At 71.8% G+C, this 53,115-nt stretch carries 62 protein-coding genes (1 of these 62 only partly in view); 27 read left to right on the forward strand and 35 right to left on the reverse strand.

The window, feature by feature from the left end; genetic code table 11:
• The 4 genes from FHS22_RS31770 to FHS22_RS31785 all read right to left on the reverse strand — a co-directional run.
• On the reverse strand, positions 1-354 hold a 354-nt coding region (locus tag FHS22_RS31770; RefSeq protein WP_184947880.1), incomplete at its 3' end, for an IS5 family transposase.
• Between the two features lie 57 nt (positions 355-411).
• Positions 412-1,332 carry an ABC transporter ATP-binding protein gene (locus FHS22_RS31775; protein WP_184947881.1) on the reverse strand — a complete coding sequence of 307 codons (921 nt, stop codon included), beginning with the start codon at positions 1,330-1,332 and terminating at the stop codon, positions 412-414.
• A 45-nt stretch (positions 1,333-1,377) separates the two neighbouring features.
• Complete coding sequence (locus FHS22_RS31780) at positions 1,378-1,590, reverse strand: DUF6203 family protein (RefSeq protein ID WP_184947882.1); 213 nt, start codon at positions 1,588-1,590, stop codon at positions 1,378-1,380.
• A 139-nt stretch (positions 1,591-1,729) separates the two neighbouring features.
• Positions 1,730-2,722: a tyrosine-type recombinase/integrase gene (locus tag FHS22_RS31785; RefSeq protein ID WP_338048046.1), complete on the reverse strand. Its 993-nt coding sequence runs from the start codon at positions 2,720-2,722 to the stop codon at positions 1,730-1,732.
• Positions 2,723-2,958: 236 nt separating this feature from the next.
• On the opposite strand from FHS22_RS31785, the gene FHS22_RS31790 reads away from it, so the two are divergent.
• On the forward strand, positions 2,959-3,210 hold the full coding sequence (locus tag FHS22_RS31790; RefSeq protein WP_184947884.1) for a hypothetical protein: 252 nt from the start codon (positions 2,959-2,961) through the stop codon (positions 3,208-3,210).
• A gap of 386 nt (positions 3,211-3,596) precedes the next feature.
• Positions 3,597-4,157: a TetR/AcrR family transcriptional regulator gene (locus FHS22_RS31795; RefSeq protein WP_184947885.1), complete on the forward strand. Its 561-nt coding sequence runs from the start codon at positions 3,597-3,599 to the stop codon at positions 4,155-4,157.
• A 7-nt stretch (positions 4,158-4,164) separates the two neighbouring features.
• Here the strand turns inward: FHS22_RS31795 and FHS22_RS31800 are convergent, their stop codons facing one another.
• Positions 4,165-5,796, reverse strand: a complete 1,632-nt coding sequence (locus FHS22_RS31800; protein WP_184947886.1) for an FAD-dependent oxidoreductase — start codon at positions 5,794-5,796, stop codon at positions 4,165-4,167.
• A gap of 341 nt (positions 5,797-6,137) precedes the next feature.
• Here FHS22_RS31800 and FHS22_RS31805 point away from each other — a divergent pair, with 341 nt between their 5' ends.
• A complete protein-coding gene (locus tag FHS22_RS31805) occupies positions 6,138-6,407 on the forward strand; it encodes a DUF1876 domain-containing protein (protein ID WP_184947887.1) in 270 nt (89 codons plus the stop codon).
• Positions 6,408-6,459: 52 nt separating this feature from the next.
• On the opposite strand, the gene FHS22_RS31810 is transcribed toward FHS22_RS31805, so the two are convergent.
• Both FHS22_RS31810 and FHS22_RS31815 read right to left on the reverse strand, forming a co-directional pair.
• Positions 6,460-6,684 carry a hypothetical protein gene (locus FHS22_RS31810; RefSeq protein ID WP_184947888.1) on the reverse strand — a complete coding sequence of 75 codons (225 nt, stop codon included), beginning with the start codon at positions 6,682-6,684 and terminating at the stop codon, positions 6,460-6,462.
• 112 nt (positions 6,685-6,796) lie between these two features.
• Positions 6,797-7,411, reverse strand: coding sequence for a TetR/AcrR family transcriptional regulator (locus FHS22_RS31815; RefSeq protein WP_184947889.1), 615 nt, complete (start codon positions 7,409-7,411; stop codon positions 6,797-6,799).
• Between the two features lie 47 nt (positions 7,412-7,458).
• Here FHS22_RS31815 and FHS22_RS31820 point away from each other — a divergent pair, with 47 nt between their 5' ends.
• Complete coding sequence (locus tag FHS22_RS31820) at positions 7,459-7,866, forward strand: PaaI family thioesterase (RefSeq protein ID WP_184947890.1); 408 nt, start codon at positions 7,459-7,461, stop codon at positions 7,864-7,866.
• Positions 7,867-8,044: 178 nt separating this feature from the next.
• Positions 8,045-8,185 carry a hypothetical protein gene (locus tag FHS22_RS31825; protein WP_184947982.1) on the forward strand — a complete coding sequence of 47 codons (141 nt, stop codon included), beginning with the start codon at positions 8,045-8,047 and terminating at the stop codon, positions 8,183-8,185.
• Positions 8,186-8,237: 52 nt separating this feature from the next.
• Here the strand turns inward: FHS22_RS31825 and FHS22_RS31830 are convergent, their stop codons facing one another.
• Both FHS22_RS31830 and FHS22_RS31835 read right to left on the reverse strand, forming a co-directional pair.
• Positions 8,238-8,801 carry a dihydrofolate reductase family protein gene (locus FHS22_RS31830; protein WP_184947891.1) on the reverse strand — a complete coding sequence of 188 codons (564 nt, stop codon included), beginning with the start codon at positions 8,799-8,801 and terminating at the stop codon, positions 8,238-8,240.
• Between the two features lie 384 nt (positions 8,802-9,185).
• A complete protein-coding gene (locus FHS22_RS31835; protein ID WP_184947892.1) occupies positions 9,186-9,875 on the reverse strand; it encodes a winged helix-turn-helix transcriptional regulator in 690 nt (229 codons plus the stop codon).
• Positions 9,876-10,083: 208 nt separating this feature from the next.
• Between FHS22_RS31835 and FHS22_RS31840 the strand changes: the two genes are divergently transcribed.
• On the forward strand, positions 10,084-10,704 hold the full coding sequence (locus tag FHS22_RS31840; RefSeq protein ID WP_184947893.1) for a dihydrofolate reductase family protein: 621 nt from the start codon (positions 10,084-10,086) through the stop codon (positions 10,702-10,704).
• Positions 10,705-10,743: 39 nt separating this feature from the next.
• Here the strand turns inward: FHS22_RS31840 and FHS22_RS31845 are convergent, their stop codons facing one another.
• Positions 10,744-11,136: an ester cyclase gene (locus FHS22_RS31845; RefSeq protein ID WP_184947894.1), complete on the reverse strand. Its 393-nt coding sequence runs from the start codon at positions 11,134-11,136 to the stop codon at positions 10,744-10,746.
• 92 nt (positions 11,137-11,228) lie between these two features.
• Between FHS22_RS31845 and FHS22_RS31850 the strand changes: the two genes are divergently transcribed.
• A complete protein-coding gene (locus tag FHS22_RS31850) occupies positions 11,229-11,852 on the forward strand; it encodes a TetR/AcrR family transcriptional regulator (RefSeq protein WP_184947895.1) in 624 nt (207 codons plus the stop codon).
• A 49-nt stretch (positions 11,853-11,901) separates the two neighbouring features.
• On the opposite strand, the gene FHS22_RS31855 is transcribed toward FHS22_RS31850, so the two are convergent.
• The 3 genes from FHS22_RS31855 to FHS22_RS31865 are packed head-to-tail and all read right to left on the reverse strand — an operon-like array spanning position 11,902 to position 14,411.
• Complete coding sequence (locus tag FHS22_RS31855) at positions 11,902-13,083, reverse strand: coiled-coil domain-containing protein (RefSeq protein ID WP_184947896.1); 1,182 nt, start codon at positions 13,081-13,083, stop codon at positions 11,902-11,904.
• A 19-nt stretch (positions 13,084-13,102) separates the two neighbouring features.
• Entirely contained in the window at positions 13,103-13,417 is a 315-nt protein-coding gene (locus FHS22_RS31860) for a hypothetical protein (RefSeq protein WP_221474376.1), read from the reverse strand.
• 25 nt (positions 13,418-13,442) lie between these two features.
• Positions 13,443-14,411: a helix-turn-helix transcriptional regulator gene (locus FHS22_RS31865; RefSeq protein ID WP_184947898.1), complete on the reverse strand. Its 969-nt coding sequence runs from the start codon at positions 14,409-14,411 to the stop codon at positions 13,443-13,445.
• A 63-nt stretch (positions 14,412-14,474) separates the two neighbouring features.
• Between FHS22_RS31865 and FHS22_RS31870 the strand changes: the two genes are divergently transcribed.
• The 5 genes from FHS22_RS31870 to FHS22_RS31890 all read left to right on the forward strand — a co-directional run bounded on the left by FHS22_RS31870 (position 14,475) and on the right by FHS22_RS31890 (position 18,520).
• Entirely contained in the window at positions 14,475-14,861 is a 387-nt protein-coding gene (locus FHS22_RS31870; RefSeq protein ID WP_184947899.1) for a VOC family protein, read from the forward strand.
• Between the two features lie 163 nt (positions 14,862-15,024).
• Complete coding sequence (locus FHS22_RS31875; protein WP_184947900.1) at positions 15,025-15,573, forward strand: YciI family protein; 549 nt, start codon at positions 15,025-15,027, stop codon at positions 15,571-15,573.
• 102 nt (positions 15,574-15,675) lie between these two features.
• Entirely contained in the window at positions 15,676-16,170 is a 495-nt protein-coding gene (locus FHS22_RS31880; protein ID WP_184947901.1) for a hypothetical protein, read from the forward strand.
• Positions 16,171-16,461: 291 nt separating this feature from the next.
• The gene (locus tag FHS22_RS31885; RefSeq protein ID WP_184947902.1) at positions 16,462-17,694 is read left to right on the forward strand and encodes a sensor histidine kinase; all 1,233 of its coding nucleotides are present in this window, start codon (positions 16,462-16,464) and stop codon (positions 17,692-17,694) included.
• 319 nt (positions 17,695-18,013) lie between these two features.
• Entirely contained in the window at positions 18,014-18,520 is a 507-nt protein-coding gene (locus FHS22_RS31890; RefSeq protein ID WP_184947903.1) for a hypothetical protein, read from the forward strand.
• A 196-nt stretch (positions 18,521-18,716) separates the two neighbouring features.
• Here FHS22_RS31890 and FHS22_RS31895 read toward each other — a convergent pair whose 3' ends face one another.
• Positions 18,717-19,688 carry a helix-turn-helix transcriptional regulator gene (locus FHS22_RS31895; RefSeq protein ID WP_184947904.1) on the reverse strand — a complete coding sequence of 324 codons (972 nt, stop codon included), beginning with the start codon at positions 19,686-19,688 and terminating at the stop codon, positions 18,717-18,719.
• Between the two features lie 135 nt (positions 19,689-19,823).
• Here FHS22_RS31895 and FHS22_RS31900 point away from each other — a divergent pair, with 135 nt between their 5' ends.
• A complete protein-coding gene (locus FHS22_RS31900) occupies positions 19,824-20,219 on the forward strand; it encodes a RidA family protein (RefSeq protein ID WP_184947977.1) in 396 nt (131 codons plus the stop codon).
• Between the two features lie 156 nt (positions 20,220-20,375).
• Here the strand turns inward: FHS22_RS31900 and FHS22_RS31905 are convergent, their stop codons facing one another.
• The 5 genes from FHS22_RS31905 to FHS22_RS39710 form a co-directional block, all read right to left on the reverse strand.
• Positions 20,376-21,386, reverse strand: a complete 1,011-nt coding sequence (locus tag FHS22_RS31905; protein WP_184947905.1) for a MerR family transcriptional regulator — start codon at positions 21,384-21,386, stop codon at positions 20,376-20,378.
• Positions 21,387-21,392: 6 nt separating this feature from the next.
• Positions 21,393-22,061, reverse strand: coding sequence for a HEAT repeat domain-containing protein (locus FHS22_RS31910; RefSeq protein ID WP_184947906.1), 669 nt, complete (start codon positions 22,059-22,061; stop codon positions 21,393-21,395).
• A gap of 199 nt (positions 22,062-22,260) precedes the next feature.
• Positions 22,261-23,316, reverse strand: coding sequence for an acyl-CoA desaturase (locus FHS22_RS31915; protein WP_184947907.1), 1,056 nt, complete (start codon positions 23,314-23,316; stop codon positions 22,261-22,263).
• 6 nt (positions 23,317-23,322) lie between these two features.
• Positions 23,323-23,646, reverse strand: a complete 324-nt coding sequence (locus tag FHS22_RS31920) for an STAS domain-containing protein (protein ID WP_184947908.1) — start codon at positions 23,644-23,646, stop codon at positions 23,323-23,325.
• A gap of 360 nt (positions 23,647-24,006) precedes the next feature.
• Positions 24,007-24,225: a DUF5994 family protein gene (locus FHS22_RS39710; RefSeq protein ID WP_221474377.1), complete on the reverse strand. Its 219-nt coding sequence runs from the start codon at positions 24,223-24,225 to the stop codon at positions 24,007-24,009.
• Positions 24,226-24,340: 115 nt separating this feature from the next.
• On the opposite strand from FHS22_RS39710, the gene FHS22_RS31925 reads away from it, so the two are divergent.
• Positions 24,341-25,315, forward strand: a complete 975-nt coding sequence (locus FHS22_RS31925) for a tyrosine-type recombinase/integrase (RefSeq protein ID WP_184947909.1) — start codon at positions 24,341-24,343, stop codon at positions 25,313-25,315.
• 34 nt (positions 25,316-25,349) lie between these two features.
• Here FHS22_RS31925 and FHS22_RS31930 read toward each other — a convergent pair whose 3' ends face one another.
• A complete protein-coding gene (locus FHS22_RS31930) occupies positions 25,350-26,579 on the reverse strand; it encodes a GAF domain-containing sensor histidine kinase (protein ID WP_221474378.1) in 1,230 nt (409 codons plus the stop codon).
• Positions 26,580-26,914: 335 nt separating this feature from the next.
• Positions 26,915-27,721 (reverse strand): MerR family transcriptional regulator, encoded by an 807-nt coding sequence (locus FHS22_RS31935; protein ID WP_260408502.1) that lies wholly within the window; start codon positions 27,719-27,721, stop codon positions 26,915-26,917.
• A 256-nt stretch (positions 27,722-27,977) separates the two neighbouring features.
• Here FHS22_RS31935 and FHS22_RS31940 point away from each other — a divergent pair, with 256 nt between their 5' ends.
• Positions 27,978-28,730, forward strand: a complete 753-nt coding sequence (locus FHS22_RS31940) for a hypothetical protein (protein WP_184947912.1) — start codon at positions 27,978-27,980, stop codon at positions 28,728-28,730.
• A gap of 172 nt (positions 28,731-28,902) precedes the next feature.
• Here FHS22_RS31940 and FHS22_RS31945 read toward each other — a convergent pair whose 3' ends face one another.
• Both FHS22_RS31945 and FHS22_RS37510 read right to left on the reverse strand, forming a co-directional pair.
• Positions 28,903-29,274, reverse strand: a complete 372-nt coding sequence (locus tag FHS22_RS31945) for a DoxX family protein (RefSeq protein WP_184947913.1) — start codon at positions 29,272-29,274, stop codon at positions 28,903-28,905.
• Between the two features lie 142 nt (positions 29,275-29,416).
• A complete protein-coding gene (locus tag FHS22_RS37510; protein ID WP_338048048.1) occupies positions 29,417-29,836 on the reverse strand; it encodes a zinc-binding dehydrogenase in 420 nt (139 codons plus the stop codon).
• 316 nt (positions 29,837-30,152) lie between these two features.
• On the opposite strand from FHS22_RS37510, the gene FHS22_RS31960 reads away from it, so the two are divergent.
• The 3 genes from FHS22_RS31960 to FHS22_RS31970 are packed head-to-tail and all read left to right on the forward strand — an operon-like array spanning position 30,153 to position 31,425.
• Positions 30,153-30,614 (forward strand): SRPBCC family protein, encoded by a 462-nt coding sequence (locus tag FHS22_RS31960; protein ID WP_184947914.1) that lies wholly within the window; start codon positions 30,153-30,155, stop codon positions 30,612-30,614.
• Positions 30,611-30,961 carry an ArsR/SmtB family transcription factor gene (locus FHS22_RS31965; protein ID WP_184947915.1) on the forward strand — a complete coding sequence of 117 codons (351 nt, stop codon included), beginning with the start codon at positions 30,611-30,613 and terminating at the stop codon, positions 30,959-30,961. Before FHS22_RS31960 ends, FHS22_RS31965 begins: the two co-directional genes overlap by 4 nt.
• A gap of 20 nt (positions 30,962-30,981) precedes the next feature.
• Positions 30,982-31,425 (forward strand): SRPBCC family protein, encoded by a 444-nt coding sequence (locus tag FHS22_RS31970; protein WP_184947916.1) that lies wholly within the window; start codon positions 30,982-30,984, stop codon positions 31,423-31,425.
• 207 nt (positions 31,426-31,632) lie between these two features.
• On the opposite strand, the gene FHS22_RS31975 is transcribed toward FHS22_RS31970, so the two are convergent.
• Positions 31,633-32,775, reverse strand: coding sequence for a tyrosine-type recombinase/integrase (locus FHS22_RS31975; RefSeq protein WP_221474381.1), 1,143 nt, complete (start codon positions 32,773-32,775; stop codon positions 31,633-31,635).
• A gap of 121 nt (positions 32,776-32,896) precedes the next feature.
• On the opposite strand from FHS22_RS31975, the gene FHS22_RS39065 reads away from it, so the two are divergent.
• Positions 32,897-33,976: a hypothetical protein gene (locus tag FHS22_RS39065; RefSeq protein WP_184947918.1), complete on the forward strand. Its 1,080-nt coding sequence runs from the start codon at positions 32,897-32,899 to the stop codon at positions 33,974-33,976.
• 30 nt (positions 33,977-34,006) lie between these two features.
• Here the strand turns inward: FHS22_RS39065 and FHS22_RS31985 are convergent, their stop codons facing one another.
• The 3 genes from FHS22_RS31985 to FHS22_RS31995 all read right to left on the reverse strand — a co-directional run bounded on the left by FHS22_RS31985 (position 34,007) and on the right by FHS22_RS31995 (position 39,239).
• Positions 34,007-35,437 carry a serine hydrolase domain-containing protein gene (locus FHS22_RS31985; protein ID WP_184947919.1) on the reverse strand — a complete coding sequence of 477 codons (1,431 nt, stop codon included), beginning with the start codon at positions 35,435-35,437 and terminating at the stop codon, positions 34,007-34,009.
• Between the two features lie 181 nt (positions 35,438-35,618).
• Positions 35,619-38,486 carry a response regulator gene (locus FHS22_RS31990; protein ID WP_184947920.1) on the reverse strand — a complete coding sequence of 956 codons (2,868 nt, stop codon included), beginning with the start codon at positions 38,484-38,486 and terminating at the stop codon, positions 35,619-35,621.
• A 156-nt stretch (positions 38,487-38,642) separates the two neighbouring features.
• Positions 38,643-39,239: a phosphoribosylanthranilate isomerase gene (locus FHS22_RS31995; RefSeq protein ID WP_184947921.1), complete on the reverse strand. Its 597-nt coding sequence runs from the start codon at positions 39,237-39,239 to the stop codon at positions 38,643-38,645.
• A gap of 148 nt (positions 39,240-39,387) precedes the next feature.
• Between FHS22_RS31995 and FHS22_RS32000 the strand changes: the two genes are divergently transcribed.
• Entirely contained in the window at positions 39,388-40,332 is a 945-nt protein-coding gene (locus FHS22_RS32000) for an adenylate/guanylate cyclase domain-containing protein (protein WP_184947922.1), read from the forward strand.
• 100 nt (positions 40,333-40,432) lie between these two features.
• Here the strand turns inward: FHS22_RS32000 and FHS22_RS32005 are convergent, their stop codons facing one another.
• A complete protein-coding gene (locus FHS22_RS32005; RefSeq protein WP_184947923.1) occupies positions 40,433-40,918 on the reverse strand; it encodes an SRPBCC family protein in 486 nt (161 codons plus the stop codon).
• Positions 40,915-41,289: an ArsR/SmtB family transcription factor gene (locus FHS22_RS32010; RefSeq protein ID WP_184947924.1), complete on the reverse strand. Its 375-nt coding sequence runs from the start codon at positions 41,287-41,289 to the stop codon at positions 40,915-40,917. Before FHS22_RS32010 ends, FHS22_RS32005 begins: the two co-directional genes overlap by 4 nt.
• A gap of 540 nt (positions 41,290-41,829) precedes the next feature.
• Here FHS22_RS32010 and FHS22_RS32015 point away from each other — a divergent pair.
• Complete coding sequence (locus FHS22_RS32015) at positions 41,830-42,723, forward strand: sugar phosphate isomerase/epimerase family protein (protein ID WP_184947925.1); 894 nt, start codon at positions 41,830-41,832, stop codon at positions 42,721-42,723.
• Positions 42,724-42,742: 19 nt separating this feature from the next.
• Here the strand turns inward: FHS22_RS32015 and FHS22_RS32020 are convergent, their stop codons facing one another.
• The gene (locus FHS22_RS32020; RefSeq protein ID WP_184947926.1) at positions 42,743-43,507 is read right to left on the reverse strand and encodes a hypothetical protein; all 765 of its coding nucleotides are present in this window, start codon (positions 43,505-43,507) and stop codon (positions 42,743-42,745) included.
• 263 nt (positions 43,508-43,770) lie between these two features.
• Between FHS22_RS32020 and FHS22_RS32025 the strand changes: the two genes are divergently transcribed.
• Together FHS22_RS32025 and FHS22_RS32030 are read left to right on the forward strand one after the other, a co-directional pair.
• Positions 43,771-44,361, forward strand: coding sequence for a sugar O-acetyltransferase (locus tag FHS22_RS32025; RefSeq protein ID WP_221474382.1), 591 nt, complete (start codon positions 43,771-43,773; stop codon positions 44,359-44,361).
• 153 nt (positions 44,362-44,514) lie between these two features.
• Complete coding sequence (locus tag FHS22_RS32030; RefSeq protein ID WP_184947928.1) at positions 44,515-44,988, forward strand: hypothetical protein; 474 nt, start codon at positions 44,515-44,517, stop codon at positions 44,986-44,988.
• A 123-nt stretch (positions 44,989-45,111) separates the two neighbouring features.
• On the opposite strand, the gene vanY-N is transcribed toward FHS22_RS32030, so the two are convergent.
• The gene (gene vanY-N, locus FHS22_RS32035; RefSeq protein WP_184947929.1) at positions 45,112-45,768 is read right to left on the reverse strand and encodes a D,D-peptidase/D,D-carboxypeptidase VanY-N; all 657 of its coding nucleotides are present in this window, start codon (positions 45,766-45,768) and stop codon (positions 45,112-45,114) included.
• Between the two features lie 188 nt (positions 45,769-45,956).
• On the opposite strand from vanY-N, the gene FHS22_RS32040 reads away from it, so the two are divergent.
• The 3 genes from FHS22_RS32040 to FHS22_RS32050 are packed head-to-tail and all read left to right on the forward strand — an operon-like array spanning position 45,957 to position 48,629.
• Positions 45,957-46,631: a response regulator gene (locus tag FHS22_RS32040; protein WP_184947930.1), complete on the forward strand. Its 675-nt coding sequence runs from the start codon at positions 45,957-45,959 to the stop codon at positions 46,629-46,631.
• Between the two features lie 7 nt (positions 46,632-46,638).
• Positions 46,639-48,150: a sensor histidine kinase gene (locus FHS22_RS32045; protein ID WP_184947931.1), complete on the forward strand. Its 1,512-nt coding sequence runs from the start codon at positions 46,639-46,641 to the stop codon at positions 48,148-48,150.
• Complete coding sequence (locus FHS22_RS32050; RefSeq protein WP_184947932.1) at positions 48,147-48,629, forward strand: hypothetical protein; 483 nt, start codon at positions 48,147-48,149, stop codon at positions 48,627-48,629. The genes FHS22_RS32045 and FHS22_RS32050 overlap by 4 nt, the downstream gene beginning before the upstream one ends.
• Before the next feature lie 70 nt (positions 48,630-48,699).
• Here the strand turns inward: FHS22_RS32050 and FHS22_RS32055 are convergent, their stop codons facing one another.
• From FHS22_RS32055 to FHS22_RS32070, 4 genes are all read right to left on the reverse strand, one after another.
• On the reverse strand, positions 48,700-50,184 hold the full coding sequence (locus tag FHS22_RS32055) for an MFS transporter (protein ID WP_184947933.1): 1,485 nt from the start codon (positions 50,182-50,184) through the stop codon (positions 48,700-48,702).
• The gene (locus FHS22_RS32060) at positions 50,181-50,732 is read right to left on the reverse strand and encodes a TetR/AcrR family transcriptional regulator (RefSeq protein WP_184947934.1); all 552 of its coding nucleotides are present in this window, start codon (positions 50,730-50,732) and stop codon (positions 50,181-50,183) included. The genes FHS22_RS32055 and FHS22_RS32060 overlap by 4 nt, the downstream gene beginning before the upstream one ends.
• A gap of 264 nt (positions 50,733-50,996) precedes the next feature.
• A complete protein-coding gene (locus FHS22_RS32065; RefSeq protein ID WP_184947935.1) occupies positions 50,997-51,734 on the reverse strand; it encodes a maleylpyruvate isomerase family mycothiol-dependent enzyme in 738 nt (245 codons plus the stop codon).
• Complete coding sequence (locus tag FHS22_RS32070; RefSeq protein WP_184947983.1) at positions 51,731-51,943, reverse strand: hypothetical protein; 213 nt, start codon at positions 51,941-51,943, stop codon at positions 51,731-51,733. The genes FHS22_RS32065 and FHS22_RS32070 overlap by 4 nt, the downstream gene beginning before the upstream one ends.
• Positions 51,944-52,244: 301 nt before the next feature.
• Here FHS22_RS32070 and FHS22_RS32075 point away from each other — a divergent pair, with 301 nt between their 5' ends.
• On the forward strand, positions 52,245-53,115 hold the beginning of the coding sequence (locus tag FHS22_RS32075; RefSeq protein WP_184947936.1) for an acetyl-CoA carboxylase family protein. The gene runs 2,444 nt beyond the window's last position; 871 of the gene's 3,315 nt are visible here — the first part of the coding sequence; its start codon is at positions 52,245-52,247; its stop codon lies beyond the right edge, outside the window.

Genomic DNA, 53,115 nt, shown 5'->3' on the forward strand with positions numbered 1-53,115 from the left:
TTTCCGGGCACCGGCGGCGTGCTGGTGCGCCCGGGTGACGGTGGAGTCGACCGCCACCTCGTACACCGCATCGTCCAGGCCGTCCTCACCGGCCTGAACCGTGGTTTTGACGTGCTCGAAGATCCGCTCCCAGGTGCCGTCGGCACTCCACCGGCGCAGCCGCTCGTGCAGCGTCTTCCACGGCCCGTACCGATCCGGGACGTCCCGCCAGGGCGCTCCGGTCCGGGCCTGCCACACGATCCCATTGATCACCTGCCGGTGGTCGCGCCACTGTCCGCCCTGACGGCCGCCTTGCGGCAGCAGCGGCTTGATCTGCTCCCACTGCTGATCGGTGAGCTCCCCTCGGTGCACCATGCCTACGACATCGGTGACCCGGCTGACCTCCTGAGAGGAAGATTCACAGGATAGGCCTTAGTCCACCAGCGTCCGGCCGGTCAGCTGCAGGAACACGTCCTCCAGCGACGACCTGCGCACCAGCACGCTCGTGGGCGCCAGCCCCCGCCGGTGCACCTCCGCCACCGCCGCGTCGCCGTCGTCGGCGTACAGCAGGATCCGGTCCGGCAGCGGGTCGATCCGCCCGATCCCCTCCAGCTTGCCGGTGTAGTCGACCTCGTCGGCGAAGCGCAGCTCCACCACCTCGGGCGTGGAATACGTCTCGATCAGCGACCGCGGCGACCCCTCGGCCACGATCCGCCCGCCGTCCATCACCACCAGCCGGTCGCACAACTGCTCGGCCTCGTCCATGTAGTGCGTCGTGAGAACCAGCGTCGTGCCCCGCTGCTTGAGCCGGAACAACCGCTCCCACAGCAGGTGCCGCGCCTGCGGATCCAGCCCCGTCGTCGGCTCGTCCAGCAGCACCAGATCCGGGTCGTTGACCAGCGCCCGAGCGATGGTCAAACGCCGCTTCATGCCCCCCGACAGCGGCTCCACCGGGCTGGAGGCCTTCTCCTGCAACTGCGCGAAGTCCAGCAGCTCATCGGCCCGGCTGCGCGACTGCGCCTTCGACAGCCCGAAATACCGGGCATAGGTCGTCAGGTTCTCCCGCACGCTCAGATCGGGATCCAGGTTGTCCAGCTGCGGGCAGACCCCCAGCCGCGCCCGGATCCGAGAACCGTCCCGCCTCGGATCCATGCCCAGGATGCGCAGCTCACCGGCCGTCGGCAGGGAGACGCAACTGACCATCCGCATCGTCGAGGACTTGCCGGCGCCGTTCGGCCCGAGGAACCCGAAGGCCTCGCCGGGCGCCACCTCCAGATCGATGCCGTCGACGGCGGTGAAGCCGCCGAACCGCTTTACCAGGCCACGGGCGTAGATGAGGGGTTGTCCAGACACGCCCGAGACCGTAACAGACCCCTCCGACAGATCCGCAAACGGTTTTCACCGGGACGCGGGGGAGCGGTGCACCGCAGATCCGCGTCCGGCCCGGGACCCGCCGCGGCGCCGGCCGCCGGAGTCCGGCCCGCCCGAGGCGGTGAGCTGTGCCCGGCGCCTCCTGCGCCGCCCGAACCACCAGCCGGCACCCAGCAGGACCAGGCCCAGGGGAGTGCGCGACAACCAGCGAACCACCACGACCTTGAAAAACCTCTTCATGGCCGGTCCCTGCCCGGCGGGCGGCACCGTATGCCCGGACCGGGAACATCCGCGGGTCAGGCCCCAATGGGCCGAATTCCGGATTTATCGATATACATTGTAAAGAAGGTCGCATAGGACAAAAAATCCAAAAAAATCCTCAACCCCCCAACTGCTCGATGACCCCGTAAACCGGGTTGCCCCTCGCCGCCTGCCGAACCTCCCGAGCCGTCGACGCCACATACGCCTGACCCGTGACGATGGAGGAGTGGCCCAGCAACTCCATCAACTCGTGCGCCGAAGCGCCGCGCTCGGCCAACCGCGTCGCGAACTCATGCCGCAACGCATGCACCAGCGTCCCCCGCTGAACCCGATCATGAACCCCCGCATACCGGTAGCACTGCCGGACCAGATACTGCAGCCCACCCCGCCGCAACGGCTCATTGGCATTGTCCACCAGCAGCACCGCGGACCGGGGGAGCGAGGCCAGACCGAACCGCGAAAGACGACTCTGCAGATAACGCTCCACCAGCCGCTCGATCGGAGCCTCGATCGGCAGCGAACGCGTCTTGCCGCCCTTGCCGACCACCTGGACGCGCCGGTCGCCGGGAGAGCCGCCGACGGACCCGACCGTCAGCCCCAGCAACTCCGCCGAACGCATGCCGGTGACCAGCGCCAGCGCCAGGACCACGAGATCCCGCTCGACCCACGGATCCCGTGCCTTGCGCGCGCCCTCCGCGATGCGCTCCAGCAGGGTCGCCGAGGCGCTGCCGTCACCCAGGAGCGGCTTGGGAGCCTTGGCCGGCTGACGGGGCCGGGGGACCGCCGCCATCGGATTGCCCTCCAGCAGCCCTTCAGCGACGCAGAAGGTGAGGAACTGGTTCCAGGCACTCCAGGCCCGGTTGACACTGGCCGCCGAACGAGGGCCGGAGAAGTCGGCGAACGCCGTACGGATCAGCCGTCCCGTGAGGTGGCGGACCTCGAGACCGGCCGGGGTGAGACCTGCCGCCGCGGCGGCGAGCTCGGCCACGGTCCGCAGGTCGCGACCGTAGCCGGCGAGGGTGTGGGCGGAGAGCTTCTTGGTGCGCAGGGAGGAGAGGAAGTCCTCGGCGGCTTCGGGGACGTGCACGGGTGCCGGGGAGTCGTGGTTCACGGGGCCTCGCTGCGGGTGGGGAGTGCGGATCCCAAGTGATGCATAAGTGCGATTATGCATCAAACACGGAAGGGAACCCGGGAGGAGAGGGGCCGGCGCGCCGTACGTCCGCGCCTTCGCGCACGAGACCGCCGACGCCGCGCCCTGCCGCCGGGCGGTCCGCCGGAGTGCCGGTGCGCCTGCGGGCTTTGGCGTGGTTGCAGACACCGGCCGATCTACGGGGCTATTCTCTGAGTATGGCGGACACGATCAGGATCGTCGCACTGACCGCGATCGTCATCGTGGCGATCATCGGCTTGATCTGGTTCGCGGTACGGCTGGCGCACCGGCCGCGCAATGTCCTCTTCGGCGGTGGTCTGGGGCCCGAGCTGGTGAGCCAGGCGCGGGAGCTGAAGGTGTCCGGCCAGTTCGACGAGGCGGTCTTCCTGGTCCGCGGTGAGACCGGGATGAGTCAGCGGGCTGCGTCCCGTCTGGTCCGTCGACTCTGAGTGAAAGCGACAGGCACTCCTAATACCGAACAGAAGATGGGTTCTGTCCGGTATAGGAGTGAAGCTCCGCTTCAGGTGCTATCTGTCCGTCTTTGGTGAAGGTGGTCCGCCGCTTCGCTGAACCGCATCCGCGCACAGGGTGTCGCCGGCAGGCACCGCTCCATGCCGTGGAGCGCGTGTTCGCCGGTCTCCCTCATCTCCGGGTGACCTGACCGCTCCTCCCCCCGCCGGCCCCCGGGCCGCGGCGACCCTCCCGCGAAGGAGGGCTGCGTGGGCAACGCCTCCACCGCTCCCCCAGTGGATCCGGCATCTGGCGGGCAGATGCCGGGAGGACGCATGTCCGCTCATAGCCGGACTCATGGATCCGGTCGGTACCATAGGCCATTGTGACCGCCACCCGCCGACCCAACAGAGGACCGAAGGCCGCGGCTCGCAATCGGGCGGCGCTGATCGCGGCGGCCCGGGAGGCCTTCGCCTCCTGCGGATACGATGCCTCGCTCACCGATGTCGCCCGGGCGGCCGGGGTCGGTCAGGGCAGTCTCTACCGGCACTTCCCCGATCGCCTCAGCCTTGCCCTGGCCGTCTTCGAGGACAGCATCGCCGAGCTGGAGGCGCTGGCGGCCAGGCCCGGCACCACCCTGGAGGAGGTGCTGGCCCTGGTCACCGAGCAGACCGTCGCCTCGACCACGTTCATCCGCCTGGTCACCGTCCCGCCGCAGCCCGATCCGCGGATCCTCCGCCTGCGCGAGCGCGTGGGGATGCTGCTGGAGGCCGGGCTCGCCGAGGCCCAGCGGGCGGGCCGCGTGCGCGCGCAGGTGACGACCGACGATCTGCTCCTGGCCATCGGCATGCTGGCCCTGCTCCTCACCGAGATCCCTGTCGCGTCCGAGCGTACGGAGGCCGCCCGGCGGATCTGGCGGATGCTCCGCCACGGCATCGAGAGCTGAGCCGCGCTCAGTGTGCCGCGGCGTGCCGGGCGGCGCGGTAGCCGAAGACGACGGCGGGGCCGATGGTGGAGCCGGGGCCGGGATAGGTGCGGCCCATGACCGAGGCCGTGGTGTTGCCCGCCGCGTACAGGCCTCCGATGGCCGTGCCGTCCTCGCGCAGCACGCGGGCGTGTTCGTCGGTGAGCAGGCCGCCCTTGGTGCCCAGGTCGCCCGGGTGGACGCGGACCGCGCGGAACGGTCCCTTCTCCAGGGGGCCGAGGTTGGGGTTGGGTTTGACCCGCGGGTCGCCGTAGTAGTTGTCGTAGACGGTGCGGCCGCGGCCGAAGTCGGCGTCCACGCCGGTGCGGGCGAAGCCGTTGAAGCGCTGGACGGCTGCGCCGAGCCGTGCGGGATCGACGCCGATCTCCGCGGCCAGTTCCTCCAGGGTGGGGGCCTCGATGAGGAGGCCGGCGCGGATCCATTTCCCGGCCTGTCCCATCAGGGCGGAGTTCAGGTAGCGCCGGCTGTGCCGGACATCGCTGACCATCCACATCGGGCCGGGGACGTCGTGTTCCAGCATGGCGTGGCCGACGTCGATGTAGGACGCCGATTCGTTGGTGAAGCGCTCGCCGTTCGCGTCAATGATGATCGAGAAGGGGAAGGATCGCTCCGATACGAGGAAGGAGGTCTTTCCGTCGGGGCCGAGTAGGGAGGCGCCCCACCAGGCGTCGTCCATGAGCGCCAGTGCGGCGCCCGCCCGGGTGCCCGCCTCGATGGCGGTGCCGAGGTCACCCTCGGGTGCGGAGGAGTAGCCGGGGATGCCATGGTGTTTGCGGCGCCATTCGGTGTTGCGGGCGAACCCGCCGGCTGCCAGGACGACGGCGCGCCGTGCACGGATCCTCAGCTTGCGGCCGTCCTTCTCGATCACCGCGCCGACCACGTCGCCGTCTTCGGTGACCAGGTCGGTGACCGGTGCGGACAGCCAGACGGGGGTCTGCTGGCCGCGGACGATGTGCATCAGGGAGGCGGCGAGTGCCCCGCCGATGCCGGCCGGACGCCTGCCGGCGGCGAAGTGGCCGATGGAGCGGAAGACGAAGCGGGTGCCGCGGACGAAGCCGCTGGGCGTGGACCAGGCACGTGACAGCAGCCACACGTCGTCGGTCATGAGCGGCAGCGGGATGCCGCTCTCCTTGGATCGGGCGCTGTCGTAGAAGTCGCCGAGCAGCTTGGTGTCGAACGGGGCGGCCTCGATCGCGCGGCCCACCTTGCCGCCGGGCCGGTCCGGGTAGTAGTCGGGGTAGTCGGGTGATCTGCGCCATCGGACGCCCTTGCGGCCGAGGAAGGCCACGACCTCGGGAGCGGTCTGGACGTAGGCCTTTCTGCGCTCGGGTGAGGAGGCGGGTCCCGCCTCCGCCACGACTTCGTTGATGTAGCGCAGGGCCTCTTCTGTGGAGTCGGCGACGCCGTCGCGGAGCATGAGCGGGTTGGCCGGCATCCACAGTCCGCCTCCGGAGACGGACGTGGTGCCGCCCCAGCGGGCGGTGCTCTCCGCCACCAGGACCTCGAGCCCCGCGTCCGCGGCGGCGATGGCGGCGGTCAGTCCCGCTGCGCCGGAGCCCGCGACGAGCACGTCGACGGTCCTGTCCCACTGATCGGTCAACGCAGTCTCCTTCGAATCGCGGAAGGCGGCAGGAAACGCCTTCCCTCAACCGGACGTATGCGTCCGGTTGGGCTGTAGTCTGTGCGACAACCGCTCGCCAGGTCAATAAGGGCGCCGAGTGCGGAGTGGCGACGAGCTGCGGAGACGTGCGATGCGACTGCCTGCGCGGATCGCTCCATGGGTGTGTCCGGTCGCGACGCTCCCCTTCTGGTCGTCCCTCCGGCCGTGGGTGTGAGCAGCCGTTGCCTGCTCACAGAGAGCGAAAAGTCCGATATGTCGGATTGAAGGGGTTTGTCGAGGTGGGATGGGAGGGGACCCTTGAGGATGAGGAGGTGTTCGTGATGCAGACCAAGCAATGGAACGTGGAGATCTCCATCACCGAGGACGACAACGACGACGTCACCACGGCGAGAGCGGTTCTGCTCGCCGACGACGGCACGCGGCACGAGAGCGTGGCGCATGCGCGCCGCAATCCGAGCGACCAGGCCGTCCCGGACATCGGTGACGAGCTGGCGGTCGGCCGGGCGCTGTCGGACCTGTCGGCGAAGCTCCTGGAGGACGGCGCCGAGGACGTGGCGCGTTTGGCGGGAGCAGGGTCGGCGTCGCGCTGATGCGGGTTCCGGTGAGGCTCGTGTGCCTGACGGCGCGGGTCTCACCGCCGTCTCACTCTCGGCCCGTCCGGGGCGGCTGGCCGGCGAGGGCAGCCAGCGCCGACGGCATCCCCATCGGCGGCGCGCTGGTGCGCCGCCCCGATCTGTGGGCGGCCACGGCGTTGCACGTGCCGATGGTGAACGCCACGCGCAACGAGTTCACCGAGAGCGGGCCGATCAACGTGCCCGAGTTCGGCAGCGTCACCACCGAGGAGGGCCTGCGCGCCCTTCTGATCAAGGACGGCGTCTGCCTCTCCCCCGTTCGTCACCGGGTCGGCAACGGTGGCCTGACCACCCATCCCGTCATGCCCGGCCGTGCAGGAACGTCAGAGACCGCTTGGCCAGCCCTGTCAGCCCTTTCCGGCGTCCTTGGCCTGTCCCCCGGAGGCGGACATGGCGGTGTCGAGCAGGTCGGCGACCTCGTCCATCGTTTCGATGACGGGCCGGCTGTCCTGTTCGACGCGGGCCCGTACCAGTGAGCCCTCGAGCGCGGCGATGGCGAGTCCTGCGAGGCGGCGGGCGCGGGCGGGCGGCACGGACGCGGCGGTCAGTCCGTCCTCGAGCACTGCGGACCAGGCGGTGAACGCCTCGTGTCCGGCCGCCGTCACGCCGGGTTCCTGCGGGGCGAGTTCGAGCAGTGTGGTGGTGATCGGTGATCCGTCCCGGAAGCCTGATTCGGCCATCCAGCCGGCGACCATCCGCGCGTAGGCGCGGAGCAGCGCGGCCGGGGAGGATTCGTGTGCGGCGAGGTCTGCCAGTGTTCTGGTGACCAGCCTGCCCGCCTGCCGGATCACCTCCTGTCCGATCTGCGTTTTCCCTTGCGGGAAGTAGTGGTACAGCGAGCCCTTGGGGGCGCCGCTGGCGGCCAGGATCTCGTTGAGCCCGGTCGCCGTGTAGCCCTTCTGCCGGAAGAGGGTCGCGGCGGCGCGGACGATCGCCTCGCGGTGCTTGGCGGGAGCGGACATGGTCGGCGGCCTTACTGTTCGGAATGGTTCTATATAGACTAGTCTATATGGATTCTTCCAGTGATCTTCTGGTACGGCTGCGCGAGGTCAACTCGGCGGCGGCGTTCAATCAGTGGGCCGGTTTCGAGGTGGCGGAGGCGGCGCCGGGCCGGGTCTCCCTGCAGATGGAGTGGCGTGCGGAATTCGGCCAGTACGCCGGGCACCTGCACGCGGGTCTCGTGTCGGCGCTCATCGACACCGCGTGCGGCTTCGCCGCGTTCACGCTTTCCGGTCTGGTCGTCGCCTCGCACTGCGCGGTCAACTATCTGGCGCCGGGATCCGGGGCCGCCTTCGTGGCGACCGCCGAAACGGTCAAGGCCGGCAGGCGGCAGATCTTCGCCTGCGGGGAGCTCCGTGACCGGGACTCGGGCAGGCTCATCGCCAACGGTCAGACGATCCTCATTCCTGTCGGATGACGTCACGGGTTCGTTCTGCCGGGGTGCTCCCGACGCGAGGCGGATCCGGGGGGACGCCTCTCCCCCGGGCGGTCGCGTGCCCGAGAGTCTGCGGATCGGTGCGATCGTGGTGGTCGGCCGGGTCCGCCGGTCAGGTGCCGGTCGGGTCGTTACCGGGGTTGTTCGGGGCGGGTGTGTCGTGACGTGGTGGTCGGTGGTGCGGTTCGCGCACGTGATGGGGGCGGCGCTGTGGGCCGCCCTCGCGCGGGTCATGGCGGTGGCCGCGCTGGTGGGATCGGTCGGCGTGGTCCTGCTGGCCACCGCGCTGCCGGTGACGTGAGCCGAAGGCCGGTCCGCGGCGGGTCGTGTGCCCGCCTGGCCTGCTCCGGTGTTCAGGGGCGCTTGGGTTCGAAGTGCAGGGCGGTGATCCCGCATCCGAACGGGTGGGCGGCGGCGAGGCGGAGCCGCTGGTAGGCGCCGGAGGTGGGGAAGACCGGCAGTCCGGTGCCGATCGCGGTCGGGTTGACGAGCAGGTGGAGCTCGTCCAGCAGGCCTTCGGCGATCAGGTTCGCGGCGAGGGTGGCGCCGCCGTAGGTGATGATGTCTCCGCCCGGCTGGGACTTGAGCCTGGTCACGGCCTCGGTCAGGTCTCCGCCGGCGATGGTGGCGTTGTCCCAGGGGGACTCGGTGAGGCTGTTGGAGATCACGACCTTGGGTGTGTTGTTCATCCAGTCGACGGTCGCCTGGTCCTCGCCTTCGGGCGAGGAGGCCCAGGCGGGGATGAATCCCTCGGCGAGCTTGCGGCCCAGCACGATGGTGTCGACCGGCTTGGTCAGGGCGTCGAGGTAGGCGTTGACGTCGTCGGTCCACGGGAACGTCATCCAGTCCATCTCGCCGCCGGGGCCGGCCATGTAGCCGTCGACGGTGGTCTGGACCTGGAGCTTGAACTTGCGCATGGGGTCTCCTTTTCGAGGGGTGGGAGGTGCGGTTGTCGCTCCTCTCGAAAGCAAGCTTGCTAAAAACAACCTAGGTATGTCAACAGGTCTTCAATATGGAATTTGAAGTGTCGGCGGTGAAGGCCGTGGGCGGCGTGCGCCCGAACTTCCACCCACCCAGCCGGCCGACGGGGCCGGCGCCGACCCGGCTGAGCCTCCGGGTCCGAGGCCGGGCGTGCGGGAGGGGCCGTCGTCGCTGGTGACGACGGCCCGGCATGCCGGGCGGCGCCGGAGCGGATGTGGTGAAGGCGGCGGCACGGGGCGGGGAGCCCGGTCCGGCGCCGCGCGCCTACGAGAACAAGGCGATCGAACCGCCGCACCGCTTTTTGTGACGGTCCGGGCCGGTCAGGGTCGTCCGGCGCCGTTCCGCTCCGGGGTGTTGTTCCCCGATGGTGCCGTTAGGAGCTCGACCAGGCGCCGCCGGGCGTCGTCGCCGCCGTCGAGGCGTGCGGCGCCGGACCGTACGGCGTCGTCGATGGTCGTTCTGCCGGCGCACACGGCGCGGAAGGTGTCGGCGTCGGTGGTGAGTGCGGCGTCAGGCCGTTCGGAGGGGTGCCGGCGGTCGATCCGGATCGGGTCGTCGCCGACCTGGATGGTATAGGTGTCGGCGTCGATGCGCAGTTCGTAGAGGCCGCGCAGGTCGGCGGACCGTGCCGGGTCGAAGTCCGCTTTGACGTTCAGCAGCAGGGGGTCGATTCCGATCGTGCCTCCGGGCGGGGAGGGTGCGCGGCTCCCCCACCGTCCGAGCCGGAACAGGATGGGTTCCAGCTCGTGGCCCCATTCGGTGAGCTCGTAGAGGTGGACCCGCGTGGGCGGTCCCAGGGCGCGGCGTCGGACGACTCCGTTCTCGGCCAGTTCGCGCAGCCGCTGGCTCAGCACGTTGGGGCTCACGCCGGGCAGACCGCCCAGCAGGTCGTTGAAGCGTTTGGGCCCCAGCAGGAGGTCTCGCACCACCAGCAGCGCCCATCGTTCGCCGATGACGTCCAGGCCGCGGGCCAGGCCGCACGGGTCTCCGTAGCTACGTCTGCCGCTCACCTCTCCACATTAGAGGTTAATCCTTGTATAGGACTAAAGATTGTTATTTAGGAGTGGGGCTCGTAGATTGGAGATCCACAAGCCCGCCGCACGGTTGCCGGACTCCCCCGGCGCCTGCTCCGCATGGCCTCGGGCGCCGGTCCGGCCTGCATCGCCGCCGAGTCCCGGTGACCCCGGCGGCGGGAACGACTCCCGGAGGGAACCGCGCATGGGGAAGATCGTTGTGACGGCGTTCGTCACACTCGACGGCGTGATCCAGGCGCCCGGTTTCCCGGACGAGGACCGCGACGGAGGGTTCGCGCTCGGCGGCTGGACGCAGCGGTTCGCCGATCCGGTGATCGACCGGCAGGCCACCGAATCGGTGCTGCGGGCGGATGCGCTCCTGCTCGGCCGGAGGACCTACCAGCTGTTCGCCGGCTACTGGCCCGGCGCCGATCCGGCGGATCCGCGGACCGCCAGGCTCAACGGCCAGCCCAAGTACGTCGTGTCACGGACCCTGCGCAAGGCCGAGTGGAACAACTCCACCGTGCTCGACGGGGATGCGGCCCGGCAGGCGGCCCGGCTGAAGGAACGGTACGACGAGATCGGCGTGTGGGGCAGCAGCGGTCTGGTTCCGGCGCTGCTGTGTGAAGCGCTGATCGACGAGTTCGTGCTGCTGACCTACCCCACCGTGGCGGGCGGCGGTAAGAGGTTGTTCGGCGGCGGGCTCCCGTTCGATCTGGAGCTGGTGCACACGGAGGCATCGGATTCCGGTGTGCTCATCTGCACGTACCGCCGCGCGGCCTCCGTCCCGTCCGCCCAGGGGTACGGCTCGCCGGACGGACCGTGATCCCGGCCGGCGAGCCGTACGGGGCCGGACCCCGGCCGGTCACCGGTCGAGCGCGCTGCGCGGTGACCGGCCGGGCCGCGGGTCCGGGCCCTCGGTGATGCCCCAGGTCTCCGCGAGCCGGCCGTCGTCGACGCGGAAGATCTCGATGAGCATGGGCCGGACGCCGCCGCCCGGGGCCGCCATCCCCTCGACGGACGAGCGGACGGCGATCCTGTCGCCGTCGACCAGGATGTCCTCGGCGACGACGCGCATGGCCGGGAACCGGGCGACGACCTGGCGCCAGGCCTCCTTGCCCGCTTCGAACCCGGTGGCGCCGAGCGGGTGGTTGAGGAAATCGGGGGTGAACAGGTCGGCGGCCCGGTCGAACTGCCGGGTGTTGAAGCATTCCTGCATCCGTAGCACCAGGGCTCTGGCTTCCTCGCGTGTGGTCATCGAGGTGACCTCCTCAGGTGGGGGTGGCCTGGACGTGGTGAGGCGACACGAGCACGTAAGCGGGGCGGCGCCCCGGTTAAGCTAGGGGTGAGATGTCCAGCCGAACGCCTGAACGCCCTTCGACCGGGCCGTCGCCGACCGCCGGGAACGACCGGGAGCCGCGGGCCGACGCGCGCCGCAACCGTGAGCAGGTACTGCGGACCGCGCAGCAGTTGTTCGCCACCCAGGGCCTCGGCATCCCGCTCGACGAGATCGCCCGCCGCGCGGGTGTCGGTCCCGGCACCGTCCACCGGCACTTCCCCACCAAGGAGTCGCTGTACCTCGCCGTCGCGATCGACCAGATCAGGCGGCTGGTGACGGAGGGGGAAGCGCTCGCCGGCACCGATGATCCGGCCGCCCTGTTCACGCTGCTGTCCCGGATGATGGCCTCGGGGGCGGAGAACGCGGCGGTGAAGAGCGCGCTGACGGCCGCCGAGTTCGACCTGCGCAACGCCGCTCCGGACGCCGCGGCGGACCTCACGCGCCAGGTCGCGGGCCTGCTCGATCGCGCCCGTCACGCCGGTGTCGTACGCCGTGACGTCGCAGTCGACGAGGTGATGGCGATCGTCGCCGGCGCCTTCGCCGCGATCCGCCACGCCGGCGCGGACATCAGCCGCGAACGCTCCGCGCACATCGCGCGGATCATCCTCGACGGGCTGCGGCCCCGGCCCCGATAGGGCGATGGCCCCGAGGCGGACGGCGGCGGCATCCTCCGGGTCCGCCTCCTCATCCCTGCGCCGGGGACGGGCCGGCGGCGGCGCGCAGTTCCGCGGCGACCGCGCGTTCGCGCAGTCCGGCGGCCTCGGCCCGCAGCCCCTCGGCCTGCTCCCGCAGATCGGCCACCCGCGCCTGCTCGGCGGCCAGCTCCGTCTTCACCCCGTCCCGTTCCGCCTGCGCCCGCGCCGTTCGCTCGCGCAGTCCGGCGGCCTCCTCCTCGGCCCGGGCCAGCCTCCGCCCGGCCTCGGCGACGCGCGCGGCGGCCTGTTCCTCGGTCTGGGCGGCGCGGCCGCGATCCCGCTCGGCCCGCGCGGCGGACTCGGCCGACTCGGCCACGGCCCGGGCGCGGGCGGCGGCTTCGGTCTCGGCCCGGGCCAGTGCCCGGTCTCGCTCCGCCTCTGCCGCCTCGGCCCGCGCGGCCGCCGCCGCGGCCGCCTGCTCGGCTCTGGCCCTGCCCCTGCGCGCCGCGCTCTCCGCCTGGCGTGCGCTCTCGCGGTCGGCCCGTGCCTGCTCGGTCTCCTGCCGGTCCTGTACGGCCTGCGCCTGAGCCTGCCGTACCCGGGCCTCGGCGGTCTCCACCCGCTCGGCCAGTTCCCGCGCCGCCGCGTCCCGCGCCGCTTCGGCCTGTTCGGCCCGGCGCAGCGCCTGGGCCTCGGCGCTGCGGGCCCGCCGTTCGGTGGTGGCCGCCTCGCGCAGTGCGGCCAGCGCCTGCTCGCGCGCCGTCTCGGCGTCGTGCAGCGCGGTGTCGCGCTCGGCTTGGGCCTCCCGCACCCGCACCACCATCGCGTCGCGCTCCCGCCGGGCGTGCTCGGCGGCCTCACGCGCCAGCCGTACCTGTTCGAAGGCCTGCTCCCGTTCGGTGCGCGCGATCGCAACCCGGGTATGGGCCTCGGCCTGCACCGCGCTCAGCTTGGCTTCCACCCCGGCCGGGCTCAGCTCCTCGGCCAGCGCCCGGGCCAGCGGTTCGATCACCGAGGCCATGCCCTTCTCCATGCGCTCGTAGAACTCTTCGGCGCGGGCCAGTGTGCCCTCCAGCCCCGGTGTCGCCCGCCGCAGCTCCCGCTCCCGTTTCGCCGCCGCCTGGCAGTCTCCCTGCGGGCAGTACGCGCGGGGCCGTCCCCGTCCGGGGCGCCGCTCGATGGGCGTCCCGCAGTGCTTGCACGGCGTCACGCCGCCCCCTTGCCCGTTCATCGCCCCAGCCTAGCGTTTTTTATTTCCAGAAAATAAAAATAAATAATCCTGGTCGCTGCACAGGCGGTCCGGTGTCCTCAACTACCGGGAATGACAATTCCCGCAAGTTGACGGCCCGCGGAGACGGCCGCCGCCCGCCCCGGATGCCGACCGGCGCCGAGGGCCGGACCACCACCCGGCGGGGCTCGCCCGGCGGGCACTCCTGCACTCCTGGCCCCTCGCGCAGCTCGCCCTCCCGCTCGAGGTGCTCGGCCAGGCTCCGCACGCCGGCCCGCCGGTCGGTTTCCATGTGGCGGACGGCGCCGCCGGCGGACTCGGGGTCCAGCCGGTCCATGGCATGGAGCACGCGGGCGCAACGCCTACGGCGAGGACCGGCCGCCCCCGTTGCCCTCGGACAGTTCCCGGATACGGCGCAGCAGAGCCTCCCGGACGTCGTCCGGGGAGAGGACCCGTAGCGGGGTACCCAGGCCGAGGAGGTACCGGGCGAGCTGGTCGGCGTCGTTGGCGCCGATTTCGACGATGGTGGCGTCGGGCCCGTCCGGGTGGTGGGTGCCGATCGTCGGCGGGACCAGCCGCAGGGCCTCGTCCATGGGGTGCGGGAGCCGGATCCTCCCGTAGAGGGGGTACACGACGCTCGCGATGCTCCGGGAGACGAGGAGGGCCGGGTCGGGCGGGTCGATGAGCTCGACCGGCTGTCCGGTCGGCTGTAGGTGCACCACCCGGTCGGCCCGGAACGTCCGCCACTGGTCCCGGGCCGTGTCCCGGGCGACGAAATACCAGCGCAGGCCCGTGTGCACCAGCCGGTAGGGGTCGACGTCCCGGACACTGGCCTTGCCTGCGTGGTCGCGGTACGACAGGCGGGTGCGTTCACCACGGCGACAGGCGGTGGCCAGCTCCAGCAGCACGCCGGGGGAGATCCGATCTCCTCCGGGCCTGGGAGTGTGCACGAAGGTGGCGTCCATCGCATCCAGCCGGTCCGCGATCCGGGGCGGCAGGACCTGCCCCAGTTTCAGCAGCGCCGACACCGCTGCCCGGTCGCTGCCGAGGACGCCGCTGAGCGCGGCCTCGCGGAGTGCGACGGCCACGGCGAGCGCCTCCTCGTCATCGAGGATCAGCGGCGGCACCCGGCTGCCGCCGCCGAGGCGGTAGCCGCCCCACGGCCCGGGGTCGGACTCGATGCAGTAGCCGAGTTCCCGCAGCCGGGCGATGTCCCGCCGGACCGTGCGGTCGGTGACCGCCATCCGCTCGGCCAGCTCGCGGCAGGTCCAGGCCGGCCGGGTGGACAGCAAGGAGACCAGTCGCAGCAGGCGGGCGGAGGTGCTGATCACATCCCGTAGTGTCCCTCATGACCAGGACCGGACCTGTCCTGGTCCCGTTCTAGGGTCCCTCCCATGAGCACTGCAACCGCAACCGCACCGACGATCCGTCTGCTGTCCATCGACTTCGACTGCCCGGACCCCGCCGAGCTGGCCCGTTTCTACGGCGAGGCTCTCGGCCTCCCCGTCGTCTACTCCAGCGACGACTTCGTCCTGCTCGGCCGGGACGGGGCACCGGGACTGGGCTTCATCCGGGTCGCCGACTACCGGCCCCCGACCTGGCCGGACCCCTCCCAGGGGAAGCAGGCGCACATGGAACTGGGCGTCGACGACCTGGAGGCGGCTCAGGCGCGGATGCTGGCCCTGGGCGCCGTGGAGCCCCCGGCCCAACCCCATCCCGAGGAGCGCAGGGTCCTGCTGGACCCCGCCGGTCACCCGTTCTGCATCTCCACCCAGGACTGAGCGTCATCGGCCGGCGATGACCGCGCCCGCGCACCCGCGCAGGACACCGGGGTTCCCGCACGTCGCGAGGTGCGGGAACCGGCCCCCACGTCGGGTGAAGGAGCGCCGGCGGCCCGGCCGACCGGGATGGAGTCGTCGATGCGGTGCGTGGTAGGTACTCGGCATGGAGTTCTTCTGCTATCACCGTGATCGGCCCGATTCCGCTGAGCTGCGTGACGAGCTGCTGGAAGAGCACTGGTCCTACATGGACCGGTACGCGGCGGAGATGATCGCACGCGGCCCGACCTTCGGCCGCGGTGGCGACACGGCCACCGGCAGCGTGCACATCGTCGACCTGCCCGATCTCGCCGGCGCGCGTGCGTTCGTCTTCGACGAGCCCAACTATCAGGCCGGTGTGTACCGGGACGTGATGTTGCGCCGGTGGCGCAACGTTCTGGGGCGCACCATGTGGGATTTCCCTGGCGGCAGGGACGGCGGCAGCCGGTATCTGGTGCTGGGCCTGGGCTCCGGGCAGGCTGCCGACCTCGTCCCGCCGCCCGACCGGGACGAGCTGATCGCCTACGGGCCGCTGCTCTCCGACGACGGCAGCACCTGGCTGGGTACGGCGGTGCTGGTCCGGGCGCCGGATCCGGATGCGGCACGTGCCGTCCTGACCCTGGAGCGGTACGCCGACGTCGAGGTCCATGACTGGGAGTTCGGTGGGCGACGGTGACGAGCACCTGACCGTCGCCGAGGGCGGGGTCGGAACTCACGCGAACGACCCGCGCCGGAGATCGAGCGGTGGGGCGAAGCGGCCGTCCTCGGGAGGCATCTCATGATTCGAGCCATCGCTCGCGTTCGCGGCCTGCCCGTGGCGCTGGTCGCTTGCGCGTACGCCGCGGCCGTGCTCACGCTGACCTGGCTGACCCAGGACGGCCACCTCGGCGATGCCATGTACGGAGTACTGAGCATGGTCGTGATGGCCTTCCCGCTCTCCATCGTCGGAGATTCGGTGTACGACGCGGTCATCGGTCGGCGGCACGATGACCCCTCCTACGGCCGGCAGTACGTCGAGATGGGCTGGCCGGGGATCGCCATGGCCCTGGTCCTGGTGCTCCTGCTGACATGGCGGCGCACTCGCCTGGCGGGGCAGGTGGCGGGCTGGGCGCTGACGGCGGTCGTTCTTCTGACGGGGGTGGGAATGGTCTTCGGGTGGGCGCCCCGCCGGCCGTACGGCTGGCCCTTCCTCGTGTACGGGCTGATCATGGCCATTGGGTTGATCGCCGTACGAAGATCCGCACCGAAGGACACGGGCACCGAGAAGGCATGACGTCTCCCCTCGACGTGCGCCGGTTCCTGGGTTCCGACCGGAGATGAGGCGGCCTCGGCCCGGCTCTCGCGCCAAAGGGTTCTTGCCTGCTCGCCCCTCGTCGGGGCTCCGGGAGTGCCGGGCTGGGCCCGGGGCCCGCCGGTTCCCTCCGCCGAGGTGACGTCGACCATGAACACTGCTATGACCTGCCCCGATGCTGGGTAGGGCTTTCCCTGTACCCGCCTGTCGCCGCCGCAACGGGACCGTCCGCCATACCGACAGGGAACCTTTGGGAAAGTGAGGCAACGGGTGATGACCTCTCTTCCGTGGCCGAGCGATGAGACCGGGCGGCTCCAGGAACTGCGGGAGCTGCATGTCCTGGACGTCGTGCTGGAGGGGGATTTCCGCGCCATCGCCGAGGTGGTCGCCTATGTCTGCCGAACCCCGATCGGTGTGGTCAACCTCATGGACGCCGACTACCAGCATTTCAAGGGGCGCCACGGCATCGACCTGACCGGTATCGGCCGCCGGCAGATGTCTTTCTGCTCCTACGCCATCCGTGGTCGCGACGTGCTGGAGGTGCACGACGCACAGGCCGATGAGCGCTTCCGCCGCGACCCGGCCGTTCAGGGCGAGCCGTACATGCGCTTCTACGCCGGCGCCCCCATCGTGACCACCCGCGGCCATGCCCTGGGCGCCGTGTTCGCGGCCGACCACCGCCCCCGCCGTCTCCGGAGCGAACAGCGCCGGATCCTGTCCACACTGGCGGCAGGCGTCGCGCACCTGGCCGAACTGCACCACCACGCCCGCCGCGCCGAGCTGGTCGAACACCGGCTGAGGCACCTGGAGGAGCTGAAGAACCAGTTCCTGCGCACCGTCAACCACGAGCTGCGCACCCCGCTGACCTCCATCCGCTCCTACCTGCAACTCGTGCAGGACGGCGACTTGGACGAGACCACCGAGCAGAAGTTCCTGCGCGTCATCGACCGCAACAGCGCCCGTCTCGGGGAGCTGCTGGACCGGCTGCTGCTGATCGCCAGCCTCAACGCCCGCACCGTGCCCTTCACCCCGGCCTCGGCCGACCTGGCCGAGCTGGCCCGTCAGGCGGCCGGCAGCCTGGCCGAGCGGGCCCGCGCCGGGGAGCTGACCATGACCGTGCACGCCCCCGCTCCGGTGATGGCCTGCGCCGACCCCGTTCAGGCGCGGTACGCGATCGAGCAGCTGCTCGACAACGCCGTCAAGTTCACTCCGCCGGGCGGCCGCGTCGAGATCGTCGTGCACGCCGGCTCGGCCCCGGCGGTGGAGGTACGCGACACCGGCGTCGGCATCGACCCGGGCGAGATCGACCGCGTCCGCGAGGACTTCTACCGAGGCGCCGGCGCCGAGGAGCGCGCGATCGGCGGTGCCGGAATCGGCCTGTCCCTCGCGGAGAAGATCGCTCGGATGCATGGCGGTGACGTACAGATCGACAGCAGGCCCGGGCACGGCACCCGGGTCCGGCTGACCCTGCCCGGCCCGCATGCCGTGCCGGCGGTCCGCCGGTAGTCCTTGAGGCGGGGACCGGAGCGCGTTGGCCTGCTGGGACACGCTCACGTCCGCGCCGTCACACAGCGGTGGCCGAGCCGTGTCCGCTGCCGGCGACGAATGATCGCCACGGCCCGGCGGCCGCAGTGAGCCGCCGTCCGCATCGACGCCGCTCCGCAGCCGCCACTCCCCCAGGAAGGCCAGGGACACCACGTCCTCGGCGGCCGAGCAGTCACCGGTCGGCCGGGAGTCCGTCCATCCGCTTGCAAGCCATGCCGTCAAGCCGGTTGAAAGCGGTCCGTCGCACATTGTGCTCACTCACAGACGGGAAGGATTCGCCATGAACACCGCTCGTGCCCTGGCCGGACTCTCCATCGCCGGCATCGCCGTTCTCGCCCCCGCCACCGCTCACGCCGCCGCCGGCTCCACCACGGGCACCGCGGACGCACGCTCCGCGCAGGCCGCTGCCGTCCAGTGGGGACCCCACTACGCCGGCGGCCGCAAGGCCAAGGCGTCCGGCTCGCTGACGGCCACCGCGAAGGACGACCCCGGCAAGCCCGCCGGCCGCGTCACGGTCACCGGCCGCGTCACCGACCTGACCAGAAGCACCTCGACCTGCGGCTGGGCCGTCTTCCGCGTCTCCGTCAAGAACGCCGACGGCGGCGTGTCCCTCAAGCAGCGCAACTACCGCGCCTGCTCCCACGGCAAGCCGCTGGCGTTCGCGTTCTCCCACAAGAACGTCTACGAGGTCGAGCTCAAGGTGTGCGCCGAGGCCAAGGCGTCCAAGCCGTCTCTCACCTGCCTGTACGCCGGAACGTGGAAGTCGCTCTACACCTACTACGCGTGATCTCCGGCGCGAACGGACCGCGGAAACCCGGCCCGCGGGTGGAGGACGACGGGAACGGACGCGAAGGAGCCCCGGCGGGGATGAGCCGATGGCCATCGGGGCGGGAGCGACACCGGCGTCCTCCCGGCCCCGACGGGGCGGCCGGCGGCACGACACGGTCAGGGCGTCGTTGCGGTTTCCGGCGGGCGGCCGGTTCTCAGGATGAGGCCGCGTAGCAGGTGGCGAGCGCGGCGGCGCGCTCGCGCAGGGAGGTGCGCAACGACCGCGGGGCCAGGGCTTCCGCGTCCGTGCCGAGCTGCCACAGCGCCCATTCGGCGTGTCGCGAATCTTGGAAGGTCACCTCCAGCCGAGGCCAGCCGTCCGCACCGGGTTCCTCGGCGCGGACGGCCAGCGCGGTGTTCAGCAGGTCCTCCCGCCGCGCCGGGTGCACCCGTACCAGCACGATGAGCTGGTCGTCGGACAGGAACCGCGCGCAGCGTTCCCGCCAGATCCGGTCCAGATCGACCCGGTTCGGCCGCTGGGCCGGTTCGGGGAGCTCCTCGGCGGCCAGCACCCGCGCCAGCCGGTAGGTGCGGTCCGCGCCGGATCTCGTGGCCAGCAGGTAACCCCGGTCGCGTACGGTGACCAGGCCGATCGGATCCACCGTGCGCCACTGCGGCGTCTCGCCGGTGGCCGCGTAGTGGATGCGCAGCTTGTGCCCGGCGAGCACCGCGCGCCGGACCTCGATCATCGTGCTGTCGGGCACCTCCTGGGCGGCCGGCCGGCGTGAGAGCAGGTCGGTCTCCGGCTCGACGAGGAATCGCCGGGCCGCGTCGCTCGCGGTGGCCCGGTGGCTTTCGGGCAGCGCGTCGACCACCTTGCGCAAGGCCGAAGCGAGCGCCGAGCCGAGGCCGAACACCTGCTCACCGCGCCCCGATCCGGAGGCCAGCAGGGCGAGGGCCTCGTCGTGGTTCAGCCCGGCGAGCTCGGTCCGGAAACCGGGCAGCAGCGCGAAACCGCCGTGCCGGCCGCGTTCCGCGTAGACCGGGACGCCGGCCGCGGACAGCGCCTCGATGTCGCGCAGCACGGTGCGGGTGGACACCCCCAGCTCGCGGGCCAGCGTGGCCGCGGTCAGCCGGCCGCGCTGGCGCAGCAGCAGCACCAGCGAGAACAACCGGTCGGCGCGCATACGAAAGGTTTATCAGAATACGTGACCAAGGATGTCGTGATTTGTTGGGAGGCTCATCGCACGACGTCAAGGACGGCGGCTGCCGATCCGACGGACGTCCGTACTCCCGATGAATCGAATGGAGCTGATGTGGCGATGGAGCGAACGGCGGTCAACCCGGTGACGTGGTCGGTGGAGATGGGCTTCAACCAGGGTGAGGTCGTCTCCGGGCACACCCGGACCCTGTACTGCTCCGGGCAGACCGCGATGAGCGGTGAAGGCAGGCCCCAGCACGACGGTGACATGGCCGCGCAACTGGCGCTGAGCCTGGACAACCTGGAGGCCGTGCTCGGTGAGGCGGGCATGTCCCTGGCGAACCTCGTCCGGCTCAACGTCTACACCACCGACGTCGACCTGCTTTTCCAGCACTACGGTGTGCTGGCGTCGCGGTTGGGCGCCGCCGGGGTGGCGCCGGCCACCACGATGCTCGGGGTGACGCGGCTGGCGATCCCCACCCTGATGGTCGAGCTCGAGGGAACCGCCGTCGCGTGATGCGGCCCCGTGCCGCCTCCGGCGGGGCCGCCGGAGGCGGCACGGGTGACCAGGTGTGTCCACCCGGCTGCACCGCACGGAGGGGAAGCGCCGTGCAGCCGGGTCCTGTGCACCCGGCACCCGGGAAAGGACGGCATCCCGGGGAAGAACCCGTCGTCACGCGTCGCGTATCCCCAGGATGTACGCCGCGGTAAGCGCAACGGTGCGGTCTTCGTCGTGTGACAGATCGGCGAGGGCGCGTGACGCCGTGGTTCCCGGGATGTCCGCAAGCGCCTGTGTCAGCCGCCGGCGTGCAGGCGATTCAGCGGTGCCGCAGGCGAGGCGGTCGACGAGCCCGGAGGCGATCCGGTCCGCCGGCTCGGGACGACTCGCCAGCACGCTCAGCGCATCGGCTGCATCGACGTCGTTCACCCCCTCGACGACCATGTCGATGAGCGTCGGAACCGCGTCGGCCACTCCGCGTGCCCCGAGCGCCAGCGCCGCATACCTGCGGACCACGATGTCGGGGTTCGCGAGGGCGTCCTGCAGCAGTGCGGTCGCCTCACCGCCGGGAATCTCAGCGATGGACTGGACGGCGCGTTTGCGCACCTCGGCTTCCGGCGAGCCGAGGCCCTCCCCCAGCAGCGCCGATCCGCCGGCCCCCGACTGCGCCAAAGCCCACCGGAGGGCTCCGGCGACGTTCGGGTCCGTCTCGCTCAGCACTGCCTCGACCAGTGCTTCCACCGGCACCGGGACCTCTTCGGCCGAGGACGCTGAGGACAGGGCCGCGCGCTGGCGCCTGCCTGCGCCCTTCGACCCCAACGCCTGCAGGAGGGAGACGATCTGCAGGACGTCCTCCCAGCTGGCGGGTTCCGCGGCACCGACCCGGCGGAGCCGCGTGAGCAGCTCCGTCTCGTCCGCGATGCGTTCCCGCGTCTGGTGGATGAGGTCGTCGACGAGCTCTGCGGGCGTGAAGCCGGGATCATCGAGCGCGCGCCCGACTTCGTGCAGCGACAACCCCAGCGACCGCAGGCTCTCGATATGGAAGATCCGCTGGATGTCCTCGCTGGAGTACTCCCGATATCCGCCGCCGGTACGACCCGTCGGCCGCACCAGGCCGAGCGAGTCGTAGTGCCTGAGCATGCGGGCGCTGACCCCGGACCGCCGGGCCACCTCACCGATCAACATCGCCCGTCACCCCTCCTGGCCGGTCCGGCCGAGGGCCACGACGCGCTTCGCCTCTTCGACCGCGAACTCGAATCCGGCCTCAGGGTCGCGCAGCAGCCGTTCCGTGGCGACGGCGTGCGCGCGCACGCGAGGGTCGGGATCCGTCATCGCGGCGCGCAGCGTCGGCAGGATCACCTCGCCGAGCGCGATGAGCGCCCGGCTGAGGCTCAGTTGCACCTCACGTCCGCCGCGCCCGAGCTGCGTCGACAACACTGCGGCCAGCTCGGGCTCCTCACCTTCGGGCACGAGCACGACGGCGGTCCGCCAGGCGCTCCGCGCCACCTCGTCGTCGGTGTCGGTCAGAAGCGCCCGTGTGATCGCCGGCCATGCCCGCCGATCTCCGATCTTGGACAGCGTGTGCAGTGCCTGGCTCCGTGCCTGCGCACGCTCCGAGCGGACTTCGCCGAGGAGCTCGGGAACCGTCATCGACGCCGGGTGGCGGGTGAGCGCCCATGTGAGCATGTCGCGCACGTAGAACTCGGGTTCGATCGCGCATCGCTCGATGAGTTTGCCGACGAACCGCGGGTCGGGGGCCGTGCCGGCCGCCAGTGCCGCCCTCAGCCGTACCGACGAGCGGCCGTCCTCCAGCCCCTGGAAAACCCGGACCGCGTCCATGTCCTGTTTCGGCATGGTCATCGGAACCACCTCCTTGGCTCCAGTGAAGACCTTGTCACCGTGTCAAGGTCAAGCGGCCGGCGGCGCCATGCGGACGCGCCCCGGCCTGCTGCGGGCTGATCCTGGCGTCGAGGCGGCCTGTGTGTGCGGCCCGGACCTGTGGCCGTACCGCGGCGCCGATGCGGTGACCGAGCCGGCTCGCCTGGGAGGTGATCGGCGGCTATCGGTGAGGCATGCGCCGCCGCGGTGGCCGCCCGGGGCGGAGGCCGCCGCCGGGGCGGTGCGTGGTGGCGCGCGGCGTGGTCCTACCGGCCACCGCGTGACGGTGTGGGAGGCCGTCGGCGGGGTGCCAGCGCACGTTGCTGGCCCAGTTCAGGCGTTCGAACAGGCTGATGAGTGCCGCTGAGGGATCGAGCTGGCGGGGGCCGCGGCCGTGCCGGGCGCAGCCTGGCTGGCTGTGGTGGCCGTTGTGCCAGCTCTCGCCGAAGGACAGCAGGGCCAGCGGCCACAGGTCGGTGGAGCGGTCGTGGCGGCGGGTTCTGTACGGCCGGTCGCCGATCACATGGCACAGGGAGTTGACGCTCCAGGTGACGTGCTGCAGCAGCGCGATGCGGACCGGACCGGCCCAGATGAACGCGGTCAGCCCGCCGTACAGGCTGCCGCTGATCGCCCAGCCCGCAGCGAACGGAAGGAGCAGGGACGCGGCGCACAAGGCGGGGAAGGCGCGCGCGATGCGCAGCATGGCCGGATCGTTGCGCAGCAGGTCGGGGGCATAGCGCGCGGCTGATGTGGGCTCGCTGGAAAACAGCCAGCCCAGGTGGGCGTGGGCCAGTCCGCGCAGTTGCCCACCGAGGTGGGCGCCGTAGCGGTAAGGGGAGTGCGGGTCGCCGGGCCGGTCGGTGAAGGCGTGGTGGCGGCGGTGGACGGCCACCCAGTCGATCAGGTTGCCCTGGAAACTCATCGACCCGGCCACGGCCAGGACGACGCGCAGCCAGGGGCGGGCGGTGAAGGAGCGGTGGGTCAGCAGCCGGTGGAACCCGACGGTCACCCCCAGCCCGGTCACGATGTAGAAGGCGGCGGCCAGCAGCAGGTCGGTGAGGCTGACACCGGTTCCCCACGCCAGCGGGACACCGGCGGCCAGAGCGATGAACGGCACCGCCACGATCGCGGCGGTCAGCGTCACCTGAGCGGCCCCGGCTCGCGCGGGAGCGGCGGATCGGGGGAACGGCGAGCTGCCGTCATAGTCCGCCTCGGTGAGGTCGCGGGTGGTCGGCATGCCGGGTCACGCCACGATCGGGAAGCGGCGGTCGAGGCCGGTGATGCGCAGCAGCCGGGCGATGCTCGAGGGAAGGCCGGTCAGGGCCAGCGTGATGCCCCGTTCGCGGCCGTGGCTTTGCACGTCGATCATCACGCCGAGGCCGCCGGCCCCGCAGAAGGTGACCTGGGACAGGTCCAGGACGAGCAGGTCGGTGCTGTTGTCGAGAGCGTTCAGCAGTCGCCGGCGTAGCCGGGTCGTGGTGAGGATGTCGATGTCTCCCGACAGGTGCACGAAGGTCGGTGCCGGGGCGTTCGCTCTGCCGAGCGGGGCGGTGTCGATGACGGTCATGGAAATCCTGTTCGGAGAAGGTGATATGAGACCGGATGCCTGCCGACCGGAGATCGGTCCGCCGCCGGAACGGGCGGTGCCTGAACCGCTCGATCCGGCCGGCAGGCGGTACGGTGACCTCACGCCGGTGACGGCGGCCGGCTGCCTGGAGCGGTCGCCTCCTGCGCGATGACCGATCCGCCTTCGTTCTCCCAGCGGGCCGGGCTGCCTGCGGTCCGTACGCCGGACGCCGGATGGGGCGGCGGGCTCGTCAGGGTGAGGATGTCGTCGGCGGTCAGGCCGGCGTTGTCCCGGGCGATGGGTTCGAGCGTGGTCTGGGCGGCGCCGACGGCGGTGCCGGGCGGGATGCCTGGTGCACGCCTATCCGCACGTGGTCCGGCCCAGGCGCTGGTCGACGGCGGCGATGAGATCGGGCAGCTCGGCCGCCGCGTCGCGGGAACAGGGCCACCAGGCCCCGTCTGCCGCCGCCCGCCGATTCGGTACCGGGTGGAGGGCGAGCCGCAGCGCGGAATCGGCCCGAGGGATCGCAGATGAGACGGAGCTGAGCGGTGCCCGTTGAGAAAGAAGTGTCGGCGTCATGGTCGCCTGGCCTGTCCGGGCCCTCTCCGAGAAGGGGGCCGGTGGTGGTTCACCGGGGGCGACGCCGACTTGAGTGTCAACGCTCGAAAAGCCCTCGGTGCCCTCAGCCTACCCCATGACTTCCGGAAACACAGGCCGGTCACGGACCGTCCCGCTCTGCGCCCTCCACACCGCCGTCCTGGGCGACTACACCACCGCGCTCGAGCACGCTCCGCTGGCCGACTCCACCAAGGCCAAGTACGTCTCCAGGTTGCGCGGCTACCTGGCCTGGCTGGCCGGTCAGGCCGGCGCCCTGGACGGTGACCCCCTCGCCGACCCGGTCACGGCCACCCGCGCGGTGCGCGACTTCCGCCGCCACCTCAAGAACGGCCGCCGCGCCCCCAACACCATCGACGGCTATCTGTCGGCCCTGGACGACTTCTACACCCGCCGCGGCCTCGGCAAGCCCCGGGCCCGCCGCGAACGCGACGTCCGCCGCACCGCCCCCCGCGCCCTGGACGCCCACCGCTACATCCGCCACGTCCAGCTGATCGCATCCCCGCGGGACAAGGCCCTCGCCCTGCTGCCCTGTCTCGCCGGCCTGCGCATCTCCGAAGTCGTCGGCCTCGATGTGGCCGACGTGCGCCTGTCGGCCCGCAAGGCTGAGCTGCGCATCCGCGGCAAGGGCCGCGACGGCGGCAAGATCCGTCTGCTGCCCGTCCACCCGGACCTGCGCCAGGCCCTGACCGACTGGCTGGAGGCTCGCGCCGGCTGGGAAGGAGCCGGCAGTACCGCGGTGTTCCTCAATCACCGCGGCGGCCGCCTGAGCGACCGCGCCGCCCGCGACATCATCACCGGCCTCGGCGACGCCGTCGGCCTCAACGACGACCCCGCTGAGCCCTTCAGCCCGAGCGTGCTGCGCCATACCTTCGCCACCCAGCTCATCCGCGACGGCAAAAACCCCATCCTGGTCGCCGAACTGCTGGGACACGGTTCCCTGGACACCACCCGCCGCTATGCGCTGCTCACCGAGGCAGACAGGGAGGCCGCCCTGGACGCCCTCATCGCCGACCGCTGGACAACCCGGCAAGAAAGCCCTGCCGGTGCCTGAGAGGTGTCTTTCGGAGGAGAGTCCGAGGCACTCCTCAGCGGGCGGTCGCAGAGTCCGTCGACGGGATGGGCAGAACCAGACGCACGCAGGTGCCTTCGCCCGGGGTGCTGTCGACGTGCACGCTGCCGCCGTGCATGAGAGCGATCTTGTTGACGATGGGCAGGCCCACCCCGGTGCCGCCGACCGCCTGCTCCTCGGCCTCGGGAGCACGGTAGAAGTCATCGAGGACGTACGGCAGGTCCCCGGCGCTGATGCCGATGCCGGTGTCGCGGACTTCGAGTGACGGGGTGGGCTCGCCCAGGACGGTGACGGTGATGGCGCCACCGGGCGGGGTGAACTTGATGGCGTTGTCCAGCAGCTGGGCCAGTGCGTGGTGCAGCCGCCCGGCGTCGCCCCATACCGCGACGTGGGCCTGGGATCGGAAGGTGAGCGTCAGGTTGCTGTCCCAGGCCCTGGCCGTGGTCACCGAGCACACCTGGCGGGCCAGAGTGGTCAGGTCGAGACGGGCCGGAACGTAGCTGGCGGTGCGCGCGCTGAGACTGGACAGCAGCAGCAGTTCGTCGACCAGGCCGCGGATGCGGTCGCTGTTGCGCTCGATCACGTCCAGGAACTTACGCTCGGTCGTGGCGTCCAGCCCGCCTTCCTGGATGATTTGCAGGTAGCTGCCGATCGAGGTGAGCGGGGTGCGCAGCTCGTGGTTGACGGTGCGCAGGAAACCGTGCTTGAGCTCCTCGACCTCGGCCAGGCGGGTGATGACCTGTTCGGACTGGCGGGCGTAGTGGTGCAGCTGCAGCAGGTCGGCCGCGCATGTGGACAGGGAGGCGAGGGCGCGGCGCTGGGCGGTGCTCAGCCGGCGTGGCATGTGGTCCATCACGCACACCGTGCCCAGCACGTAGCCGCGGTCGCTGATGACCGGGGCACCGGCGTAGAAGCGCACGTAGGGTTCCCCGGTGACCACCGGGTCGTCGCGAAAGCGCGGATCGGCCAGCGTGTCGGGCACCTCCAGCAGCCGGCGGTCCATGATGACGTGGGAGCAGAACCCCAGCCACCGGTCCATGCCGGTCTCGGTGATGCCGACCCGGCCTTTGAAGTACTGCCGTTCGGCGCCGACGATGCTGACCAGCGCCATCGGCGCCTGGCAGATCAGCGCGGCCAGTTCGGCGATCGCGGAGAAGCGGGGCTCGGCTGTCGGTTCCATCGCCCCGAGCGTCTCGATCTCCTGGATCCGCCCGGCCTCATCAGATGGCAGTGGCCACTGCGTCATCGCACCCCTGTCCCACCCGCTGCGCTGTGTGGCTCGTCACTGACAGGGTGTACCCGGCGCGGCCGGCTCCCCTGTGGGGCGACGGGTAAAAAGCCGTCTGCCCGGACTCCTGCGCCGGGCCGGAGCGCCTGTATGCCCACCCGGTGGACCTGCGGCATTCCGTCGTGCATCGTGAACGGATCGTGCACGCCGACGGACGACTCGAAGCCTCGCCGGACCCGACGAAGACCGGCTCGTCCTCCACGACCATGACGCGGGACGAGCCGGGTCGCTTCTTTCGCCCGGTTCAGGGCTTCGTGTCGGCCTTGATCAGCGAGAACCTCACCGTCTGCCGGTCATCGGACCGGCCAGGCCACCTGGGTGAGCAGGTCGGCCTCGGCGGTCACAGCCGGGTCGTTGAGGTAGGTCTCCCGGGGCGGACCGGCGATCTCGTGACCGTGCTCGGTGATCCAGGCGGTCAGGGCGTGATAGGCGGGAGCGATCTCGTCGTGGCGGCCCTGATGGACGGTGACCGCGGCGGTGACCGCAGCCATCTGGCCTACCTGCACCGAAGCGGTCGCGGCGACGGGCGACCCGATCGGTATGCAGATCTCGATGTCGCCGTCGTTGTCGGCGTCGATGACATCGTGGAACACCAGGAAGGGAGCGCCGGCCGGGTGCCGACCGGCTTGCGTGAGGATCCCGACGAGGGTGCCGAAGCCCTCGGCGATCGTCGCGCCGACACCGGCCAGATCGGTGCGGCGGCGCACCGAGGCCACGGTCTGCGCAGGCAGCGTTTCGACGGTGATCGTGTAGTTCATGAGGCGCTCCTCGCCGTTGATCAATCGGGTGATGGCGGCCAGCATGTGATCGTGGCGGTCGCGCTCCGCCCGCAGGCGTTGCCGGTGCGCGCTCAGCAGGCCGGAGACCTCCTCCGGGGAGGCGGACAGCACCCGCTTGATCTCCTCGATCGGCATGTCGAGCGCCCGAAGCCTGCGGATCGTCTCCGCCTTGCCCGCCTGGCTGAGCGCGTAGTAGCGATAGCCGCTGGAGGCGTCGACCTGCGCCGGCCGCAGGAGACCCAGCTCGTCGTAGAGGCGCAACGCCTTGACCGACAACCGGGTCATGGCCGAGAACGTGCCGATCAGCACCAGCCGAGCCATCACCGACCCCCCATCGCATCCTGGTCCGCCCACCGTCGGCCCTCCCCCGGGGGGAAGGTCAACTCTCGGAGGACGGGCATCGGGGCGGTCGGTGCCCTTGTGACTCAGATCATGCTGTGGTGCCATGAAGGCGAACCCGGAGAGAAGGGGCCTCATGACCGATCAGCCGTTCCGGTCTCCGCAGAGCCTACGCACGGAGAGGGGTGGCACCGGACTGTATCCGGAGATCGCCGGCCCGCGCGGGCAGCGGTTCCAGGTGCTGAATCTGGCCCTCGGCTTTGAGTCCGGGCTGGTCGTCCAGGCGAACCAGCCCGATTCCGATGCCTCCGGCTCGAGCGAGTCCGGGGAGGAGGCGGCCGAACTTCCGTCCCACGCGATCGGCTCGTTCGGGGTCGACTTCAGCGCGACCGTGCGGTTCGCCGGAGCCGAGGTGTGGAGGATCGGCTGGGTGCAGACCGTCGAGTCGGCCGACTTGTGGGTGCTCTACCGCAACGGCGCGCGCTCCGCCCGGCATCGCACGATGCTGCCGCAGCGTATGCGCGACAGCGACACCTCCAAGGGCTGCTGGTACGGCAACGAGTCGCGCCGGAAGGCCGACCCCGCCGCCCCCGTCACCGTCGGGTTGATGGACGACCCGGCGCTTCCCTTCCACCACCCCCACCACCCCGGCGGCGGGTCTGGCCTGGCGGCCCTGGCCGGCTGGGCGCCGGCCGGGTGCGGTGGGACGAAGGAGTTCTGGACGTGGCTGGTCGCCGTCCGGGAAGACGCCGATCACCAGCCGGTGGAGGTGGTCTACCTTCACCACGTCCACTGGAAGGTCGTGTTCGACTGCGTGATTCACGGTGACGCCGACGAGCCGACCGCGACCGTCCCCGCCACGTCCGGGGTGGTCCTCCTCGGCGAGGGCGTCGGGCAGGGCGGGGCGACGCCTGTTCTCGGCGGACGCGGGGTTCTGCCGCGGGACGAGGTCAACCGGGTGGAGCAGCTGCCCGATGGCGAACAGCGGTGACGCTCAGCCGTTCGTGCTGCCGGGCGCGCCCGGCTCGGGGCGTCTCTCCCCCGGGCCTCGATATCGCCGGGCCGCGGTTGCCGTCGGCCAGGCGCGGGGTGTTGCCGAAGGAGCGGACGCCGAGTTCGAAGGTCATGGCAGGTTCCGGTGGGTCGCGTTTCAGAAGGAGGTTTCAGAAGGAGCAGGGGCCGAAACGGCCCCAGGCGATGACGGCTGCGACGATCAGCAGGACCGCGTTGAAGACGATGGCCCGGGGCTCATTGCGGCGAGCGTGCGTGATCATCGCGCCGACCATGATGATGACCAGGCCGGCCGCCGCCAGCGGGGTGAGGATCGGGGCGGTGCCGAGCGCTGCGGGCAGGATCAGGCCCAGGGCGGCGGCGAGTTCGGCGACGCCGATGAGCCGGACCACGGTGGGCGAGAAGTCCTCCACCCAGGGCAGTTTCCCGGCGAGTTCGTCCTTGGGCCGGGTCGACTTCATCACGCCGGCCATGCCGAACATCGCGGCGAGCAGGGCCTGCAGGATCCACAAGGTCGCGTTCATCGCGGGGGGCTCTTTCAGATCAGGAAGGTGAGGAACACAGGAGGGGGACCGGGGCCGAAGCCCCGGGTTCTCGGCCGCCCGGATCGGGCGGCCTGTCGGCGGTGCGGTCGATCCGCGGCCGCCGGCAGGCCGGGCAAGCCGGTCAGGAGCAAGTGACGGCGATCTTGCCGAGGGCGCCTTCGCCGAACGCGGTGAACGCCTGGTGGGCCTGCTCCAGCGGGTAGGTCGCGGTGATGGGAACCCGCAGCGCCCCGGAGGCGGCCTGCTCGGCCAGCACGGTCAGGGTCTGGCCGCCGGGGTCGGCCATGATCGGATGAACGGTGACGTCCGGGCGCTCGACGGCGTCGGGGGCCAGGCCGCCCTCTTCCGCCGCTTCCCCACCCGAGAAGACCTGCTGGAAGCCGTCTTCGCCGACACCATGCGCACCTACGTCGAGGCCGCCCTGGCCGAGGCCGACCCCTGGAACGGCTTCACCGGCTACATCCACACCGTGTGCTCCATGCAGGTCGCCAACCGCGGCTTCGCGAACGTGCTGACCATGACCTTCCCCGCCGCCGCCCACCTGGAGGAACAACGCGCCCGCGCCTACCAGGGCTTCCTGCAGCTCATCGAGCGTGCCAAGGCCACCGGCCGCCTGCGCCCCGATTTCACCGACCAGGCCATGGTCATCCTGCTCATGGCCGGTGAACGGCTTCTGGCCGGTCGTGCAACGTCGCCGTGCACGGCCGCAATCGGAGGCCTCTCATGGCCGCCGGAACCCCGGACGGGGTCATGTCCACGAGTCGGCGTGCTGCGACGCCATGAAATGCAACCGATGGTTGCGCAATGTCGGCTCCCCGGATAACCTGATGTGCAACAAAAGGTTGCAGGAGGCTGCCATGGAGTTCGGAACCATCGAACGCGAGGTCTACATCGAGGCGTCACCCGAGACCGTCTTCGAGGTGGTGAGCAGTCCCGGCCATCTCAGGCAGTGGTGGCCGGACGACGCCCGGTACGAGCCGGTGCCCGGATCGACGGGAGAGATCGTCTTCGGTGACCCCGGCGCCGGCGGGGCGGTGGTGGCGTTCACCGTCGTCGACGCGCGACCGCCGCGGACGTTCTCGTTCCGCTGGACGCACCCGGCGGGCGAGGCCGCGGCGGAGGGCAACTCGCTGCTGGTCACCTTCGACCTGACCCCGTCGGGCGGAGGGACGCTGCTCAAGATGACCGAGACCGGTTTCCGCGAGATGGGCTGGGAGGCCGCCGTCCTCGAGCAGCAGTACCAGGAGCACGTCACAGGCTGGGACTTCTACCTGGCACGGCTGGCGCCGTACGTCGCGACGCTGCGGGTGCGGTCATGAGCACCGCGGTGGCCGAGAAGGTCGACGACGACCTCTGGTCCGCGATCGGGGACCCGACCCGGCGCCGCATGCTCGACCTGCTGCTCGTCGAGGGCGAGGGCACCGCGACCACGCTGAGCCGGCACCTGCCGGTCACCCGCCAGGCGGTGACCAAGCACCTCGGCGTCCTCGACCGGGCCGGCCTGGTCCGGGCGACGCCGGCGGGCCGGGAGAAGCGCTACCGGGTGGACGAGGCCCAGCTCGCCCGCGCGGTGGCCCAGCTGGCGTCGGTCGGGTCGGCGTGGGACGCCCGGCTGCAGCGGATCAAGCGGATCGCCGAGGCGATCCAGCGGACCGGACAGGACTGACGAGACAAAGGAGAGACGAGATGGCAGACATCCTGCACAGGGTCGGGGTCAAGACTCCGACGCCGGAGAAGGTGTACGACGCGCTGACGACCGTCGAGGGCCTCGCCGGCTGGTGGACCGACGACACGAAGGGCAGCGGCGACGTCGGCGGCGTGCTCGAGTTCCGGTTCCCCGTCGGCGGCTTCGACATGGAGGTCGTCGAGCTGCGGCCGTCCGAGCGGGTGGTGTGGCGGGTGGCCGACGGCCCCGGGGAATGGCTCGGGACGACGATCGACTGGGACCTCCGCCAGGACGGCGACTACACGATCGTGCTGTTCAGGCACCAGGGCTGGAAGGAGCCGGTGGAGTTCATGCACCACTGCAGCACCAAGTGGGGCTCGTTCCTGATGAGCCTGAAGTCGCTGGTGGAGACCGGCGAGGGTGCGCCTGCCCCCCGGGACGTGCAGATCAGCGACTGGCACTGAGCCGGTGGACGGCCGCCGCCGACGGGCGTCACCCGCCGGCGGCGGCCGGACCCGGTCTCCGACGCGCCGCCGATTCGTCAGGCCTTCCAGGCCGGTGCCGGTGGTGAACGGCCGGGCACCATGAAGCCCCCTCCGGCCGGCGTGCCCAGCGCCTCCGAGGGCGCCGGCAGCCCTTGGAGGCGCTGCACCGCGGTGCCGTCACCGGCGTCAGCGGGGCTCCTCGGAGGAGGCGGTCTCCATGAAGGACATCAGCCGGGTGGCCGGGTGGCGGTCCAGGGCGTAGCGGGCGCGGTCGTAGGCGCGGGTGGTGCGCGGATCGGCGTGTCCCATGGCGTCCTGCACATCGCGCAGGGCCACGCCGGCGTCCAGGGCGAGGGTGGCGAAGGTGTGGCGCAGGCTGTGCGGGGACAGCCGGTCGGCCGAGGGAATGCGCGCGGTGCGGGCGATGCGCCGGATCAGCTTGGTGACGGCCCAGCGGTCCAGGCGCTTGCCGCCCGGGTGCGGGCCGGAGCGGACGGTGGCGAACAGCGGCCCGGTCAGCCGCTCGCGGCCGGTGCCGGCGCGCATCGCGCGGTCGGTCAGGTATTCCTCGACGGCGTGGGCGATGGGCGGGGCCAGGGGGAGCGTCTGGCGTTTGCCGCCTTTGCGGGTGACGGTCAGGGTGCGCCAGCCGCGGTTGTAGCCCAGGTCGTCGACGTCGGCGCCGCAGATCTCGGCCACCCGGACGCCCTCGGTGAGCATGACGCCCAGCAGGGCGGTGGTGCGCAGCCGCAGCGGCCGCTCGTCGGCGGCGGCCGCGGCCAGGAAGCGGGCGGCCTCGGCCCGCGACAGGCCGATGGTGGCCGATACGTCGCGCTCGCGTCCGGGCCGCTCGGCGGCGGCCGCGGGGTTGCGCTCGCAGACGTCGTTGCTGATCAGATAGGCGTACCAGGCCGATACGGCCGACAGCTTGCGCGCCACCGTGGCCGCGGCGAACCGCGTGGCCAGGTCGGCGGCGTACAGGTCGACGTCGGCGCGGCGGGCCTGCAGCGGGTCCAGGCGGCGCCGCGCGCACCAGCTCAGCCAGCCGTGCAGATCGGTGCGGTAGGCGGCGGCGGTGGCCGCCGACGCGCGGGTCTCCAGCCAGATGGCGGTCAGCCGGTGGACGCCGTAGGGGTCGGCCGGGTCCACCGGCCCGAGGGCGGGCAGGGCGGTCACGGCCTCGGCCAGCGCCAGGCGCCGCCGGGCCACCGGCCCGGCGGGCACGACCGCACGGCCATCGGCACGACGTGCTTGCCGCGCCTGTCCCCCGTCACCGGGCGCGGTTTCCGCGGCCACTGCGGGAGGCTGCGGATCCAGGAGATCGTCCACGAGATGACCGTACACCATAAGCGGAATTATGTGGTACGAACAGCAATCGGAGGTTAAGCGTTAAGAAAACCGCTTTATTGTTTCGCTTTCCTCGAAAGCTAAAAGCTGTAGGCTGATCGGCATGTCTGACGACCCAGCGATCGCCCTCGGTGCCGGTTCCCCCTCCGCGGAGGAGGACGAGCCGGCCGGGACCTGCCTGCTCGACGGTTGCGGCAACCCGCTCCCCCCGCCGCGGCGCGACGAGCACGGCCGGCGCATCGGAGGCCGCCCGGCCAAGTACTGCAGCCCCGCGCACAAGGACGCCGCCGCCCGGGCACGCCGTGAGCAGCAGGCCGCCGCCGTCGCCGAACCGCTGGCCGCCGCGGCCTCCCTGGCCGAGACGGTGCTGCCGGCCGCCGAACGGCTCGGCGGCGTGCTGACCGAACTGACCGCGCACCTGAGGGCCGCCGAGACCGGGGCGCTGGCCCGCATCGAGGCCGCCGACGCCGAGACCGCCCAGGCGCGCAGGGAGGCGGCCGAGGCCGACGGCCGTGCCGAGACCGCCGAGCAGCGTCGCCGGGAGGCGCTGGCCGCCGCCCGCGCCGACGCCGAGGCCCGCGCTGCGGCCGAGCGCCAGGCCGCCCGCGCCATGGCCGACGCCGAGGCCGCGCGGCAGCAGGCGTGGGAGGAGGTGGCTCGCCACGAACGAGCCCGGGGCCAGGCCGAAGCCGCTCGGGACGCCGCCTCGGCCGCCCGCGAGGAGTCGACCGTACGGCTGCGCACCGCCGAGGCCGCCCTTGAGGAATCGCGCGCCGAGACCCGCCGGCACACCGGCCGGCTCGCTGCGGCCCAGGCGGAACTGGCCGCGCAGACCAGCTCCAACGCCCGGCTGCGGGAGCGACTGGACGCGGCCGCCGGCCGGGCCGAGCGCGCCGAGGCCGAAGCCGAGCGGCTGCGCAGCGAGCTGGACACGATCCGGGAGGCGTCCGATCGCCGGCGTCAGGAAAACGATGCCCGGAGTGAACGGCTGCAGACCGAACTGGACCAGGCCCGTACCCGGGCGATCGCGCAGCAGGAGACGATCGGAGAGTTGCGGCTGGCCGCGCAGGCGGCCGCCTCGCGCGCCGCCGAGGCGGAACGTGCCCGTGCCGCCGTCGAGCGGGAGCTGGCCCGCCTGCAGGAGCAAGCCGGGGACGGCGACGCGGTGCCCGCCGAGAGGTGACCGGTGCCGGGCACCACGGGACGCCCGGCCCTAGGCGACGTCGGGCCGGGTCATCAGCGGCGACCGCAGATGCAACTCCAGGCTGGGGCCGGTCAGGGGCACGGTGGTCCACGTCGCCGCCGCTGTCCCCGCCTCGGCGTCGAGCACCAGCCGGACCCGGTGCGGGGTGGTGATGACGTAGAGGTCGGCGACGAACGTGTCGCCCTGCCAGGCGCCGGCGGCGACGACGGGACGGCCGAGCGGCGAGCTCTCCCGCCATTCGCCGTGGCCGACGGCGACCTTGAGGGACGCCCCGAGCCGCAGGTGCCATCCGCCGTCCACCGGTTCGACGGCCACCGTGGTTCCGCCGGGCAGGGCCGAATCCTCGGCGGAGGCGTCGATCACCGCCGCACCGGAGCGGGAGGGGGCGGCCGAGCCCGGCACCGGCGCGAGCGACAGCCGCCGCAGCCGATCGGCGAGGATCTCGTCGTCCTGGGCGCTTTCCGCGCCGTCCAGGCCGGGCAGCAGGCAGTCCCAGAAGACGCCGGGCAGCGCGTTCGTCCGCTCGGCGGCCGCGGTCACGACGACCACGAGATCGTGGGACGGGACGACCACGCACTGCTGGCCGAAGGCGCCGTCGCCGTGGTAGCCGTGACGCGACATCCAGAACTGGTAGCCGTACCCGCAAAGGAAGTCGGGGTTGAGGAAGTCGTCGTCGAGTGGCCGGGTCCCGATGTGCCGCCGGGTCGCGAGCTCCACCCATTCGCGCGGGACGAGCCGGCGGCCGCCCCAGACGCCTCCGCGCAGCAGCAACTCGCCGAAAGCGGCGACGGCCTCGGTCGTGAGGTGCAGCCCGTGGAATCCGAAGGCGGCACCGCTCGCCACCCGGTCCCACTCGGCGTGGTCGATGCCCATCGGCTGGAACAGGCGGTCGCCGAGCAGCTCCGGCAGGCCGCGGCCGGTGACCCGTTCCACCATCCGGGCCAGGATGAACGTGGTCGCGTTGTCGTAGGTGTGCCGGGTTCCCTCAGGCTCGGAGAACGGTACGCGCAGGAAGCCCTTCACCAGGTCGCCCGGTTCCAGCCGCCAGGCCTCGGCGAGGCTGTCGGTGCTGTGCCCGGCCGTCATGGACAGCAGGTGGTGCACGGTGATGCGGCGTCCCTGTTCGGAGACGCCGGCCGGAACGTGGTCGGGCAGCACGTCCACCACCCGGTCGTCCAGCGAGAGCCGCCCGTCGGCGATCGCGAGCCCCACTGCGATCGAGGTGAACGACTTGGTCAGGGAGTAGAGCAGATGCGGGCGCTCGGCCGAGTACGGCGCCCACCATCCTTCGGCCACGACGTGACCGTGGTGTACGACCATGATGGAGTGGAGCTCGACGGACTGCGCTTCGAGCCGGTCCAGCAACGCGACGATCGAACGGGAGGAGATCCCCGAAGCCGCCGGTGTCGAGCGCGGTAGCAAGATCGTCTGAGGGCGCATCCGGGCACCCTAACAGGCCCGGTGCCCCCGAAACCACGGAGATTCGCGGCGTGACGGGGCGGTCGGTGCCGGGCCCGGCGCGCAACCGTCACGCCCGCGCATGCCTGGGCGCGGATCCGCCGGGCGTCCGGTACCCGCTCGGCGAGGACGAACGGGTGAGGTGGGGGCCGTCCTCGTCCGGTCACTGCGACCGGTCGGCCGCCGAGTGCGTCCGCTGCTCGATCTCGGGCTGGAGGGACTCGATCGTGTGGCGGACGAGATCGAGTTCCTGTTTGATCGTGCGCAGTGTTCCCGCGGTGTCGGCCAGCCGTCCCGCCCTGCCCTGGGCCTCCAGCCGGGCGCACAGCTCGGCCAGGGCGGTGGCGCCCATGTTGACGGCCGAGCCCTTCAGGCTGTGGGCCTGCTCCTCCACGTCCTTGGCGTCGCCGCGGTCGACGGCTTCGGTCAGTTCCTCGACGGCGTTGGGGGCCTTGCTGACGAAGGAGGTGGCGAGGTAGTCGACCATCTCCCAGTCGTCCTTCATCGCGTCCGGGCCGGCGAGTTCGTCGAAGCGGTTCCTGATGGCGGTCTCCCGGTCAGCCGTCCCGGCCACCTGCGGCGGTTCTCCCGGACCGGGCGCGGGCTCCGCGCCGGAGGCCGGTTCCGCGGGCCGCAGCCGTTCGAGGAGTTCCTCCAGTTCGTGCGCGCGCACCGGTTTGGCCAGGTAGTCGTCCATGCCGGCGGAGCGGCAGGCCTCCCGGTCCTCTTCGAGCACGCTGGCCGTCAGCGCCACGATGTACGGCCGGCTCTCGGGTACTTCGGCACGGATCCGCCGGGTCGCCTCCAGCCCGTCCATCTCCGGCATGTGCATGTCCATGAGGATCACGTCGTAGGAGGTGTTCCGCGCCGCCTCCAGCGCCTCCACCCCGTTGCCGACCGTCTCGACGCGGTGGCCGAGCCTGCCCAGCATGCGCTGCGCGACCTTCTGGTTGACCTGGTTGTCCTCGGCGAGGAGCACGTTCAGCGGGGTCTGGGCGGCGGTCTCTCCGGCGAGGGTTTCCTCCGGCAGGCCGGCGGTCGCCGCCCCGGCCGCGGGAGCCTGCCTGCGGGCTATCGCGCCCGCGAGCCTCTCCCGGAGCACGGAGCTGCGGACCGGTTTGGTGAGCACGGCGTCGAACGGCTTCCGCTCCCCGCCCCTGGCCCTCCAGTGCACACTCGTCAGCAGCATCATCGGCAGGTTCCGGCCGGCGGGAAGGCCTCTCAGCACTTCGGCCAGCTGCTCGCCGTCCATCCCCGGCATGTGCATGTCCAGGACGGCGACGTCATAGGAGCGGCCGGCGGTGAGTAGTTCCACCGCCTCACCGGGCGAACCGATGTCGGTGCATTCCATCCCCCAGCTCGTGAGCTGCCGTCGCAGCACGTGCCGGTTGGTCGCGTTGTCGTCCACGACCAGGGCCGAGCGTCCGGCGAGCTCCACGGCGGTTCGGGGCGGCTCGGGTCCCGGGTGATCGGGGCAGGCGGCCAGTTCCGCGGTGAGGGTGAAGGTGGAGCCGACGCCGACCTCGCTCTCGACCGTCAGGTCGCCGCCCATCGCCCGGGCCAGCCGCCTGCTGATCACCAGGCCGAGGCCCGTGCCACCGTACTGGCGGGTGGTGGACGAGTCCACCTGGCTGAACGACCGGAACAGGCGGTCCATCCGCTCGGCGGGGATGCCGATGCCGGTGTCGCGGACAGCCACCCGGAGGCGGACGGGAGCGTCGGCGCGGTCGGAGAGCCGCTCTCCGTCCGCGGTGACGACGATCTCACCGGTTTCGGTGAACTTCACCGCGTTGCTGAGCAGGTTGACCATGATCTGCCGCAGCCGCGTCGTGTCGCCGCGCAGCGTGCGGGGGCAGTCGGGGGCGACGTTCCCGACCAGTTCCAGGCCTTTGCTCTCGGCGGCGAACGCCATCAGGGAGAGGGCTCCCTCCAGGCATTCGCGCACGTCGAACGGCTCGTCGTCGAGGTCGAGCTGGCCGGCCTCGATCTTGGAGTAGTCCAGGATGTCGTTGATGACGGACAACAGGGCCTCGCCGCTGTTGCGCACGGTCTCGGCGAGTTCGTGCTGGTCGGCGTCGAGCTCGGTGTCCAGCAGCAGGTCGGTCATGCCGATGACGGCGTTCATGGGGGTGCGGATCTCGTGGCTCATGGTCGCCAGGAACGCCGCCTTGGCCTCCGCCGCGGCGAGCGCCTCGTCCCGGGCCCGGGAGACGGCCAGGACCGAGACGTTGACCGCCTCGGCCATCTGCGCCATCTCCAGCGGTTCGTGCACCTCCGCCGGGCGGCTCATGTCCCCGGCCGTGACGCGTCCGGCGGCGGCGGTCACCTTCTCCGCCGAGGAGGTGACCTTGCGCGTCGTCCACCACGCCACGGCGCCGACCAGCAGGACCGAGCACAGCGATCCCCACAGGATGACGTTCCGGGCGTTGTCGGCGCTCTCCTCACCGGCGCGCTCCCGCAGGGCGAGCAGGCGCGCCTCCTCCTGCCGCGCCTGATCCAGCAGGGTCTGGATCAGGAGCATGCTCTGCCTGCCCCGGTCGGTTCCCACGACCTCCTGCGCCGCGTCGAAGCCCTCCTGCTGCCGGAGCCGGATCGTCTCGGCCAGTTCGTCGCGTTTCTCCTGGACCGCCGACTGCAGCCGGTCCAGGAGCGCCTGCCGGCGGGAGTCGTCCGCCGTCAGGCGGCGCAGCTCGGCGATCTCGTCGTCGAGCCGCCCGCTCGCCTGGCGGTAGGGCGTCAGATACTGCTCCTGTCCGGTGATGAGGTAGCCGCGCTGCCCCCGCTCGGCGTCCTTGATCAGTTCGCTGACGACCCCGATCCGGTCGAGGACCCGATGCGTGTGCTCGACCCAGTGCAGGTCCTGCTGCAGGGCGCCGATGCGCGCGTAGGAGCTGATCCCGATGGTGGCGAGAGCGAGGAACGCGATCGCGTAAACGAGCGCGAGCAGCCCGCCCACGGTCCAGCGGGGCCTGTGCCGCCTCTCGCCCGAGCCCGGCGCGTGCGGCCCGGATACGGGCGCGGGTGCCGCCATGGTCTCGCCTCCCCCACTCGCCATATGTCCCACATGTGGATACATTTCCGTTTTTTGCGAGAAGGATGCACCGGACTGCCCGCGACCCGCTCCGTCCCCCGGATCCGACGCCGCCGGACCGGGGGTCATCGCCGAGGACTCACCGGAGGGTTGAGGTCATCCCGCCGCTCCGCGGGCGGCGGCGACGAAGCCGGCGATGAGCCGGGCGTCCTTGACCCCGGGCGCCGTCTCCACTCCGCTCGACACGTCCACTCCCCACGGGCGGGCGGCGGCGATCGCCCCGGCCACGTTCGACGGGTCGAGACCTCCGGCGAGCATCCAGCGGCCCGACGGGCGTCCGCGCACCGCGGCCCAGTCCCACGGCTCACCCGAGCCCGGCCGGGGTGCGTCGACGATGAGCAGGTCCTCGTCGAAGGCGCCGCAGCGCAGGTCCACGCCCGCGGCCCCGGCGCGCACCAGTGTGACGCCGAGGTCGCGCAGCGCGGTGAAGTCCCCGTGCGGATGGTCGCCGTGCAACTGGACCGCGCGGACTCCCGAGGCCAGCGCGGCCGCCCGCACCTGCTCGGCGCTCTCCCCCGCGAACACCGCCACGGTCAGCACGTGCGGGGGCACCGCCGCGGCCAGCTCCCGCGCCCGCTCGGGGCTGATGCGCCGGGAGCTGCGGGTCAGGACGAAACCGATCGCGTCCGCGCCCGCCTCGACGGCGGCCGCCACATGTCCGGGCTCGCGCAGCCCGCAGATCTTCACGTACACCCTGCGCAGGGTAGCGGCAGCGCCGGGCCCGGCGGGAAACGCGGGGCGGCCGGACCGCCCGGTTCTGGCATCCGGCGGTCTGCGGGATGTATGGTGCGATTCCCCTTCACAGGGCCAGCCGGGAAGATCTGACGACGGTCGAGGATACGTGGTCGACGAACTGGCGGGGGCGTTCCTCCGACAGCACCGCCGCTACACAAGCCGCCAGGTGGCCGCGATGGCCGGGATACCGATGTATCGCGCGCGGCGGTTCTGGCGCGCCTTCGGCTTCGCCAACGTCGCCGACGACGAGGTGGAGTTCACCGACTCCGACGTCGAGGCGCTCCTGACACTGATCGGCCTGGTGCGCGACGGGACCTACGACGAGGAGCACGCGCTCCTGGTGGTCCGGTCGCTGGGCAGGGCCACCGCCCGGCTCGCGGAGTCGCAGGCCGTGATCGGCGTCGAGGCGCTCGACCAGGCCGGGGTTCCCCGCGAGGAGCGTGCGGACACCTGGCGTGCGCGGGCCGATCGGGTGGTGCCGGACCTGGAGCGGCTCCTGGTCTACGCATGGCGGCGGCAACTGGCCGCCGCCGCGGGGCGCGTCGTCGACCAGGAGACGGCCACCGTACGGCTGGCCGTGGGCTTCGCCGACCTGGTGGGGTTCACCCGGCTGAGCCGTCAGATCCCCGAGAAGGAGCTGGCGGCTCTCGTCGAGCGGTTCGAGGGCCGCTCGGCCGACGTCGTCGCCTCCTCCCAGGGCCGGGTGGTGAAGACGCTCGGCGACTCGGTGCTGTTCGTCGCCGACACCGCCGCCGAGGCCGCCGACATCGCCCTGCGGCTCGTGGAGGTCCACGCCCGTTCCAGGGGAATGCCCGCGCTGCGGGTGGGGCTCGCGATCGGCCAGGTGATCGGCCGTATGGGCGACGTGTTCGGCACCACGGTCAATCTGGCCAGCAGGCTCACCGCCCTCGCCGCCACCGGCACCGTGCTGGTCGATCCGGCGATGGCGGAGGAACTGGCCGGCGACGGCGCGTTCGTGCTCCGGCCGGTGGACCGCCTCGTCGTCCGGGGACTGGGCGAGCTGGTGCCCTCCACCGTGGCCAGGAGCTGACCGGCCGCGCCGGAAGCCCGTCCCGCCGGCGATCCGGCGGGACGGGGCGACGAGGGAGCGTGGGGGGAGGAGGCCTCCCGTGCCGCCGGCTCGGCCGGGCTCAGCCGGCGAGGAGGGCGTCCATCTGGCCGACCGCCTGCTGCAGGCCCTCGGCCATGCCCATCTCCATGAGCCGGTCCATCTGCTCGCGGGAGTCGAAGGCCGACCGCATCTCCATCCGGGTGCCGCCGGCGTTCCCGGTGAGCCGCATCCGTATCGTGGTGGTCGGCATGTCGGCGACCGGCTTGCCGTCCTCGTCGGCGAAGCCGTCGAGGAACTCCAGTGACTCCGGCGGGCTGACCGAGGTGATCCGCCACCAGCCGTGGAGCCTTCCGCCGTCCGGGCCCGTCATGAAGTAGGCGACGTCGCCTCCCGGGGTCAGGTCGTGCTCCTGCACGGTCGCCGGATAGGCCGGCGGCCCCCACCAGCGCTCCAGTTGCCGCGGGTCGGCCCACAGCTGCCACACCCGATCGACCGGCGCGTCGAAGTCGGCGACCAGGGTGAGGGTCAGGTTGTCGAAGTCCTTGTCGATGCTGGTGACGCTCATTTCTCCTGCCCTTTCGTCGGACTGTCTTCTCCGGGCTCGGGGTCCTGCCCGAGCAGGCGTGCCATGCGGTCCACCCGCCCGCGCCAGGTCGCCTCGAGTTCGTCGAGAACGCGCCGTGCCCGCCGTACGGCCTCGGGGGCGGTACGCACGAGCTGCTCCCGCCCGTGGCGCCGCTTGGTGACCAGGCCGGCCCGCTCGAGCACCGCGACGTGTTTCTGCACCGCCGCGAAACTCATCGGATAGGCCTGGGCCAGTCGTGACACCGACAGCTCATCCCGCATGCAGCGGCGGACGATGTCGCGACGGGTGGCGTCGGCCAGTGCGTGGAACAGGTGGTCTGCGGCCTCGTCTGCCGACCCATATACAACCATTTAGTTGTATGTTAGCGCGGATCCGGCTCGTTGTGAAGCGACTCACCCGTGCGGCGAGGTCTCCGGTCACATCCCCGCCAGGGAGGGCCCGAATCGATTCGGCCGGCACCGGCATGCGGGAGGCCCGGCATGCGGGCGGACGATCCTGCGGGCCCGGAGCGCGCCCGACGCGGCGGTCGTCCGGGAACGGCCCTCGGGCGGGCCGGGATGGGCGCGCCGATCGAGGCCTCGCCGTGCCGGTGAGCTGTGCGGGCTCCGCTTATTTCGATTTGAGGCGGAAGACGGCCATCTGGTCGACCTTAAGGACTCCCTTTCTGGCATAAGCGGGGTTAGATTCACATTGATCCACCCCTCTTACTCCTTGAAAAGACCGAAGAGAGGCCCGACAGCGAGAACCGCGACCGCGGTCACGGCTGCGGCGGTGATCCTCATGCCGGCCGCCGTACGACCCCCCGGATGCCGCCGACCACGCCGGCACCGGTCCGCCTCCGCTGACCGGCGGCGAGGCCGTCCTCCCGCCCACGAACCAGGAGATTTCGCATGTGCTACGGCTACGGCCCCAGCAGGAGGTCCCTGCTCGCCGCGGGCCTCGGACTGGGAACGGCCGCCCTCGCCGCCGGCTCCCCCGCCGCCGCGGCCGCGCCGCACCACCCCGGCAGGGACCGCGTCCCCCCGGGCCGGATCAGCATCCAGCTCTGGACCGTACGCGACGACCTCGCCCGGGACTACGACGCCACCCTCGCCTACCTGGCCGAGACCGGCTATCCGAGAGTCGAGCTCGCGCTCGGCTACTTCGGCCGTACGGCGCGGCAGCTCCGCTCCTTCCTCGACGGCCTCGGCATCCGCGCCAGTTCCAGCCACGACGGCATCAGCCCCGACGACGCCGCACTGGAGACCAAGATCGCCAACGCGGTCACCCTCGGCCAGTCCTACCTCGTCGTGCCCTACCTGAACTCCACCAGCGAGGACGAGTGGAAGGCATGGGCCGAACGAATGAACGTGGAGGCGGAGACCGCCCGCAAGGCGGGCCTGCGGTACGGCTACCACAACCACGCCCACGAGTTCACGACCGATCTCGGAGGTGGCAGGACGCCGTGGGACGTGCTCACCGCCGAGCTCGACCCGCGTCTCGTCCACCTGGAGATCGACATCTACTGGGCGGTCACCGGAGGGGTCGGGCGGGGGGCGGCCGACCCGGTGCGCTTCGCGATCGACGTCATCCGCGAGGCGCCGCAGCGCGTGCTGCAGTTCCACGTCAAGGACCGCCACCTGGACGGCGACATGGCCGACCTCGGCACCGGCACCATCGACTTCCGGCGGATCTTCGACGCCCATCGGGTGAAGGAGTACATCGTCGAGAACGACACCCCCGACGTGACTCCCCGGCGTACGGCGGAGGTCGGGCACCACTACCTGCGGAGGGTGAGGTTCTAGGGTCCTGGGGCCGGGCCGGCTACAGGACGGGGAGACCTCCGCGCACGTGCGGGCCCGCCGCCGTCAGCCGGGGATCCGGGCCGCTCCGGCTCAGCGTCCAGGGGCCGTCTCCCTTGATGACGATGAGGAACGTCCCCTCCGGCAGCGTCTCCTGGACCTCGCAGGTGCCGATCTCGTTGGCCAGCAGGGACGAGTCGTTCTCACCGGCGCCTTCGACGATGAAGTTGCTCTCACCGGTGAAGGCCGAAGTGATCTTTTCGGATCCTTCGGCCTTCTGGTGCAGTTGGAGGACGGCGTCTCCGGAACCGGTGATGCGCGGGCCTTTCCACACCGGAGCGGACGAGGGCGGATGCAGTGTGATCCGCCAGGGCCCCTGGGCGGTGACGCTCAGGGCGGTGATCTCCTCCTCCGCCTCCAGGTTGTAGAACCGGGTGCCGTGATGGTCGTCCTCCCCCTGGGCGAGGAACTCGACGTCGTCGCCGGAGGCGTCGACGCTCCGCACGATGAAGCTTCCCGTGCCGCGTGCCCCTACGGTGATGAGGCCGATCTCGCCGGTCGGCTCGATGGGGATCACCTTGTCGCCCGATCCCTTGAAGTGCTCCGTCGTGGTCCGATGCGTCCGCGGCCGTTCCGCCTCCTCGGCCGCGGCGAGAGGAGAGGGCGCCGGAGCGGAGGAAGGCGGGGTGGAGGAAGGTGCCGCGCCTCGGGGGACATCGGGGGTGATCGTGCATCCGGTGGGGCCGAGCATCAGTGCGAGGGCGGCGAGGGCGGACAGGGCGCGCATGATGTGGCTCCGGTACGGGGATCGGGGCGGTCCGTCGGCTGCGAGAACGGTCCGCCGGCTGGGCGGGCACCTGCGGTGCGGCGGCATCAACAGGCTCCATGGGGCTTTAGATCCTATATGTTCTCTTTGTATAGAATCTTCCGTTGAATTTACCTTTGCCCGCAATGTCCTGCCGACCGGCTGCCGGGTCCTGTGGTATCCAGTTCTTCTCGGCCCCGGGAACCGGTCCCACGGGTCGGCCGACGATGAGCAAGGATCACGCAGTGACGCTTGACGCCCAGCGCGCGCACATTCTCTCGGGCCGGATGTACAACGACCTCACCGACGAACTGGTCCAGGCGCGGCGGCGTACCGTGCTGCTGACCACCGAGTACAACAACAGTTTCGGGCAGCCGCAGCACGAGCGGGAAGCGATCTTGCGTCGCCTGCTGCGCGAGGTCGGAGCGGGCTGCCACTTCGAGCCGACGTTCCGCTGCGAATTCGGGTTCAACATCAGCATCGGCGACCACTTCTACGCCAACTTCGACTGCATCATGCTGGACGGCGGCGGCATCACCATCGGCCACCACGTGCTCTTCGGTCCCCGCGTCGGCATCTACACCAGCAACCACGCCCTCGACGCCGCCGAACGCGCCGCCGGCGCCTGCCACGCCAAGCCGGTGACGATCGGCGACCGCGTCTGGATCGGCGGCGACGTCACCATCAACCAGGGCGTGACGATCGGCGACAACACGATCATCGGTTCCGGCAGTGTGGTCACCCGCTCGATCCCCTCCGACGTCATCGCCGTCGGCTCCCCCGCCCGGGTGCTGCGCACGATCACCGAGGCGGACAAGAGCGGCTACCGGCCCTGACCTCCGGAACCGGCCTGTGGTCCGCGGCCGGGCGCCGGTGATTCATCCATCATCCTGTACGGCTCGCGCGCCCGGCCGCCCCGGCACGAGGGAGATCCCGGGAATGTCGGTGACCGTCAGTAGCATCAGCGCATCGATGATGAGGAGGCCGCCGTGATCCCCACACTGATCATCCCGATCCTGGTGACGACCGACCTGCCGCCGGACGCGGATCTGGCCCTGTTCGGGCGGCACCTCGCCGACGCGGTCACCGTGCTCCGCCCGTCCTCGGGCCCCGCCTATCTCGGGCGTCTCGAGGGACGGGCGTTCTGGCTGGACCGGCCGGCGCCCCCGGCCGGGCCCGGCCGGCCGGCACCGGCCGCCGAGCAGTTGCGCTTCGCCGCGCTGCTCGGCTTCCTGACGGCCGCCGCCCCGTCCGGGGCCTCGGCCAGGGACGTGCTGGCCGACGCCCGGGCAGCGGTCACGGCCGCCGTCGCCGCCGGCTACGGCCACCTCGGCAGCCCGCCCGCGGTGCTGGCGATCGGTGCCCAGGACGTGCGCGAGCGCACCCCGCACGGCGCGGTGCCCGCCGTGGCCACCGATCCCGCTCTGCGACGGGTGCGAGCCGCTCACATGCTGGCCGGATAGACGCCCGGCCGCCCCCGCCCCCGCCCCCGCCACCGTCTGGGCGTCGTGGAGGCCGTCGACGGCTGCGGCTGCCTGCTGCGCGTCGGCGCCGCGACTCCGTCGGAACTGGTCTGGATGATCACTTCAGTGGACGCCGGCCTCACTGGCCGGAGGTTCGGCCCGCACCGCGCGTGCGGGACCCCTTCGGCTTCCTGTTTCACCGGGCCCCGCCCTCCGCTCCCCGCGCTCGCTCACGTGGTCCACGCCGGGGTGGGGCCGTCGCCGTGGCGGCCTGCCGCCGCTGTCCGGGTGGTACTCGAAGTGCCACCACTCGTTGTCGTAGATGCGGTAGAGGTCGTAGCGGGCGCCGTGCTCCTCGAGCCAGCGCGCGCCCTCGTGGGGGCGCACGTCCAGCGCGATGCCCTTGACGTGGTTGGATTCCGCCGGCGGTGACACGAGCATCCGTGCCGAGGCCGGGGAGCCGGAGCGGCGCACCTCCTCGTCGAACATCCGTTGTTGAACGAGGGGATCGCGGTATCCCGACGTGAGGCCGATGAGCTGGCCGTGACGCCAGAGCGCCTCGGTGCGCGCCGCGGTGAACGCCGCCAGGGCGCCGTCGGCGAGCCCGGTGAGGTCCTCGGCGGGGAATCGCATCCGCAGCGCCCAGCGGCAGGCCAGCTCGCGGGCGCGGCCGGGACGGCGGACGAACGCCGCGGGCAGCAGGAGCACGGCGAGCACCAGCGTGACCGCGGCGAACAGCCGGTCTCGGGGCCGGGCCGGGATGGTACGTGGTTCGTTCATGACGAACTACCATTGGCGCCGAATGTGCGCGCGTGATTCGCTGCATGTCACGGTTCATCGACGACGGCCACCCCCCGGCGCGGCCGTGACACGACCATGACACGGCGTGGACGAGGCGGGGACACGGCCGGCCGACAGTGGATGGGTCGACCGGTGGGCGAGTTACGGAGCGTGTTGTGATACTCGGCGTGTCGCGGGTGTTGTTGATCGAGGACGACCCGGCCGTGCGGGAGGGCCTCGAGCTGGCCCTGACCCGGCACGGGCACCGGGTGCACGCGGTGGAGTCCGGAGAGCAGGGGCTGGACCGGCTGCGTGCGGACCTGCCCAACGTCGTCGTGCTCGATCTGATGCTGCCCGGCATGGACGGGTTCGAGGTCTGCCGCCGCATCCGGGCCGCCGGTGAGGTGCCGATCATCATGCTGACCGCGCGCGGCGACGACGTGGACGTGGTGGCCGGGTTGGAGGCGGGCGCCGACGACTACGTGGTCAAGCCGGTGCAGCCCAGGGTGCTCGACGCACGCATCCGCGCGGTACTGCGGCGGATCGGCCGGGACCAGGCGGAGCTGGAGCGGCACGGGGACCTGACCATCGATCGGGCCGGGCTGGTGGTCTCCAACCGCGGAGTGCCGGTCAACCTCGCTCCGACCGAGCTGCGCCTGCTGCTCGAGCTCTCCGGCACGCCGGGCCGGGTGCACAGCCGCCAGCAGCTGCTGGAGTCGGTGTGGGAGCACGGGTATTTCGGCGACTCGCGTCTCGTGGACGCGTGCGTGCAGCGGTTGCGCGCGAAGATCGAGGACGACTCGACGGCGCCCGTCTACGTGCAGACGGTTCGTGGGTTCGGGTACCGGTTCGGGCCGGTGTGAATCTCCGGTGACACCTCGGCCGATCCTGGGGCTGCGTGCCCGGTTGCTGTTCGCGTTCGCGCTGCTGTGCGTGGTCACCGCGGCGGCGGTGGCCGGCGGGATCTACGTACAGGCCCGCAACGACATCCTGCAGCGGACCCAGGACGCCGCGGTGCAGGCGATGAGAAGCCGCCTGGAGGCGGTCTTCCCGTTGCGGAATCCGGCGCCGGGCCCGGCCGAGCTCGACGAGATCGCCCGCATCGCGACCGACGGGGACATCCCCGCGATCGCCGTCTACCACGGGACGCGCTCACGGGCCGGCGTGCCGCTGCCGCCGCCGGAGCGCCGGAGTCCGGGCGACCCCCCGCCGGAGCCCCGGAGTCCGGGCAGGAAAGCGCGGGTCCTGGAACTCGGGGCGATTCCACCGGAGCTGCGGCGGATGGTGGCCGGCGGCGACATCGCGTGGCAACGCGTGGTGTGGCGGGACGAGCCCGTTCTGATCATCGGCACGCCGTTGCTGATCACCGAGCGGGACCGGGCGACGCGGATGTCCGGCATCGAGGTCTACGTCGCGCGCAGCCTGCTTCCCGAACAGCGCAGCATCGACGGCCTCGCCGCACGCGCCTGGCTCATCGGCGGGGCGGTCCTGGCGTTCGCGGTCGTCCTGGCGTTGCTCGCCACCCGCGGCGTGCTGCGCCCGGTGCGCGAGCTCGGCCGGGCGGCACGCCTGCTGGGCGAGGGCGAGCTGCGGACCAGGATCGCGGTCCGCGGCTCCGACGAGCTGGCCGACGTGGCACGCACGTTCAACGACACCGCCGAGGAGCTGGAACGGCACGTCAGGCAACTGCGCGAGATGGAGGCCGACGCCCGCCGGTTCGTGGCCGACGTGTCACACGAGCTGCGCACCCCGCTGGCCGCGCTCACCGCGGTCGCCGACGTCCTCGACGAGGAGGCGGACCGGCTGCCCGAGCCCGTCGGCAGGGCCGCCAGGCTGGTCAGCCAGGAGACGCTCAACCTCACCGGGCTGGTGAACGACCTCATCGAGATCAGCAGGTTCGACTCCGGCGTCGCGGCCCTCGCGCTGAACGAGGTCGACGTGGCCGAGCTGGTGCGCGCGACCCTGCGCGCCCGGGGCTGGACGGAGCCGGTGCACACCGAGCTTCCGCCCGCGGTGACGGCACGGCTGGACCCGCGCCGAGTGGACGTCATCCTCGCCAACCTGGTCGGCAACGCCCTGCGGCACGGCGGGCCGCCGGTGTCGGTACGGCTGTCGGCCGACCCGCACTGGATCGCTCTGGAGGTCCGCGACCACGGACCGGGGCTGGACGAAGCGGTGCTGCCGCACGTGTTCGACCGGTTCTACAAGGCCAGCGCGGCCAGGGCCAGATCCGAGGGCAGCGGTCTCGGCCTCGCCATCGCGCGGGAGAATGCGCGCCTGCACCGGGGCGGCCTCACCGTCGCCAACGCCCCGGACGGCGGCGCCGTGTTCACGCTGCGCCTGCCACGGCGGGCACACGGTCCGGACGGAGGCCCCGAGTGAGGACCGGGTTCACCCGCCGCGCGCTCGCCGCGGGCCTCGCATCGCTCGTCGCCGTGTCCGGCTGCGGTGTGCGGCCCAGCGACGCCATCTCCGCCGGCGACCCGCCGAGCGGGGCCGTCGCACCGCCCTTGAAGATCACCCTCTACCTGGTGAAGGACGGCCGGCTCAGCGCGGTGACGCGGCCCGGTCGCCGGCTGTCCGCAGCGGACACGCTCGCGCTGCTGGCGGCCGGGCCCACCGCGGGGGAACGGGCGCGCGGGCTCACCACCGGCGTCCCGCCCGAAGCCGGTCCGTTCTCGGTGACCGCCGAGCCGGCAGGCCACCTGGTGGTGACCGCGTCCGCTCCGGCCGGCGGACTTCCCGCGCTGGCCGTCGAGCAGATCGTGTGCACGGCCGCCGCCACGGCGCCGGAAAGCCCTGTCCAGGTCACCGTCGTCGGTGCCGGGCAGAGCGTCGGCCCCCGGAACTGCCCGGGGTGACGGGCAGCGGCCCGCCTCCGGTCCGCCGGCGCGGTCGCGCTGCGGAACTCGAAATACCTGGCGGTCGCAGTCAGTGGGGGGAGGCCGCCAGGTCCAGGCCGGCCGGCGTGCGCCACCACACCAGCGCCGCCGCGACCGCCATCAACACCGCGCCCCAGCCGCTGGTCAGCACCAGCGAGTCGCTGAAGGCCTGCTGGACCTGGAGCGCGAGTGCCGCGTCCCGTGTCGTGGCCGCGACCTCCAGTGCGGTCCCGAGCGACTCCGGTGTGCCCGGCGGCACCTGGCCGCGGTACAGCGCGGCGGCCACGCTGCCCAGCACCGCGACCCCGAGCGTGCCGCCCACCTCGTAGCTGGTCTCCTCGATCGCGGCGGCGCTGCCCGCCTTCTCCGCGGGCGAGCCCGACATGATCACGGCGGAGGCGATCGCCAGAGCGCCCATGCCCGCGCCGATGAGCAGCAGCGCCACCGCGACCGAGGGGTAGCCCAGCGGCAGCAGATACACCAGGGCGAAGCCCGCACCGGACACCAGCAGCCCGCCGGACAGGACCGTCCGCGCGCCGATCCGGGACGCCAGTGCGGGAGCGAGCGGTGAGCAGATGCCCGCGCCGACGGCCATCGGCAGCAGCCGCACCCCCGTCTCCAGCGGCGAGTAGCCCTGCACGAGCTGCATCCACTGGGCAAGGAGCAGTGCCATCGCGGCCATCGCGATCGACGTGGTCAGCGCCGTGATCGTGCCGGAAGTGAACGCCCCGTTGCGGAACAGCCGCAGATCCAGCAGCGGATCGCTTCGGCGCAGGCAGCGCCGGGTGAACCAGGCGAGCGCGACCGCTGCGACCGCCGCGGTGGCGGACGTCCAGATGTCCAGGCCCTCCTTGGCCCCATGCTTGATCGCATACGCCAGGGCGACCATTCCCACCACCGACAGCACCGCGCCCGCGGCGTCCCAGCGCCCCGGGTCCGGATTGCGGGACTCGGGCAGCAGGATCAGCCCGGCCACCACGGCGACCACCATGACCGGGACGTTGACCAGGAAGGCCGCGTGCCAGCTGAAGCTCTCCAGCAGCAGGCCGCCGACGATCGGGCCGAGCGCGCCGCCGAGCGAGGCCATCGCCGCCCAGATGCCCAGGGCGGTGGCCCGCTCGCGGGCATCGGTGAACAGGGTACGGATCATCGACAGGGTGGACGGCATGATCATCGCGCCGCCGACGCCCAGCAGCGCCCTGACGGCGATCACGTCGGCGGAGCTGTCGGCTCCCATCACGGCGGCCGAGGCCAGGCCGAACAGCGCGAAGCCGGTGAGCAGCATCTTCTTTCGGCCCCACCGGTCGCCCAGTGCGCTGACCGTGACCAGCAGACCTGCCACGACCAGGGAGTAGATGTCGACCATCCACAGCAGCTCGACCGCGCCGGGACGAAGCTCCGCGGAGATCCCGGGCAGGGCCACGTTGAGGATGGTCATGTCCATGACGACCAGCAGCAGGCTGGCCGACAGGACCGTCAGGCCGGCCCAGCGCCTGGTAGAGGGTGCGGGGGGTGCGGTTGCCGTCGGTGTCATGAGATCCCCTTGAGGAAGGTGCCGAGAAACAGGTGCGGCACGTCCCGCTGGGCCACATCACCGCGGCGCACGCTTTCCCTGACCGCCACGAGCAGGGCGAAGACGACGGTGCTGACCCATCGCGACGGCAGGTCGGCGCGGATCAGTCCGGCCCGCTGGCAGGCGGCCAGGAACTCCACCTCGCGCTCCTCGATCTCGTCGGAGCGGCGCATCAGGTCGGCCGGGAGCGTGTGCTCGGTGAGGAGGAAGCCGTGCTCGTGGCAGATGGCGACCTCGCCGTGCAGCAGGGCCTGGAGAGTCTCCCGCAGGCGGGCCGGGTCTGCGGAAGCGGTCGCCTCGGCGATGCCCGCCTCCTGCTGGACGCGTTCCCAGTCCTCCAACGCCCGCCAGCCCAGCGCGGTCACCAGCTCGTCGCGGCCGGTGAAGTGCCGGTGCAGGGTGGCGCGGCTGATGCCGGCGGCTGCGGCGATCTCCGCCATGGAGGCGGCCGGCGTGGTGTTGAGGTGCTGGATCGCCGCTGTGATGATCTGCTCACGACTCACCGCCATGAAACATCTCCGTCTTAATTGAGACTTATTTGTCTCATTGTATGACGGTGTCGACGTGGTCGGAACGGCCTCCGCACGTTTCGCCAGCCCATGGAGAAGATCTCCGCGGTGCGGGACGTGTGCCGCGCCAACCGGGGTTTCATGCTCGGAGCCGTCTGCGAGATGCCCCTGGCCGGGGTTCGCCGGTTCCTCGGCTGTCGCCCTCACCCACGCGTGCTCCGACAATGTCCGAAGAGGAGCGGGACCCGCCGCGCCCCGCGCCGGTCAGGCCAGGCAGCGCAGCTCGGCTCTGAGCTCGGGGTCGCGCGCGCTGTCGAGCATCCGGTCGAGCGGGTGGTCGGCCGGCAGCCGGCCGACCGTGGCCTCGACGAACACCGGGGCCGGCACCTGCGCGCTCGCCCCGTGCGAGCACACCCAGATCCGCTCGGCGGTCACCTCGACCTGGACCTCCGGGCTGTGCTCGGCGAGCGCGAACACGCCCACCTCGGTCCGCCACCAGACCCGGTGGTCGAACTCGTCGTCCCCCACGGGCGCGCCCACGTCGTCAGCGTGGGTGGCGTATTCGGAGGCGTAGTGGAAGGCCTGCAGGCCCGCCGGGTACGGCCCGGCCGAGGTCGTCAGCAGCGCGTCGCGGCCCAGGGCGCGCATGCGGCGGCGCGTCTCGCCGTTGCGGTGCCGCCACTCGGCGAGCACCTCCTCGACGGCCGCGTCCCGGCGGTGCCGTACGCACCAGTCGTTGAAGCCGGCCACGCCGTCCTGGACGCCCTCGCGTTCCAGCATCGCGTGGAACCCGCCGAGGTCGTCGTCCAGGACGGCGTGGTTGTACAGTTCCTCTCCCTCGAGGTGGGCCAGGACGTCGCGGACCGACCAGCCGGTGCAGCGGGAGGGCCGGTTCCAGCCTGCGGCGTCGAGGTGCGAGAAGTGACGGCTCAGCCGCTCCGCCTCCGTGTCGAAGAGATCGAACGGATTGATATGTGGCAATATGTCCGTTTCTCTGGTCATGTCAGAGGTGATACCCCCGAATACCGTTCCGGAACGGCGCCGGCGCCGTTCGCCCGGCGGCTCGCCGTACCCGACTCCCGGCGCAGCACGACGGGCGCCACGGCCAGGCCGAGCACGGCCCAGGCCCCCAGCGCTGCGGCGGTCTGCAGGTGCCGCCAGGATTCGGAGTCGGCGGTCGAGTGCGACGGGCCCGGCGCCTGCACCGTCATCGCCCGACCCGACCGGCTCGCCAAGACACAGCGCCAGGCCCTCGGCCCCTTGCGATCGGCCCCTTGCGATAGAAGGCCCGGCGCTCCCGGGCCCCGCGGCCGCCGGGCCTGACGCCTAAGGGTCCAACTGGTCATCCTGGCCTACGAGAGCGGCATGGTCCGGCCCGGCGGCACGGCCCGCAGATGCGTCCATACCGTCCGGACGGTATGTTGATCGGGCCTGCCGGCGCGTGCGGTGGCGCCGAATCCGGCCGTCCGGCAGACCCGACGCACCTGCCGGACGGCGGACACGAGGAGCCCGATGCCCCCCACCCCGACCCTGCTGATCGCCAACCGCGGCGAGGTGGCCGTGCGCGTCGCGCGGGCGGCCGCCGACCTGGGCTGGCGCTCGATCGCGGTCCACTCCCCCGACGACGCCCGGTCGCTGCACGTGCTCCACGCCGACGAGGCGCGGCCCCTGCCCGGCCGGGGCGCCGCGGCGTACCTGGACGCGGAGGAGCTGCTGCGCGTGGCGGCCGAGACCGGTGCGACGCATCTGCACCCGGGGTACGGCTTCCTCAGCGAGAGCGCCGTGTTCGCCCGGCGCTGCGCCGAGGCGGGCATCGTCTTCGTCGGGCCCCCGGCGGCGACGCTGGAGGTGCTCGGCGACAAGACCGCCGCCCGCGCCCTGGCCGGACGGGCGGGGGTGCCCGTCGTCGCGGGTACGCGGGGGGCCGTCACGCTGGAGCAGGCCGAGGCGTTCATGGCCTCGCTGGACGGCGGCGCCGTGGTGCTCAAGGCGCTCGCCGGCGGCGGCGGCCGGGGCGTGCGGGTCGTCCGGGACCGGGCCGAGCTGGAGACGGCCTACACCGCCGCCCGTGCGGAGGCGCTGGCCGCCTCCGGTGAGGGGGGACTGTACGCGGAGGCGCTCGTCGAGGACGCGCGCCACATCGAGGTGCAGATCCTCGGCGACGGCCACCGGGTCGCCCACCTGTGGGACCGCGACTGCACCGTGCAGCGCCGCCACCAGAAGCTCCTGGAGCTCGCACCCGCCCCGGCCCTCGACCCCGGCCTGCGGGCACGGCTGCTCGACGCGGCCCTGCGGCTGGCCGGCGCCGTCCGGTACGCGGGGCTGGGCACGGTGGAGTTCCTCCTGCGGCCCGACGGCGAGTTCTTCTTCATCGAGGCCAACC

The organism is Thiemannella venezuelensis (genome assembly GCF_014203605.1).
GTDB classification, from domain to species: Bacteria; Actinomycetota; Actinomycetes; order Streptosporangiales; family Streptosporangiaceae; genus Planomonospora_A; species Planomonospora_A venezuelensis.

Excerpts from the sequence above, each read along its gene's own strand:
- FHS22_RS31780 (WP_184947882.1), bottom strand. The coding sequence starts at position 1,590 with ATGAAGAGGTTTTTCAAGGTCGTGGTGGTTCGCTGGTTGTCGCGCACT.
- FHS22_RS31790 (WP_184947884.1), top strand. The coding sequence starts at position 2,959 with ATGGCGGACACGATCAGGATCGTCGCACTGACCGCGATCGTCATCGTG.
- FHS22_RS31805 (WP_184947887.1), top strand. The coding sequence starts at position 6,138 with ATGCAGACCAAGCAATGGAACGTGGAGATCTCCATCACCGAGGACGAC.
- FHS22_RS31815 (WP_184947889.1), bottom strand. The coding sequence starts at position 7,411 with ATGTCCGCTCCCGCCAAGCACCGCGAGGCGATCGTCCGCGCCGCCGCG.
- FHS22_RS31820 (WP_184947890.1), top strand. The coding sequence starts at position 7,459 with ATGGATTCTTCCAGTGATCTTCTGGTACGGCTGCGCGAGGTCAACTCG.
- FHS22_RS31830 (WP_184947891.1), bottom strand. The coding sequence starts at position 8,801 with ATGCGCAAGTTCAAGCTCCAGGTCCAGACCACCGTCGACGGCTACATG.
- FHS22_RS31840 (WP_184947893.1), top strand. The coding sequence starts at position 10,084 with ATGGGGAAGATCGTTGTGACGGCGTTCGTCACACTCGACGGCGTGATC.
- FHS22_RS31845 (WP_184947894.1), bottom strand. The coding sequence starts at position 11,136 with ATGACCACACGCGAGGAAGCCAGAGCCCTGGTGCTACGGATGCAGGAA.
- FHS22_RS31850 (WP_184947895.1), top strand. The coding sequence starts at position 11,229 with ATGTCCAGCCGAACGCCTGAACGCCCTTCGACCGGGCCGTCGCCGACC.
- FHS22_RS31855 (WP_184947896.1), bottom strand. The coding sequence starts at position 13,083 with ATGAACGGGCAAGGGGGCGGCGTGACGCCGTGCAAGCACTGCGGGACG.
- FHS22_RS31860 (WP_221474376.1), bottom strand. The coding sequence starts at position 13,417 with ATGGACCGGCTGGACCCCGAGTCCGCCGGCGGCGCCGTCCGCCACATG.
- FHS22_RS31870 (WP_184947899.1), top strand. The coding sequence starts at position 14,475 with ATGAGCACTGCAACCGCAACCGCACCGACGATCCGTCTGCTGTCCATC.
- FHS22_RS31875 (WP_184947900.1), top strand. The coding sequence starts at position 15,025 with ATGGAGTTCTTCTGCTATCACCGTGATCGGCCCGATTCCGCTGAGCTG.
- FHS22_RS31880 (WP_184947901.1), top strand. The coding sequence starts at position 15,676 with ATGATTCGAGCCATCGCTCGCGTTCGCGGCCTGCCCGTGGCGCTGGTC.
- FHS22_RS31885 (WP_184947902.1), top strand. The coding sequence starts at position 16,462 with ATGACCTCTCTTCCGTGGCCGAGCGATGAGACCGGGCGGCTCCAGGAA.
- FHS22_RS31890 (WP_184947903.1), top strand. The coding sequence starts at position 18,014 with ATGAACACCGCTCGTGCCCTGGCCGGACTCTCCATCGCCGGCATCGCC.
- FHS22_RS31895 (WP_184947904.1), bottom strand. The coding sequence starts at position 19,688 with ATGCGCGCCGACCGGTTGTTCTCGCTGGTGCTGCTGCTGCGCCAGCGC.
- FHS22_RS31900 (WP_184947977.1), top strand. The coding sequence starts at position 19,824 with ATGGAGCGAACGGCGGTCAACCCGGTGACGTGGTCGGTGGAGATGGGC.
- FHS22_RS31905 (WP_184947905.1), bottom strand. The coding sequence starts at position 21,386 with ATGTTGATCGGTGAGGTGGCCCGGCGGTCCGGGGTCAGCGCCCGCATG.
- FHS22_RS31910 (WP_184947906.1), bottom strand. The coding sequence starts at position 22,061 with ATGACCATGCCGAAACAGGACATGGACGCGGTCCGGGTTTTCCAGGGG.
- FHS22_RS31915 (WP_184947907.1), bottom strand. The coding sequence starts at position 23,316 with ATGCCGACCACCCGCGACCTCACCGAGGCGGACTATGACGGCAGCTCG.
- FHS22_RS31920 (WP_184947908.1), bottom strand. The coding sequence starts at position 23,646 with ATGACCGTCATCGACACCGCCCCGCTCGGCAGAGCGAACGCCCCGGCA.
- FHS22_RS39710 (WP_221474377.1), bottom strand. The coding sequence starts at position 24,225 with ATGACGCCGACACTTCTTTCTCAACGGGCACCGCTCAGCTCCGTCTCA.
- FHS22_RS31925 (WP_184947909.1), top strand. The coding sequence starts at position 24,341 with ATGACTTCCGGAAACACAGGCCGGTCACGGACCGTCCCGCTCTGCGCC.
- FHS22_RS31930 (WP_221474378.1), bottom strand. The coding sequence starts at position 26,579 with ATGACGCAGTGGCCACTGCCATCTGATGAGGCCGGGCGGATCCAGGAG.
- FHS22_RS31935 (WP_260408502.1), bottom strand. The coding sequence starts at position 27,721 with ATGGCTCGGCTGGTGCTGATCGGCACGTTCTCGGCCATGACCCGGTTG.
- FHS22_RS31945 (WP_184947913.1), bottom strand. The coding sequence starts at position 29,274 with ATGAACGCGACCTTGTGGATCCTGCAGGCCCTGCTCGCCGCGATGTTC.
- FHS22_RS31960 (WP_184947914.1), top strand. The coding sequence starts at position 30,153 with ATGGAGTTCGGAACCATCGAACGCGAGGTCTACATCGAGGCGTCACCC.
- FHS22_RS31965 (WP_184947915.1), top strand. The coding sequence starts at position 30,611 with ATGAGCACCGCGGTGGCCGAGAAGGTCGACGACGACCTCTGGTCCGCG.
- FHS22_RS31970 (WP_184947916.1), top strand. The coding sequence starts at position 30,982 with ATGGCAGACATCCTGCACAGGGTCGGGGTCAAGACTCCGACGCCGGAG.
- FHS22_RS39065 (WP_184947918.1), top strand. The coding sequence starts at position 32,897 with ATGTCTGACGACCCAGCGATCGCCCTCGGTGCCGGTTCCCCCTCCGCG.
- FHS22_RS31985 (WP_184947919.1), bottom strand. The coding sequence starts at position 35,437 with ATGCGCCCTCAGACGATCTTGCTACCGCGCTCGACACCGGCGGCTTCG.
- FHS22_RS31990 (WP_184947920.1), bottom strand. The coding sequence starts at position 38,486 with ATGGCGGCACCCGCGCCCGTATCCGGGCCGCACGCGCCGGGCTCGGGC.
- FHS22_RS32005 (WP_184947923.1), bottom strand. The coding sequence starts at position 40,918 with ATGAGCGTCACCAGCATCGACAAGGACTTCGACAACCTGACCCTCACC.
- FHS22_RS32010 (WP_184947924.1), bottom strand. The coding sequence starts at position 41,289 with ATGGTTGTATATGGGTCGGCAGACGAGGCCGCAGACCACCTGTTCCAC.
- FHS22_RS32015 (WP_184947925.1), top strand. The coding sequence starts at position 41,830 with ATGTGCTACGGCTACGGCCCCAGCAGGAGGTCCCTGCTCGCCGCGGGC.
- FHS22_RS32020 (WP_184947926.1), bottom strand. The coding sequence starts at position 43,507 with ATGCGCGCCCTGTCCGCCCTCGCCGCCCTCGCACTGATGCTCGGCCCC.
- vanY-N (WP_184947929.1), bottom strand. The coding sequence starts at position 45,768 with ATGAACGAACCACGTACCATCCCGGCCCGGCCCCGAGACCGGCTGTTC.
- FHS22_RS32055 (WP_184947933.1), bottom strand. The coding sequence starts at position 50,184 with ATGACACCGACGGCAACCGCACCCCCCGCACCCTCTACCAGGCGCTGG.
- FHS22_RS32060 (WP_184947934.1), bottom strand. The coding sequence starts at position 50,732 with ATGGCGGTGAGTCGTGAGCAGATCATCACAGCGGCGATCCAGCACCTC.
- FHS22_RS32065 (WP_184947935.1), bottom strand. The coding sequence starts at position 51,734 with ATGACCAGAGAAACGGACATATTGCCACATATCAATCCGTTCGATCTC.
- FHS22_RS32070 (WP_184947983.1), bottom strand. The coding sequence starts at position 51,943 with ATGACGGTGCAGGCGCCGGGCCCGTCGCACTCGACCGCCGACTCCGAA.